This is a genomic window from Embleya sp. NPDC008237, from assembly GCF_042956465.1.
Taxonomy (GTDB): Bacteria; Actinomycetota; Actinomycetes; order Streptomycetales; family Streptomycetaceae; genus Embleya.
In genome coordinates this window covers 113,590-169,692 of sequence record NZ_JBIBGL010000008.1, presented here as the reverse complement: position 1 = coordinate 169,692, position 56,103 = coordinate 113,590, and the positions used below count along the sequence as shown (strand labels likewise).

Here is a 56,103-nt window from a genome sequence, read left to right as displayed (position 1 = left end):
GGAGGACGAGGCCGACCCGTTCTCGATCGACGACGTGGCCGGCGGCATCGTGGACAAGCTGATCAGCCGCCACCCGCACGTGTTCGCCGACGTCGAGGCGGACACCCCCGAGGCGGTCGAGGCGAACTGGGACACCCTCAAGGCGGCGGAGAAGAGTGATCGGGCCTCGGCGCTGGACGGCATCGCGATGAGCCAGCCGGCCCTGGCGCTGGCGGCGAAGCACCTGTCCCGCACCCGCAAGGCGGGGCTGACCGTGCCCACCCCCGCGCTGCCGACGGCCTTCGAGGACGACGACTACGTCGGCCCCGAGGCGATCGGCGACCTGCTGCTCGCCGTGACCGAACTGGCCGCCCGCCGGGGCGTCGACGCCGAGACCGCGCTGCGCGCCGCGACCCTGCGGCACGGCGACCGGGTGCGCGAGGTCGAAGGACGATAGCCGAAACGCACGAGGGCCCGGAACCGTTCGGTTCCGGGCCCTCCTCGCGTCGAACGATCACACGCGGCGGAAGATCAGCGCGCGCTTGACCTCCTGGATCGCCTTGGTGACCTCGATGCCACGCGGGCACGCCTCGGTGCAGTTGAAGGTCGTGCGGCAGCGCCACACGCCCTCCTTCTCGTTGAGGATCTCCAGGCGCTCCTCGGCGCCCTCGTCCCGCGAGTCGAAGATGAACCGGTGCGCGTTGACGATCGCGGCCGGGCCGAAGTACTGCCCGTCGCTCCAGAACACCGGGCACGACGTGGTGCACGCCGCGCACAGGATGCACTTGGTGGTGTCGTCGAAACGCTCGCGGTCCTCGGGCGACTGCAGGCGCTCGCGCGTCGGCTCGTTGCCCGACGTGATCAGGAACGGCATCACGTCCTTGTACGCCTGCATGAACGGGTCCATGTCGACGACGAGGTCCTTCTCCAGCTTCAGGCCCTTGATCGCCTCGACCGTGATCGGCTTGGCCATGTCCAGGTCCTTGACCAGGGTCTTGCAGGCCAGCCGGTTGCGGCCGTTGATCCGCATCGCGTCCGAGCCGCAGATGCCGTGCGCGCACGAGCGCCGGAAGGTCAGCGAACCGTCCTGCTCCGCCTTGATCTTCATCATCGCGGTCAGGATGCGCTCGGTCGGGTCGGCCTCGACCTTGAAGTCCTGCCAGTACGGCTCCGCGTCGGTCTCCGGGTCGAACCGGCGGATCCGCAGCGTGATCGTGATCAGGGTGTGGTCACGCTCGGCGGCCGTGGCTCCGTGCCCCTTGCCGGGCGCGGTCTCTTCCACTACGGCAGTCATCAGTACTTACGCTCCATCGGCTGGTAGCGGGTGACCACGACCGGCTTGTAGCCCAGGCGGATCGAGTGCTCGCCCTTCGCGTCGACCTCGCGGTACGCCATCGTGTGCTTCATGTAGTTCTCGTCGTCGCGCGCCTGGTAGTCCTCGCGGGCGTGCCCGCCGCGGGACTCCTTGCGGTTCTGCGCGCCGACCACCAGGACCTCGGCGAGGTCGAGCAGGAAGCCCAGCTCGATCGCCTCCAGCAGGTCGGTGTTGTACCGCTTGCCCTTGTCCTGGATGGAGACGTCCAGGTAGCGCTTCTGCAGGCCCTTGATGTCGGAGAGCGCCTGCTTGAGCGTTTCCTCGGTGCGGTAGACGCCGGCGTTGGCGTCCATCGTCTCCTGCATCTCGGCGCGGATCGCGCCGACCCGCTCGGTGCCGGCGCTGTCGCGCAGCCGCTCGATCATCTCCACCACGGTGGCCGCCGGAGCCTCCGGCAGCTCGACGAAGTCGTGCGACGTGGCGTACTCGGCGGCGGCGATGCCGGCCCGCCGGCCGAACACGTTGATGTCGAGCAGCGAGTTGGTGCCCAGCCGGTTGGAGCCGTGCACGGACACGCAGGCGACCTCGCCGGCCGCGTACAGACCGGGCACCACCGTGGTGTTGTCCGCGAGCACCTCGGCCTCGACGTTGGTCGGGATGCCGCCCATCGCGTAGTGCGCGGTGGGGTACACCGGGACCAGCTCGGTGGTCGGCTCGACGCCCAGGTAGGTGCGGGCGAACTCGGTGATGTCGGGCAGCTTCTCCTCGATCTGCTCCGCCGGCAGGTGGGTCAGGTCGAGGTAGACGTAGTCCTTGTTCGGACCCGCGCCGCGGCCTTCGAGCACCTCCAGGACCATCGAGCGCGCGACGATGTCACGCGGCGCGAGGTCCTTGATGGTGGGCGCGTAGCGCTCCATGAAGCGCTCGCCGTCCGCGTTGCGCAGGATGCCGCCCTCGCCGCGGGCGCCCTCGGTGAGCAGGATGCCCAGGCCCGCGAGACCGGTCGGGTGGAACTGGTAGAACTCCATGTCCTCCAGCGGCAGTCCCCGGCGCCACGCGATGCCCATGCCGTCGCCGGTGAGGGTGTGCGCGTTCGAGGTGGTCTTGAAGACCTTGCCGAAGCCGCCGGTCGCGAAGATCACCGACTTGGCCTGGAAGACGTGGATCTCGCCGGTGGCCAGCTCGTAGGCGACGACGCCCGACGTGGTCTTGTTGCCCGCCTCGTCCTCGGCCAGGAGCAGGTCGAGCACGTAGAACTCGTTGTAGAACTCGACGTTCTGCTTGACGCAGTTCTGGAACAGCGTCTGCAGGATCATGTGGCCGGTGCGGTCCGCGGCGTAGCAGGAGCGGCGCACGGCCGCCTTGCCGTGGTCGCGGGTGTGCCCGCCGAAGCGGCGCTGGTCGATCCGGCCCTCGGGGGTCCGGGAGAAGGGGAGGCCCATCTTCTCCAGGTCCAGGACGGCGTCGATCGCCTCCTTGCACATGATCTCCGCGGCGTCCTGGTCGGTGAGGTAGTCACCACCCTTGACCGTGTCGAACGTGTGCCACTCCCAGTTGTCCTCCTCGACGTTCGCGAGGGCGGCACACATGCCGCCCTGTGCGGCGCCGGTGTGCGAACGCGTGGGGTACAGCTTGGTCAGTACGGCGGTACGGCTGCGCTTGCTCGACTCCAGGGCCGCGCGCATGCCGGCGCCGCCCGCGCCGACGATGACGGTGTCGTACTTGTGGGTCTGCATGATGCTCGTTCAGTCCTCGGGTACTGGTCAGCTGCCGATGTTCGGGTCGAAGGTGAAGATCACCAAGGTCCCCAGGAAAAGCACGATCAGCGCGGACGTGTAGAGCAGCGCCTTGAGCCAGAACCGGGTCTGGTCCCGCTCCGCGTAGTCGTTGATGATCGTGCGCAGACCGTTGACACCGTGCAGCTCGGCGAGCCACAGCATGATGAGGTCCCACGACTGCCAGAACGGCGAGGACCAGCGGCCCGCGACGAACGCGAAGCCGATCTTGGACACACCGCCGTCCAGGACGAGCTGAATGATCAGGTGGCCGATGACCAGGACGACCAGGAGGACGCCCGACAGCCGCATGAACAGCCAGCTGTAGAGCTCGAAGTTGGTCCTGGTCGAACGCGGTGAACGCTTGCTGCGCGGAGACTCGATCGACGGACCGCCGCCGTGGATCTTGGGCGCGTTTTCGATGGTGGCGGACACTTCAGCTCCCGAAGATGGTCTTGATCGAGTGCTGCAGGATCGGGTAGGCACTCCCGGCCATCAGCACGACCCAGACGCCGACGACAGTCCAGAGCATCTGCTTCTGGTAGCGCGGGCCCTTCTCCCAGAAGTCCACCGCGATGATCCGCAGACCATTGAGTGCGTGGAACAGGATGGCCGCGACGAGCCCGTACTCGAGCAGGTTGACGAACGGGTTCTTGTAGATGTCGATCGTCTGGTCGTACGCCTCGGGCGATACGCGAACGAGTGCGGTGTCGAGGACGTGCGCGAACAGGAAGAAGAAGATGAGGACGCCGGTGACTCGATGAGCCACCCAGGACCACATGCCTTCCCGGCCGCGGTAGAGCGTTCCAGCCGGCACGGAAACTACCCTCCGGGTGCGGTACAAGGGGGACGCGGCCGGCTGGGAGGGTGTCCGCATTCCGTGTCGGACCCTCTGGTTGTCGGTCGGCCCGGCCGGGTATCGGTCGCCCGGCCCCGGCCATGGTAGCCACCGATCGGGTGCCCCCTTGTGGCAGGGCGCGCGATGTGATCCATTCCGCATGGTGCGGGGGAACCATCCGGGTGACCGGGGCGTCACGGGTCACGAAATACTGACGCCCCGTCAGCACCCGTACGGGTGAAAGCGCCACGCTTGGGGACGAAAGATCAAGGCAAGCGCGAAGCCCCTGCTCACAGACGTGACCGACGGGTAGGGCCGGCATCACATAGGCAGTGCGTATTCATCGGCCCCGTCGGTCCCTACGATGCGAGCCATGACGGAGGCTACTGTCGATGGCGGCACGTCTACCGGGTCCACCTTCGCGAGCCAGTTCCCGCAGCCCACGCGGGAACAATGGCAGCGCCTCGTGGCCGGCGTGCTCCGCAAATCGAAGGTGCTGGGCGAGAACGACGCGCCCGAGCGCCCCGAAGACCTGCTCGCGACCACTACCTACGACGGCATCAAGCTGTCCCCGCTGTACACGGAGGCGGCCGCCCGGCCGGGCGTACCCGGGCTGAGCCCGTTCGTCCGGGGCTCGCGCGCGGCCGGACACGCCGCGGACGGTTGGGACGTGCGCCAGTTGCACGCCGACCGCGATCCGGCCCGGGCCAACGAGAGCGTGCTCGCCGATCTGGAGAACGGGGTCACCTCGGTCTTCCTGCAGGTGGGTGACGGCGCGTTGGCGCCGGACGACCTGGCCCGCGCGCTCGACGGGGTGCTGCTCGACCTGGCGCCGGTGGCCCTGACCACCGGCGCCGACTTCGTCGCGGCCGGCGACGCACTGCTCGCGGTGTTCCGGGCGAGCGGCGTCGCCCCCGGCGAACTGCGCGGCAATACGGGCGCCGACCCGATCTCGCACCACGCGCGCACCGGGGCGGGCGCCGACCCGGCCGCCGCCGCCGAACTCGCGGCCCGGGTGCACGCGCAGTTCCCGGCTCTGCAGGCGATCGCCGTGGACGGGCAGCCGTACCACGAGGCGGGCGGCTCGGAAGGCCAGGAACTGGGCGCCGCCACCGCGGCCGGCGTCGCGTACCTGCGCGCGCTGACCGATGCCGGACTCGACGTGGACACCGCACTGGGCCTGCTCGAATTCCGCTTCGCGGCCACCGCCGAACAGTTCCCGACCATCGCCAAGCTGCGCGCGGCCCGCCGGTTGTGGGCCCGGGTGGCGCAGGCGTCCGGCGCCTCGGCGGCGGCCGGTGCCCAGCGCCAGCACGCGCTGACCTCGTGGGCGATGACCACCCGGCGCGACCCCTGGGTCAACATGCTGCGCACCACGGTCGCCTCCTTCGCGGCCGGCGTCGGCGGCGCCGACGCGATCACCGTGCGCGCCTTCGACGCCGCGATCGGCCTGTCCGACCCGTTCTCCCGGCGGATCGCCCGCAACACGCAGGCACTGCTCCTGGAGGAGTCGCACCTCGCGCAGGTGATCGACCCGGCCGGCGGCTCGTGGTTCGTCGAACAGCTCACCGACGACCTCGCGCGCACCGGCTGGGCGTTCTTCCAGGAGATCGAGCGGCGCGGCGGGATCGTCGCGGTGCTCGACTCGGGCTGGCTGGCCGGGCAACTGGCCGAGGTGCGGGCCAGGCGGGACAAGGACATCGCCGATCGCACCGACCCGATCACCGGCGTCAGCGAGTTCCCCAACCTGACCGAGGCGCCCGTCGTGCGCGAACCCGCGCCCGACGTCCCGGTCTCCGCGGCCGGGCTGCCCCGGGTGCGCTACGCCGAGCCGTACGAGTCGCTGCGCGACCGCTCGGACGCACTGCTCGCCGCCTCCGGCGCGCGTCCGAGTGTGTTCCTGGCCACGTTGGGCCCGCTCGCGCAGTACACCGCGCGGGCCGGCTTCGCCGGCAACCTGTTCGCCGCCGGTGGCATCGCCGCCGTCGAAGCGGGCATCACCGCGGTGGACGAGGGTGCGGTCGAGCAGATCCTGGAGCGGTGGACGGCGGCCGGCCGGCCGGCGACCGTCGTGCTCGCCTCCTCGGAGAAGGTGTACGCGACCCTGGCGGCACCGGTCGCCGCGGCACTGCGCGCGGCCGGCGCCCGCCGGATCCTGCTCGCGGGCCAAAAGGCGCACGGAGCCGACCTGGACGGGTACGTGTACACCGGGTGCGACGCGCTCGCCGTCCTGCACGCCACGTACGAGACCCTGGCGGAATCCCCGGAGGGGGCGAAATGAGCATTCCCGACTTCACCCAGGTCGAGCTCGACGCGCCCGCGTCCGGTGACCTCGACGCGTGGCGGGACGCCGTGCGCGAGGAGACCGGCAAGGACGCGGACGCGCTGACCCACGACACTCCCGAGGGCATCCCGCTCAAGGCGCTGTACACCGAGGAGGACCTGGAGGGGCTCGACTTCCTGGGCACCTACCCGGGCATCACGCCGTTCCTGCGCGGTCCGTACCCGACGATGTACGTCAACCAGCCGTGGACGATCCGCCAGTACGCGGGCTTCTCCACCGCGGAGGAGTCGAACGCCTTCTACCGGCGCAACCTGGCGGCCGGCCAGAAGGGCCTGTCGATCGCGTTCGACCTGGCCACGCACCGCGGCTACGACTCGGACCACCCGCGGGTGACCGGCGACGTGGGCATGGCGGGTGTCGCGATCGACTCGATCTACGACATGCGCCAGCTCTTCGACGGCATCCCGCTGGACCGGATGTCGGTCTCGATGACGATGAACGGCGCGGTGCTGCCCGTGCTCGCGCTCTACATCGTCGCGGCGGAGGAGCAGGGGGTGGCACCGGAACACCTGACGGGGACGATCCAGAACGACGTCCTCAAGGAGTTCATGGTCCGCAACACCTACATCTATCCGCCCAAGCCCTCGATGTCGATCATCTCCGACATCTTCGCGTACACATCGCAGAAGATGCCGAAGTTCAACTCGATCTCGATCTCCGGCTACCACATCCAGGAGGCCGGGGCCACGGCCGACCTGGAGCTGGCGTACACGCTCGCGGACGGCATCGAGTACCTGCGTGCCGGGGTCGCGGCGGGCCTGGACATCGACGCCTTCGCGCCGCGCCTGTCGTTCTTCTGGGCGATCGGGATGAACTTTTTCATGGAGGTCGCCAAGCTGCGCGCCGCGCGCCTGCTGTGGGCCGACATCGTGAAGTCGTTCGGCGCGAAGAACCCCAAGTCCTTCTCGCTGCGCACGCACTCGCAGACCTCGGGCTGGTCGCTGACCGCGCAGGACGTGTTCAACAACGTGGTGCGCACCTGCCTGGAGGCGATGGCCTCGACCCAGGGGCACACCCAGTCGCTGCACACCAACGCGCTGGACGAGGCGCTCGCGCTGCCGACCGACTTCTCCGCCCGGATCGCGCGCAACACCCAGCTGCTGCTTCAGCAGGAGTCCGGCACGTGCGACGTGATCGACCCGTGGGGTGGTTCGGCCTACATCGAGCGGCTCACCCACGACCTCGCGGTGCGCGCCCGCGAGCACATCGCCGAAGCCGAGCGGGCCGGCGGCATGGCGTCGGCGATCGCCGAGGGTCTGCCCAAGCTGCGGATCGAGGAGGCGGCGGCGCGGACCCAGGCCCGGATCGACTCGGGCCGGCAGTCGGTGATCGGCGTGAACAAGTACCTGGTCGCCAGCGACGAGGCGATCGACGTGCTCAAGATCGACAACAAGGCGGTCCGCGAGGGCCAGTTGGACAAGCTGCGCAGGTTGCGCGAGGAACGCGACGACGACGCGGTGCGCCGTGCGTTGGCCGCGTTGTCCGGCGCGGCGCAGGCCGACGTCGAGGGCACCCGGCCGCGCGATCTCGAACACAACCTGCTCGCGCTCGCCGTGGACGCCGCGCGGGCCAAGGCCACCGTCGGCGAGATCTCCGACGCGCTGGAGTCGGCGTACGGGCGCCACCAGGCGCAGATCCGCACGCTGACCGGCGTCTACCGGGAAGAGGTGGGCATGTCGCCGAACGTGGAGACGGCCCGCTCGCTGGTCGCCCGGTTCGAGGAAGCGGAGGGTCGCCGGCCGCGCATCCTGGTGGCCAAGATGGGCCAGGACGGCCACGACCGGGGGCAGAAGGTGATCGCCACCGCCTTTGCCGACCTCGGCTTCGACGTGGACGTGGGCGCGCTGTTCCAGACGCCGGGCGAGGTGGCCCGACAGGCGGTCGAGGCGGACGTGCACGTGGTCGGCGTGTCCTCGCTCGCGGCCGGTCACCTCACCCTGGTCCCGGCGCTGCGTCAGGAGCTCGCCGCGCTGGACGCCGGGGAGATCATGGTCGTGGTCGGCGGGGTGATCCCGCCCGCCGACGTGCAGCCGCTGCTCGACATGGGCGCCACGGCGGTCTTCCCGCCCGGCACGGTGATCGCGGATGCCGCGGTGGACCTGCTCAAGGGCCTGTACAAGCAGTTGGACCACGAGCTGCCGGTCGACTGATGGCACGCGTGATCGACGTCGGCGCGTACGCCGAGGGCGTGCTCGCGGGCAACCGGACGATCCTGGCCCGGGCGGTCACGCTGGTCGAGTCCACCCGGGCCGACCACCGCGACCTCGCGCAGGAGCTGCTGGTCAAGCTGTTGCCGCACGCCGGCGGTGCCCACCGGGTGGGCATCACCGGCGTGCCCGGTGTGGGCAAGTCCACCTTCATCGAGACGCTGGGCACCCGGCTGACCGGCGAGGGGCACCGGGTGGCGGTGCTCGCGGTGGACCCGTCCTCCTCCCGGCACGGCGGCAGCATTCTGGGCGACAAGACCCGGATGGGTCGGCTCGCCGTGGACGACAACGCGTTCGTCCGCCCCTCGCCGACCGCGGGCACGCTGGGCGGCGTGGCGCGGGCGACCCGCGAGTCGATCGTGTTGATGGAGGCGGCCGGCCACGACGTGGTGCTCGTGGAGACGGTCGGCGTGGGTCAGTCCGAGACCACCGTGGCGAACATGGTCGACTGCTTCCTGTTCCTGACCCTAGCGCGCACCGGCGACCAGCTCCAGGGCATCAAGAAGGGCGTCCTGGAGCTGGCCGACGTGGTCGCGGTGAACAAGGCGGACGGCGAGTACGCGCTCGCCGCCCGCCGGGCGGCCCGCGAACTGGCGGGCGCGCTGCGGCTGATGCGCCGGGCCGGGGAGTCTTGGACGACGCCGGTGCTGACCTGCTCCGGCCTGTCCGGGGAGGGCCTGGACGAGGTCTGGGACACCATCCTCAAGCATCGGCGGACCCTGGAGGCGACCGGCGAGTTGGCCGAACTCCGGCGTCGACAGCAGGTCGACTGGACGTGGGCGACGGTGCACGACTCGCTGCTGGCCGAGTTGCGCGGGCACCCCGCGGTGCGGGCTATCGTGCCCGACCTCGAACGCGACGTCCGGGACGGCAGTCTCACCGCGACGCTCGCCGCGTCTCGCATTCTGGACGCGTTCCATGGGCGGCAAGGGGAGTCCTGATCAATCGGACGCTTGGTTGATACGGGGCCGAGCGAGCGGAAGTCGTCCATTGCGGGAACGAGCGCACAGTCATACCCCTACCGGCCGTAGCGCATGCGCCGGCGGGGGGCTTTTTTCTCACCCGAACGGGGGTAATTCGCTCCCTACCACGTCGCGAAGACCGATGCAACGTACTCTTGCGTGGGTGAGCGAATCCCTCCACGCCCAGGCCGCCGCCAAAGCCGCGGCTTTCGCCGACGAGCTGGTCGCCTTTCGGCGCGACCTGCACATGCACCCAGAGCTGGGTCGGGAGGAGTTCCGTACCACCGGGCTCATCCGGGAACGGCTGGTGCGTGCGGGTCTGCGCCCGCGGCTACTGCCCGGGACGGGTCTGGTGTGCGACATCAGACCCGAGCGGGCGTCGCCCGGCGGCCGGGTCGCCGGCGACGACCTGATCGCGTTCCGCGGCGACATCGACGCACTGCCGGTGGACGACGTCAAGGACGTGTCCTACCGCTCGACCGTGCCCGGTCGCGCGCATGCCTGCGGCCACGACGTGCACACCTCGATCGTGCTGGGCACGGCTCTGGTGCTGGCCGAATTCGCGCGCGAGGGGCTGTTGTCGCGGCCGGTCCGGCTGATCTTCCAGCCCGCCGAGGAGAAGTTGCCCGGCGGCGCGCTGGACGTGATCAAGGCCGGCGGGCTGACCGGCGTCGGCGAGATCCACGCGATCCACTGCGATCCCAAGGTCGAGGTCGGCCGGGTCGGCCTGCGCGCCGGCGCGATCACCTCGGCCTGCGACCGGGTGGTGATCACGCTGACCGGCGCGGGCGGCCACACCGCCCGGCCGCACCGCACCACCGATCTGGTCACCGCGCTGGCCAAGGTCGCCTCGGAACTGCCCTCGGCGTTCTCCCGGCGGATCGACCCGCGCTCGGGCGCCAGCCTGGTGTGGGGGCGGATCCAGTCCGGCTCCGCGCCGAACGTGATTCCGCAGTACGGCGAGCTGGAGGGCACACTGCGCTGCCTGGACCTGGAGGCGTGGCGGCAGGCCCCGGATCTGATGCACGAATTGGTGGACGCGATCGCCTCGACCTACGGCGCCAAGTGGGAGCTCGAGCACCACCGCGGCGTTCCGCCCGTGGTCAACGACCCGGACGCGGTCGCCGGGATGCGCGCGGTCGCGACCGACGTGCTGGGCGCGAGTGCGGTCGAGAGCACCGAGCAGAGCCTGGGCGGCGAGGACTTCTCGTGGTTCCTGGACCAGGTCCCCGGCGAGCTCACCCGGCTCGGCGTGCGACCCGTCGGACACCCCGTATACGACTTGCACCAGGGGCAGTTCGACGTCGACGAGCGGTCGATCGGAATCGGCGTCGAGCTGTTCGTCGGGCTGGCGCTGCGGCCCTCTCGCTGACCCCGGTCGGGCCCGGTGCGTGCCGTGCGGGTGGGGACGCCGAGATGGGACGTATGCGGAACTGTTAACCATCGCGACCCCGGTCCCCGTTCCTCACACGTTCGTGAGTCTGTAATGTTCCGACCCGGTGCCGTTCGATCTCGTGCGGCACCGGGTCTTTTCCGTCTTGTCATGTTGCGGACTGCCCGGTTCCGCGCCGACCCGTCTCGGCTCCGGCTACTCGGCCGGGCTAACGGGGCGTGTTGCGGTGGCGATTCACGGTTTTTGTCGCTCATATTCTTTTACTAGGTATGCTCTCCGACGGCTAGCAGGTCTACGCGCGTTTACCAGGGAACCAAGCGCGTCAGAGTCTGCATCTGGGAGCAGCGCCCGAAGGGGCGCTCATCGGAAGGAGACACCCGTGCGCCGGGTATCCAAGGTGACCGCAGCTGCGGTCGGCGTCACTCTCGCCCTTACTGCCACCGCCGCGTGCGGTAGCAAGCCCAAGGACGACGACAAGAAGTCGGATTCGGGCAGCAGTGCCACACCGGGCGGCTCGCAGGCCGCCAAGATCGACTTCAAGGCCTGCATGGTGACGGACACCGGCGGCATCGACGACCGCTCCTTCAACGCCTCCTCGTGGGCGGGTCTGCAGCAGGCCAAGTCGGAGCTCGGCGTCGACGTGAAGTACATCACCTCGAAGACCGAGAACGACTACGTTCCGAACCTCAACAGCCTCGTGAACGACAAGTGCGGTCTGATCATCGCGGTCGGCGGCCTGATGGCCGACGCGACCAAGGCCGCCGCGTCGGCGCACAAGGACCAGAAGTTCGCGATCGTCGACTCCTCCAGCATCGAGCCGAACGTGCAGGGCCTGCAGTTCAACACGGCCGAGGCGGGCTTCCTCGGCGGCTACCTCGCCGCGGGCTACTCCAAGAGCGGCAAGGTCGCCACCTTCGGCGCGCTGCCCATCCCGCCGGTCACCGTGTTCATGGACGGCTACGTCCAGGGCGTCAAGTACTACAACCAGACCAAGGGCAAGAACGTCCAGGTCATCGGTTGGGACGACGTCAAGGGCGACGGCTCGCTCGCGGGCAAGTTCGACTCGCCGGCCGACGGTGAGCGGATCGCCAACGACTTCATCGCCCAGGGCGCCGACGTGATCATGCCGGTCGCCGGTCAGACCGGTCTCGGTGCGGCCTCCGCGGTGCAGAAGAGCGGCGGCAAGGCCAGCGTCATCTGGGTCGACCAGGACGGCTACGAGAGCGCCGCGCAGTACAAGACGGTGTTCCTGTCCACGGTGACCAAGGACATCAAGGCCCAGGTGTTCAACGCGGTCAAGGCCGCGGCGAACAACCAGTTCACCACCAAGTCCACGATCGGCACGCTGGCCAACAACGGGGTCGGCCTGGCGCCGTTCCACGACTTCGACTCGAAGGTCCCCGCCGACCTGAAGTCCGAGCTGACCGCGGTCAAGGCCGACATCGTCAGCGGCAAGATCAAGATCACCTCGAAGAACCAGCCGAAGAGCTGACCCACCCGATCGGGCGCCGTGGAAGCAGATTCCACGGCGCCCGTGTCCGTACCGCCCGGGCCCCGCGGGGACCCGGGTCGAACCCGTAGCGGCCCCTTGCGGGGGGCGTAGCCGAGGAGGTCTCCGCGTTGAAGCTCGAACTGCGCGGAATCACGAAACGGTTCGGGTCGCTGGTCGCCAACGACCACATCGACCTGACCGTCGAGCCGGGGGAGATCCACTGCCTTCTCGGTGAGAACGGTGCCGGCAAGTCGACTCTGATGAACGTGCTCTACGGGCTCTACGAGCCCAGCGAGGGCGAGATCGTCGTCGACGGCACCCCCCGCAAATTCCGGACCGCCGGTGACGCGATCGACGCGGGCATCGGCATGGTCCACCAACACTTCATGCTGGTCCCGGTCTTCACCGTCGCCGAGAACGTCATGCTCGGGCACGAGGAGACCAAGCCGCTGGGCTGGCTGGACCGCCGTCGGGCCCGCAAGAAGGTGCTCGACCTCGTGGACGAGTACGGCCTCAAGGTCGACCCGGACATGCTGGTCGAGGACCTCCCCGTCGGTCTGCAACAGCGGGTGGAGATCCTCAAGGCGCTGGTGCGCGACGCCAAGGTGCTGATCCTGGACGAGCCCACCGCGGTGCTCACTCCGCAGGAGACCGAGGAACTGTTCCGGGTGATGCGCGCGCTGCGCGCCTCCGGCCACTCCATCGTGTTCATCACGCACAAGCTCAAAGAGGTCAAGGCCGTCGCCGACCGGATCACCGTGATCCGGCGCGGCAAGGTGGTCGGCACGGCGGACCCGGCCTCCTCGGAGAAGGAGCTCGCGTCGCTGATGGTCGGCCGGCCGGTCAAGCTGGTGGTCGACAAGAACGAGGCGCAGCCGGGCGAGGTCCGCCTGGCGATCGAGGACCTGACCGTGCTCGACGGCAACGGCCAGGCCGTGGTGGACCGGGTCGACCTGCACCTGCGCGAGGGCGAGATCCTGGGCATCGCGGGTGTGGACGGCAACGGCCAGAGCGAGCTGACCCAGGCCATCCTGGGCCTGCGCACGCCGGCCGCCGGAAAGATCAGCCTGGACGGACAGGACCTCGCGGGTCGGACCCCGCGGCAGATCCTCACCTCCGGCGTGGGCTTCGTGCCCGAGGACCGCCAACACGACGGCATCGTCGGCGACTTCACGGTGGCCGAGAACCTGGTCCTGGACATGGTCACGCAGGCGCCGTTCGGGCGGCGCGGGTCGATCGACCCGGGGGCGGTGCGCGACAATGCGCGGCAGCGGGTGGAGGAATTCGACATCCGCACGCAGACCATCGAGTCGCCGGCCGGCACGCTGTCCGGCGGCAATCAGCAAAAGGTCGTCGTGGCGCGCGAACTCTCGCGCCCGCTGCGGCTGTTCATCGCCTCACAGCCCACCCGAGGGGTGGACGTGGGCGCGATGGAGTTCATCCACAAGCGGATCGTGGCCGAGCGCGACGTCGGCACCCCGGTGATCATCGTGTCCACCGAACTGGACGAGGTGGTCGCGCTGGCCGACCGGATCGCGGTGATGTACCGGGGCCGGATCGTGGACATCGTGCCGCCCACCACGTCCCGGGGCGACCTGGGTCTGCTGATGGCCGGCGTGCTCCCGGGCAAGGACCCGGCCGAGGCGAAGCCGGCCGCCGGGCCGGACGCGGCGAGGACCGTGACCGGGACGACGGCCGAGACCACGACCATCGACAGCGACGCAACCCCGGGGGAGGAGGACCCAGCGTGACCGAGGACAACAAGAGCACGCCCGGTGAGCCGAGCGAGGCGAAGCCGGCGCCGACCAGGACGACCGCGGCCGGGGCGAGCGCCTCGGAGCCGCACAAGCCCTCGCTCGGCCGAGCCATGCTCGACGCGATCATCACCGGCAACTCGGCCGTGGTCACCTTCCTGGCGATCGTGCTCGCGCTGGTGGTCGGCGGCATCCTGATGATCCTCGCGGACCAGGATGTGCTCGACGAGTACAAGTACTTCTTCGCGGCCCCGGGCGAGGCGCTCTCCAGCTCCTGGACGCTGGTCTCGGACGCCTACACGGCGATGTTCAAGGGTTCGATCGTGAACCCGGACAGCTTCTCCGAAGGTTCGATCGAGGACATCTTCCGGCCGATCTCGGAGACCATCACCCAGGCCACGCCGCTGATCTTCGGCGGTCTCGCGGTCTCGATCGCGTTCCGCACCGGGCTGTTCAACATCGGTGCGCAGGGCCAGATCATCGCCGGCGCGGTATTCGCGTCGTGGATAGGGTTCGTCGTCGATCTGCCGCCGGTGATCCACCTGGTGTTCGTGATCCTGGCCGGTGTGATCGGCGGCGGTCTGTACGCGGGCATCGCCGGTGTCCTCAAGGCCCGCTACGGCGCGCACGAGGTGATCGTGACGATCATGCTCAACCACATCGCGGTGCTCATGCTCGGCTGGTTGTTGACCACCGACACCTTCCGCCGCAGCGGCCAGGCGCAGCCGATCGGCAAGGACGCGCACGACAACGCGGTGTTGCCGAACCTGTTCGGCGACAACCTGCGGATCCACTTCGGCATCATCCTGGCGCTGCTGGCGGCCGGGATCTACTGGTGGCTGCTCAACCGCTCCACGCTCGGTTTCGAGCTGCGCGCGGTGGGCTCCAACCCGGCCGCGGCCCGTACGGCGGGCATGAGCGTGGCCCGGGCGCAGATCCTGGCCATGGTGATCGCCGGTGCGATGGCCGGCCTCGCCGGTGTCTCGCAGGTGATGAGCTCGACCAACCCGGCGCACACGCTGACCCCGAGCATCGACGCCGGCATCGGCTTCGACGCGATCACCGTGGCGTTGCTCGGCCGGACCAAGCCGCTGGGCACGGTGCTGGCCGCACTGCTGTTCGGTGCGCTGCGCGCGGGCGGTTCGGTGATGCAGGCGTCCGCGAACGTGTCGGTCGACATCGTCATCGTCATCCAGGCCGTGATCGTGCTGTTCGTCGCGGCGCCGCCGCTGGTGCGCTCGATCTTCCGGCTGCGCGGTGCCCGCAAGGGTGCCGAGGGCGGGCCGTTGGCCGCCAAGGAGACCGTGGGGGTCCAGGCATGAGCGAGCGGAACCCTGAAGGAGGCACGCAGGTGGCGGACACCGTGATCGCCCCCGACGTGGAGGCCCCGGTGAACCCCACCGGCGAGGCCGCCGACGTGGTGCGGGCCGCGGCCCGCAAGAAGGCCCTGATCACGGGCATCGGCTTCGTCCTGGTCGGGCTGTACGCGCTGTGGGCGTTCGGCCTCGGCACCGACAGCGGCGTCGACGCGGTCTTCGGCATGAACGTGCCCAACCGGGACACCACCGAGGTCGGCGACCTGTCGCTGCCCGCGCGGGCCGTGGCGATCGCGATGTCCGTGCTGTGCATGGTCGCGGGCGGGCTGCGGATCGTGCTGGACCGGTCGCGTCTGGCGATCCGGCTGAGCATCGCGCTGTTCCTGATCGCGTTCGTGATCGCCTTCCTGGTGTGGGCGGTCGCGGGCAAGCAGATGTCCTTCGCGGGCGCCCTGCAGAACACCGTGCTGGCCGCCGTGCCGCTCGTGCTCGGCGCGCTCGCGGGCGTGATCGGCGAGCGCTCCGGCGTGGTCAACATCGCCATCGACGGTCAGTTCCTGTTCGGCGCGTTCGCCGCCGCGCTCACCGGCTCGGTCACCGGGTCGTTGTGGGCGGGGCTGGCCGCGGGCGCGGTCGCGGGTGCGCTGATCGGCGGGCTGCTCGCGGTCTTCGCGGTGCGCTACCTGGTCGAGCAGGTCGTCCTGGGTGTGGTGATCAACCTGCTGGTCACCGGCATCACCGGCTTCCTGTACACGCAGCTGTTGCAGAAGGACCCCGAGGCGTACAACAACCCGGGCGTGTTCGAGAACATCCGGATCCCGGGTTTCGCGGACATCCCGGTGATCGGCCCGGTGCTGTTCGACGTGAACATCATCGTGTACCTGATGTACGCGCTGATCGTGGTCGTGCACCTCGGCCTGTTCCACACCCGCTGGGGCCTGCGCGCCCGGGCGGTGGGCGAGCACCCGACGGCGGCGGACACGGTCGGCATCAAGGTCAACGCGACCCGCTACCGCAACGTGATCATGGCGGGCGCGATCGCCGGCATCGGCGGTGCGTTCCTGACCATCGGCACGGTGGGCACCTTCTCGAAGGACATGACCTCGGGCGCGGGCTACATCGCGCTCGCGGCGGTCATCTTCGGGCGCTGGCGTCCGCTGGGCGCGGTGGCCGCGGCGCTGCTGTTCGGCTTCACCAGTGCGCTGGCCACGTCGCTGCAGCCGCTGAACACCTCGATCCCGAGCCAGTTCCTGCAGATGATGCCGTACGTCGTGACGATCTTCGCGGTGGCCGGTCTGGTCGGCAAGGTGCGCGCTCCGGCCGCGGCCAACAAGCCCTACACGAAGGGCTGACGGGGTGTCGGAGATCGATTGGCCCGCGCTGCGGGATGCGGCGACGGCGGCGATGCGGGGGGCGTACGCGCCGTACTCGAAGTATCCGGTCGGCGCCTCGGCTCTGGTGGACGACGGTCGGATCGTGTCCGGGTGCAACGTGGAGAACGCGTCGTACGGCCTCACGCTGTGCGCGGAGTGCGGCCTGGTGTCCGCACTGCACGCGAGCGGAGGTGGCCGGCTCGTGGCGTTTTGCTGCGTGGACCACGAGGGTGCGGTACTGATGCCGTGTGGGCGCTGCCGACAACTGCTGTGGGAGCACGGCGGCGCCGAGATGTTGCTGGAAACCAAGCACGGGATACGGCCGTTGCGGGAGATCCTGCCGGACGCCTTCGGGCCCGAGGATCTTCGCTAGTGCCACGCCCGGCACCAGGGGGTGTTCTCGCATCCCGCGTCGGGTGCTTGGTGGGATGGAAGACGGTGCCCTGATCCACCGGACAGGGCCCGACAATTGCTCGTGACCCGAACAGGTCGCCACGGCGGCCAAGAGAGAACGGACAGCATGGACGCGATTTCGATCATCCGTACGAAGCGGGACCGCGGTGAACTGACGGCGGCTCAGATCGACTGGGTGGTCGACGCGTACACGCGCGGCGTGGTCGCGGACGAACAGATGTCCGCGCTCGCGATGGCCATCCTGCTCAACGGCATGACCGCGACGGAGATCAACCGCTGGACCGACGCGATGATAGCTTCGGGCGAGCGGATGGACTTCTCGACGCTGTCCCGGCCGACCGCGGACAAGCACTCGACCGGTGGCGTCGGCGACAAGATCACCCTGCCGCTGGCGCCGCTGGTCGCCGCGTGCGGTGTGGCCGTCCCGCAGTTGTCCGGCCGCGGCCTGGGGCACACCGGCGGCACGCTGGACAAGCTGGAGGCCATTCCCGGGTGGCAAGCGGCGCTGTCCAACGACGCGATGATGCGGGTGCTGGAGGACGTCGGCGCGGTGATCTGCGCGGCGGGCGACGGCCTCGCGCCGGCGGACAAGAAGTTGTACGCACTGCGCGATGTGACCGGCACGGTCGAGGCGATACCGCTGATCGCCAGCTCGATCATGAGCAAGAAGATCGCCGAGGGCACCGGCGCGCTGGTGCTCGACGTCAAGGTCGGCTCCGGCGCGTTCATGAAGGACCTGGCGAACGCGCGCGAACTGGCCCGCACCATGGTCCGGTTGGGTGTGGACCACGGGGTCAAGACGGTCGCGCTGCTGACCGACATGTCCACGCCGCTGGGGCTGACGGCGGGCAACGCGCTGGAGGTCCGCGAGTCGGTCGAGGTGCTCGCGGGCGGCGGCCCGGCGGACGTGGTCGAGCTGACCGTCGCACTGGCGCGCGAGATGCTCGCGGCGGCCGGGCAGACCCGGATCGACCCGGCGGACGCGCTGCGCGACGGCTCCGCGATGGACGTGTGGCGCCGGATGATCCAGGCCCAGGGCGGCGACCCGGACGCGAAGCTGCCGGTGGCGCGCGAGACCCAGGTGGTCACGGCGTCCCTGTCCGGCGTGCTGACCCGCGTGGACGCGTACGCGGTCGGCGTCTCGGCCTGGCGCCTGGGCGCGGGCCGGGCCCGCAAGGAGGAGCAGGTCCAGGCCGGCGCGGGCGTCGAACTGCACGCCAAGCCGGGCGACACGGTCACCGCCGGGCAGCCGCTGATGACCCTGCACACCGACACCCCGGAGCGGTTCGACTACGCGAGTGAGATCCTCGCCGACGCGGTCACCATCGCCCCGGCCGGCACCTCCTTCGAGCCCACCCCGATCCTGATCGACCGGATCGGCCCGACGGCCTGAACGCCCGACCCACACCCACAGGCCCTCGACTCCCACCCGGGAGTCGAGGGCCTGTGGGTGTGCCCGGCGGTCGGCCCATCTCCCGGGGTACGGGCCGAACACGGTGCCCGTGGGGTGACGTGCCGGATCGAAGTCACGGTCGCGGCACGCCGTAGCGGCCGTGGAACACGTTGCGCTCCAGCGGCCGCCGGCCGGGATGGCGCCGTTCCTCGGCCGGCCGGCCGACGGCGACGATCAGCGCGATCGCCAGGTCGTCGCGGTCCCCGATACCGATCGCGTGTTTGACCAGAGCCTCGTCCCAGCCGTTCATCGGCGACGTGGCCAGGCCCAGTTCGCCGGCCGCGAGCATGACGTACGTCGCGGCGATCATCGCGTCCTTGACCGCGTACTCGCGCAACATCCCGCGCGCGGCCAGGCCCTGCTGGAACTCCTGTGCCGCCGCCGCGAACATGGTGACGAACGCGTCGTTCCAGGCCCCGTTGCGGCGCGCCTGCTCGTACACGTCGGCGTGTTCGTCGCGCCAGGCCTGCGGCTCGGCGACGAAGACCAGCAACACCGGCGCCTCCCGGGTCTGCGGCTGACCGCCGGTCGCCTCGATCAGGCCGGCGCGGCCCACGTCGTCGGTGACCACCACGATCGAGCGGTCCTGGAGGTTCCAGCTCGTGGGGGCCTCGACGGCGAGTTCGAGCAGAGTCCGCAGGGCATCGGCCGGGATCGGCTCGGGGCGGTAGTGGCGGACGGTGCGGCGGGTGCGGATGGCCTCGGCGACCGAGGCGGTGCGGATCCAAGTGTCGTTGCTCATGCCGCAATTCTGGGAGAGTCACTCTCCAACGGGAAGTAGGCACTAATTGGTGCGCTACTCTCCTTGCATGGTGACCATCGTCGAGTCGGTCGGCCTTCCCGCCGACGTCTACAGCGCCAAGTGCCCCACGCGTCAGGTCCTGGACCACATCGCCGGCAAGTGGACGGTGCTGATCGTGGACGCGCTGCGGGACGGCACGATGCGGTACACGGACCTGAGTCGTCGGATCGAGGGAGTGTCGCAGAAGATGCTCACCCAGACCCTGCGCGCTCTGGAGGCGGACGGCTTCGTGTCGCGCACCGTGACCCCGACCATCCCGCCTCGGGTGGACTACGAACTCACCGAACTCGGTCGCAGCCTGGGCGAGCCGATCCGCGCGCTGCGCGAGTGGACCGAGACGCACATCAACGAGATCGAGCGGGCCAGGATCGCCGCCGCCGAGCGCACGTCGGAGTTGGGCTACTGACCGGGCACCGCCCGGTGGCCCCGGTCCCGGCGATCCGCGGGCCCGAGGGCGGCCCGGCACCCGTCACAGGACCCGCCACATCAGTGCGGTGATCAGCACGGCCGAGGCCAGGATCACGAGGAGGCAGCCGAGCAGCGCGCAGCCGGCGCGCACGGTGTGCGGGCGGTAGACCCGGCCGAAGTCGTCGCGATCGCCCGGGCGCGGCCCCGGAGCCGGGTCGTGCTGCTCGTCCATGGGCCCAGCATGCCAAGGCCGGCCGGGATCCCGATCGGGACCCGGGCCGGCCTCGGCGCGCGACTCAGGCGGTCGAGCGCACGTGTGCCCGGGGGTGCCGCCGGATCGGTGCGGGCGCCGGCGCGCCCGTCATCCGGCCGCTGAGACCGTGGGCCACCGCGCCCGCCGCGGCCATCAGCACCAGTACGAGCAGCACGGCGCCCGCCCAGCCCCGGCCGTGGAAGGCGACGCCGCCGACCGGCCCGCCGACGCTCGCGCCGAGGTAGTAGGCCGCCAGGTACAGCGCGGACGCCTGCGCGCGGCCCTCGGTGACCCGCAGGCCGACCGCCGAACTGGCCGCCGAGTGGCCCGCGAAGAAGCCCGCCGTGAGCACGATCAGGCCGACCACGACCAGGGCCAGATTGTCCGGCAGGGTCAGCAGCGCGCCCGCGGCGGTGATCGCCGCCGCGGCCCACAACGTGGCGCGGTGCCCGAGCCTGCCGACCAGCCGGCCCGAGGCGGCCGAACTGAACGTGCCCGCCAGGTAGATCACGAAGATCGCGCCGACCACCGTCTGCGGCAGCCCGAACGGCTCGGCGAGCAGCCGGTAGCCGAGGTAGTTGTAGACCGTGCCGAACGCCGCCATGAACACCATGCCGAGCAGGTACAACCGGCGCAACACCGGATCCGCGAGGTGCGAGCGCAGCACGCCGGTGAGTTGCCGGGCGGTCATGGCCGAGGGGGTGAAGTTGCGCGACGGCGGCAGCAGCACCCGGAAGGCGACTGCCGACCCGAGCGCCAACAGGCCGACCGCCACCAGGGCGACCCGCCATCCGCCCAGATCCGAGGCCAGGCCGGTGACCAACCGGCCGCCCATGCCGCCGATGCTGTTGCCCGCCACGTACAGCCCCATCGCCGAGCCCAGCGAGGGCCCGTCGACCTCCTCGGCAAGGTAGGCCATCGCGGTCGCGGGCAGCCCGGCCAGCGCGACGCCCTGCACCGTGCGCAGCACCACGAGGGTGCCGAAGTCCGGGGCGAAGGCGGCCAGTACGCCCAGCAGGGCGGCGCTGAACACGGAGATCGTCATCACCCGCGAGCGGCCCCACCGCTCGGACAACATGCTCACCGGGATCACCGCCAGGGCCAGTGCGCCGGTGGTCACCGAGACCGAGAGGCTGGCGGTGGCGGGGGACAGGTGGAACCCGTCGGACAACTCCGGCAGCAGCGTCTGCGTCGCGTAGAGCATCGCGAAGGTCGAACAGCCCGCGGCGAACAGCGCCAGATTCACCCGGCGATACGCGCGCGAACCACGCACGTGCCGCAGTGGCGGAGCAGCGGTCGGGTCGGTGCTTGGGGCGGGGTCCGATGAGCTGTTCGAGGCGGGCATGGATACGAAACTAGGCCCGGTTTTTTCATGCGTCCAATGCATGTTTAGGCAAGAATCCATGCCATGTCGTATGACAGCAGATCAGCGGAGGTTTCTGCGGCCATCGTTCCGCTCCTGACGCAATTCGCGGCGGTCGCGCGGGAGGAGCACATCACCCGGGCCGCGGCCGGTCTGGGCATCCCGCAGCCCACGCTCAGCCGCACGATGGCCCGACTGGAGGCGGACGTGGGCGTGCCGCTGCTGGCCCGCACCGGGCGCGGCGTGGCGCTCACCCGGCAGGGCCACACCCTGCTCGGCTACGTGGAACAGGCGCTCGCGCTGCTGGAGCGCGGCCTGGACGAGGTGATCGAGGACGTGGGCGGGGCGCGCGGCAAGGTCGCGTTCGGATTCCTGCACACGATGGGGCCCGAGGCGGTGCCCGGTCTGCTGCGTGCCTTTCGGGTGCACCACCCCGGCATCCGCTTCCAACTCGTCCAGGCCTCGGCCTCGGCGATGCTGGAGCGCATGCGGGCCGGCGAACTCGACCTGTGCCTGACCGCGCCGCTGCCGGACGCGCCGGACCTGGCCGTGCGCGCGCTCGACGATCAGCGGCTCTACCTGGTGGTGCCGGCCGATCACCGGCTCGCGCACCGCCGTCGGGTGCGGTTGGCCGAGGCGGCCGAGGACGTGTTCGTGTGCATGGAGCCGGGCTACGGGCTGCGCCGGATCACCGATGCGCTGTTCGCCGAGGCGGGGTTCGAGCCCAGGATCGCGTTCGAGGGCGAGGAGGCCGAGACGCTGCGCGGCCTGGTCGCGGCGGGCCTGGGCGTCGCGCTGCTGCCCGCTCCCGAGGTGCCCCGGCCGGGCACCGTGCACCTGGCCGTCACCGCGCCCCGGGCCTTTCGCACCATCGGGCTGGCCTGGGTGCCGGGCCGACCGGAGACCGCGCCCGTGCGCCTGTTCCGCGAGTTCGTGCTCGGCCGCCGCGGCAACCTCCTGCACCCGGACCGGCCGGAGGACTGAACCGACAACCTGCCATCGACCGCCCCCGCGCCCGCCGACGACGGAGCCCGGCCGCGCACCGCGCCCGCGCGCCCTCCCGCGTCGTAGTGCCGCGCCGCGCAAGGTAGTTCCTGCCCGTACGCCGCGCCGGGGGCCGGCTCCGGGACGGCGATCACGCCCCCGGCGTGCACGCACGGCCGAATCTTCGCGCCATCGGCAGATGATCTACGCGCGTAGGCGGTAAAGTCCTTTCATGTACAGCAGCCACCCGAACACGCCCGCTGCCTCGCCCACGGTCGAGCAGATCCGGCGCGCCCCCAAAGTCCTGCTCCACGACCACCTCGACGGTGGGCTGCGTCCCGCCACGATCATCGAACTCGCCGGGGCGGTCGGCTACGACCTCCTGCCCACCACCGACCCCGAAGCGCTCGGTACGTGGTTCCGCGAGGCCGCCGACTCCGGCTCGCTGGAGCGCTACCTGGAGACCTTCGACCACACCGTGGCGGTGATGCAGACCCGCGAGGGCCTGTTCCGCGTCGCCGCCGAATGCGCCGAGGACCTCGCCGCCGACGGCGTGGTCTACGCCGAGATCCGCTACGCGCCCGAGCAGCACCTGGCCGCCGGGCTGACCCTGGACCAGGTGGTCGAGGCGGTCGACGAGGGCTTCCGCGAGGGCGAGCGCCGCGCGGCCGAGGCGGGCAACCGGATCAGGGTCGGCGCGCTCCTCACCGCGATGCGGCACGCGGCCCGCTCGCTGGAGATCGCCGAACTCGCCAACCGGCACCGCGACCTGGGCGTGGTCGGCTTCGACATCGCCGGCGCCGAGGCGGGCTTCCCGCCCACGCGTCACCTGGACGCGTTCGAGTACCTCAAGCGGGAGAACAACCACTTCACCATCCACGCCGGCGAGGCGTTCGGCCTCCCGTCGATCTGGCAGGCGCTCCAGTGGTGCGGCGCGGACCGGCTCGGACACGGCGTGCGGATCATCGACGACATCACGATCAAGGACGACGGCGGCGTCGAACTCGGCCGGCTCGCGGCGTACGTGCGCGACAAGCGCATCCCGCTGGAGATGTGCCCGACCTCGAACCTGCAGACCGGTGCCGCCACGTCCTACGCCGATCACCCGATCGGCCTACTGCGCCGACTCTATTTTCGGGTGACCGTGAACACTGACAACCGTTTGATGAGCGGCACGTCGATGACGCGGGAGTTCGAGCACCTCGTCGAGGCGTTCGGCTACGGCCTGGACGACCTGCAGTGGTTCACCGTGAACGCGATGAAGAGCGCCTTCCTGCCCTTCGACGAGCGGCTCGCGATGATCAACGAGGTGATCAAGCCCGGCTACGCCGCGCTCAAGTCGGAATGGCTTTTCGGTCGGAACTGACCTTTCGTGGGTGCGCCCGGCGGAATCGGATCGATCCGGATCGCGGGCGCACCCCGAGCTCCTTCCGTGCGGGTGAACAGTCGGCCCTGACCCGAAGGGGGCGTTTTGCGTATTCCGCGTCCGGTTCGCTACGTTGCGGTCTCACTTCGTTACGGGGTGTGTCTCGCCCCGCCCGAATCGAGAACCCGAGGATGCACATGCGATCGGTAACGCGTAAGGCGGCCATCACGGCCGGACTCGGTGCGGCACTGGCAGCGGGAGCCGCGGGCTCCGCGAGCGCGACGCCGGTGACCGACCTGGTCGACGGGCTCGCCCCGACCGCCTCGACGACCCAGGCGGCCATGCCGGACGCCGCCGCGCCGTTCCCGGTGAGCCAGGTCGCCGACACGCTGCCCGTCGGCAAGGTGCTCACCCCGGGCCAGTCGCCGCTCGACAGCCTGGCCGTGAACGTGGCCGAGGGCACGGCCCACAGCATGGAGCAGAGCATGGGCGACATGGCGGAGAAGGGCGGCCAGGCCAAGGGCGGCCTGGGCTCGCCGCTCAGCGCGCTGCCCACCGACCAGCTGCCGACCGGCGAATCCTCGCCGCTGGGCGCGTCGCCGCTCGGGAACCTGCCGTTGGCGGGCCTGCCCCTCTAGGCCGTGTCTGCGGATCTTGGTGCGGCCGCGCCGCCCGGCACCGCACCTCGCCGCACCGGACAGCCGAATGGAACCACTATGCGGCTGCTTCTCCGGCACGCCGAGCCACGGCACCGGACGACGCGACCTCATCCACCAAGATCCACCGGACACAGCCTTGGCCGGTACGGCCCAGGCGTCCGCACCGGGTTCCGCCCCTGTCGCCGAGCCGGGTCGTCGGCGCGGAACCGGTCGGTCCTGCCGCGGTACGAGCCGTGTCCATCGCGTGTCGATCCTGCGCGAGGGCACGGCTTGGCCATGTCCCGGCTCCGTCGGCCCCGACGCCCGCCGGCCGGCCGAGCGTGGGCGCGCGACCTGCTACAGCGAGTCGTACATGTCCTTCGCCACGTCCCCCAGATAGGGCCCGGTCATGGTGCGCGACGTCGGCGAGGTCACCCCGAGCGAGACGTTGCTGACCAGGAAACTTCGCCCGTCCACCTCGGCGAACCAGCCTCCGCCGGAGGAGCCGCCGGTCATCGTGCAGCCCATCCACAACATGTCCGGCTGCGGCCAGCCGTCCTCGCGGAAGTCCGTGGTCGGCGACGAGCACGAGTAGAGCGTGGTGCCGTCGTAGGGCGTGTCGCCCGGGTAGCCGAACGACTGCACGCGCAGGTGTCGGGGCGCGTTCCAGTACACGTCCGCGCCCGGCCCCACCGCGTCCTCCAGCGTGCGACCGTTGCGCGAGTCGACGATGAAGGCGCCGTAGTCGAACGGCGACGCGCTCGCGTCCTTGCCGCCCGGATCGGCGTTCTGCGCCCACTGGTTGCTCACCGTGGTCCGCCGGGCCGGCCAGCGTCCGTACGGCTCGCGCTCCGCCGGCGTGCGACCCGCGCCGTTGTAGCCGGGCACGAACGTGACCCGGTCGTAGAAGCTCCCGTTCCGCCCCCCGTGCAGGCAGTGGCCCGCCGTCCAGACCATGTTTCCGCTGGAGTGGTGCACGACGGTGCCGCTGCACTCGGCGACGCCTTCCGGCATCCGGAAGAAGATCTTGCCCCGGATCGCCACGTCCGGCGCGGTGTACGGCGCGGACACCCGACGTGCCTGGATCGTCGGCGGTTGGCGGAAGTCCGCCTCGGGGCGCTGCTGCTCCTGCTCGGGCAGTTGCGGCTGCTCCTGGCCGGGGGAGATCTCGTTGCCCCGAGGCTTGGCCTCGTCCTGCCGGTTCTGGTCCCAGAACCCGCGGGTGTCCTCGACGTCGCGGTCGCTGTACTGCTTCGAGTTCATCGCCTGGGTGCGCCCGGCCTCGACCGCCAGGGTGCCGCTCAGCACCAGCCCGACCAGGGTCACCAGCACGCCGGCGAACACCGACATGGTGACGATGAGGTTCTTGTTGTGCGTGCTTCCCGGTTGCATGTCCCCGCCCCCCGACCGAGCGCACGGCCCGGAACTCCCCGGTCCCGCGAGACCACTCGATCGACCCGCCTACCCATCCGTTGATCGGATGATAGGCGTCGGGGCGGTCGGGCCGTGCCGGCTCCCCACCCGGATCAGTCCTGGGGCAGCAGGATCCACAGCGCGATGTACAGCAGGAATTGCGGGCCCGGCAGCAGGCAGGACAGCACGAACACCACTCGGACGGTGCCGACGGACCAGCCGTAGCGGCGGGCGATGCCGGCGCAGACGCCGGCGATCCGGCGGCCGTGACGCGGGCGACTGAGAGTCGCGGTGCTCATGGTCATGGCGGTTCCTCCTCGGTGCGACGGCACCGGATACGGCGTCGTCGTACTTCGAAGGTAGGCGGATCCCCGTCGGGATACATCCGCCCCAGGGCGCGACCGATCATCCGCCTTGGGGAGTAAGGGTCTTCCCGGAGGGGCGGGCCTGAGGCCAGTCCTTCTCGAACGCCGAGGGCGAGCCGCCGGGGCGGGTGCCCGGGCTCGGCGTGGCCGCGTTCTTGCGGCTGATGTCGAGATAGCTCTCGCACCGGTAGCTCTCCGGCGCGGTACGCCGGCCGGCGAGCAGCACCGTGTCCCCGCCGGACGCGCTCTGCAGCGTGCAGACCACCTGGCCGAGCGCGATCGTGGCCAGCGCCGACAGCGGCGCGTCCAGTCGGAACAGGGCGGGCGGGTCGCCCTCGCGCCGATCCGCGGCGGCCAGGCCGCCGGCGGGCAGCGCGGTGGTGTACCCGTCCAGCGCCTCGGCGTCGTTGGGGCCCAGGTGCAGCTCCTCCAGAAGCTGGTTGACCTGGTCGGTGCGCGCCTTGTCGGGGGCCGTCTCGCCGGGCCGCAGCAGCAGCCGGCCGCCCCGGGGCAGCGCCTGCAGCCGGTTGTCCTTCACCAGATACACGATGTGCCGCTCCGAACCGGGCAGGTGACTCTGCGCGGACGGCGCCGTGCGGTTGGCCGGTTTCCCGGCCCCCACCGGTCCCTCGGTCGGCCGGATCCCGCACGACGTGAGCGCGGCGAGCACGCCCGTCGTCGCGAAAACCGCGATCGGAAGCCGCCGCCGAGGTCTCAACGCCTGCCTCCTCGCTCGTCTTGCCTGTCGGAGTGGATGGCGCCCGAGCCGTCGAGCTCCGGCTCGACCTGCCCGGCAGGTCCGGCGTGCTCGGCGAATTCGGCGTTCTCCGCGTCGAGGTCGGCGTGTACGCCGTCGTCCTCGACCCCCTCGTCCGGGTCGATTATCTCTTCGAGCTCGGGCGGCACCAACGGCAGGCGCAGGGTGAACTTGGCGCCGCCGCCGGGCATGTTCGAGGCGAACGCGGTACCGCCGTGGATGCGGGCGTTCTCCATCACGATGGACAGGCCCAGGCCGCTGCCCTCGGAGCGGGCCCGCGAGCTGTCCGCCTTGTAGAAACGGTCGAACACGTGCGGCAGCACGTCCTCGGGGATACCGGGACCGGTGTCGGAGACCTCGATCACCAGGTCTTCCTCGCCCGGAGCGGCGAGCATGCCGGGTATCGCCGCGCGCGGCTCGTGGTGGATCTCGACGGTCACCGGCGAGCCGCCGTGCCGCAGCGCGTTGCCGACCAGATTGGAGACCATGACGTCCAGTCTGCGCGGGTCCACCTTGGCCAGGATGCCCCGGGGGGCCCGCAGGTCCACCGCGTCCATCCAGGCGCGGGCGTCCAGGCACGCGGTGACCAGGTCGGTGATGTCCACCTCGTCGGCCACCAGCGCCGCGGTGCCCGCGTCGAACCGGGACACCTCCATCAGGTCCTCGACCAGGGTGGCCAGCCGCTCGATCTCGGCGACCACCAGCCGCGCGGCGGGCGCGCCCTGCTCGCCGAGGCTGTCTGCCTCCTCCTCGAGCAGTTCGCTGACCGCGGTCATCGCCGCCAGCGGGGTGCGCAGCTCGTGCGAGACGTCCGCGACGAACCGGCGCGAGGAAGACTCCAGCGCGCGCAACTCGGCGACGCTGCGCTCCAGCTTCTCCGCCGCGTCGTTGAAGGTACGGGACAGGTCGGCGAGTTCGTCCGAGCCGCGCACGTCCAGCCGGGTGTCCAGCCGCCCCGCGCCCAGTTCGCGTGCGGCGAAGCCGAGTCGGCGCACCGGGCGCAGGATGTGCCGCGCGGCGAACAGCGCGACCACCGCCGCCGCGCCGAGCGCGAGCAGGGTGCCCACGATCAGGTAGCGGGCCAGCGAATTGAGGTCGGCCTGCTCGTCCTTGAGCGACTTGAACATGTAGCCGGTGGGCCCGTTGGGCACCACCCGGGTGCCACCGACGAGGTAGGGCTGCCCGTCGATGTCGATCCGCTGGAAGTACATGTGGAAGCCGCCGTTGTTGTCGGCGGTCTGCACCATGCGCTGCAGCTTCGCGGGCACCCGTTCCAGCGGGAACCGGGTCGGGTTGGAGGCGACCGGACGGCCGTCCGCGCCGACCAGGACCACGGAGTAGCCGAAGCTGCTTTCCCGCATCTGATCGACGGCGGGCCCCAGGTCGGCCTGGTCCGGCTTCTCCGGCAGGTTCGCCGAGACCCGACCGAGGTTGTCCCGGAACTCGGTGAGCACCGAGTCCTGCGCGCGCTCCAGAACGGCGGTACGGGTCAGCCAGTAGGCGATCCCGGACGCGGCGACCGCGGAGATCAGCGCGACCAGCGCGAAGGCGACGAGCACCCGAAACCGCAACGAGCGCAGCTTCAGGGTCGGGGCGATCCGGCGGACGATGCGGCGTACCAGCGGCGGCCGGCCCGTCACTGGGGCGGGTCGAGGCGGTAACCGACGCCCCGGACGGTGCGGATCAGTGTCGGAGCGGACGGAGTCTGCTCCACCTTGGCGCGCAGGCGCTGGACGCATGCGTCCACCAGTCGCGAGTCGCCGAGGTAGTCGTGTTCCCACACCAGGCGCAACAACTGCTGCCGGGACAGCGCCTGGCCGGGGCGCCGGCTCAGCTCGACCAGGAGCCGCAACTCGGTCGGAGTGAGCTGGAGTTCCTCGCCGGCCTTGGTCACCGTCATCGCGTTGCGATCGACCACCAGGTCGCCGAACACCGACGCGTCGGACACCTCGCGCTCGCCGCGGCGCAGCACCGCGCGGATCCGGGCGTCCAGCACGCGCGGCTGGACCGGCTTGACCACGTAGTCGTCGGCGCCGGACTCCAGCCCGACCACCACGTCGATGTCGTCGTTGCGCGCGGTGAGCAGGATGATCGGCAGCGAGTCGGTGCGGCGGATGCGGCGGCACACCTCGAACCCGTCGATGCCCGGCAGCATCACGTCGAGCACGATCAGGTCGGGGCGCTGCTCGCGCCACCGCTCCAGGCCGGCTTCACCGGTGGCGGCGGTGACCACGCGATGGCCCTGGCGCCCCAGGGCGAGTTCGAGTCCGGTTCGCACGGACTCGTCATCCTCGATAAGCAGCAGGTAGGGCACGCAGGCCATTGTGTCTGACGTCACGGCTGGGAAGAACATCGGGCGGCCCCTTCCGGTTCGCCGTCCGAGGCCGCTGTTGCATACCTGTGACAGCTCGCCGACCTGACGATGAAGCCCGCCCAGCAGGCTGTACATCGTGAACGAGCGCCGAACCGGGGGAGAAGTCATGCAGTCCCAGACGCAGTCGCAGGGCATCCGCAAGGACAACCGCCGTACCGTCGTCGCCCTCGCCCCGTTGAACGGCCACGCGCGTAGCGTTCCGTGCACGGACAGTGTCGACGACGAATTCACCGCGTACGTCCGGGAGCGCCGGTCGGCCCTGTTCGCCACCGCGTACCACCTCACCGGCGACCGCAACGAGGCCGAAGACCTGTTGCAGAGCGCGCTGATGAGCACGTACCAGGCGTGGGGTCGGATCCAGGACAAGGCCGCACTGGGTGGTTACCTGCGCCGCACGATGACCAACCTGCACATATCGGCCTGGCGCCGGCGTCGGATCAACGAGTACCCCTCGGAGGAACTGCCCGAGCGTCCGGACGGTTCGGACTCGATGGGCGACACCGAGCTGCGCGCGGTGTTGTGGCGGGCGCTGGCCAAGCTGCCCGAGCCGCAGCGCACCATGCTGGTGCTGCGCTACTACGAGGGTCGTACCGACCCCGAGGTGGCCGAGGTGCTCGGTTGCAGCGTCGGCACGGTCAAGTCGAGCATCTGGCGCGCGCTGCGCCGGCTGCGCGAGGACGACGCGCTGAGCTTCGGTGCCGACGAGGCGTTCGCCGAACTCGTCGCCTGACCCGTGCCGTACGTGCTCGTCCGTCCGCCTTCTCGTGGCGTTCCGGGGCCGGCTTCGTGCCGCCGGTTTCCGCTGTGCAGTTGTGGCGATCGATGGTGATGTGTCCCGGCCGGTGTGTCTCATCGGCAGGGACGGCGGATGGGGCTGTGACGGTTCCGTCGAATTCGGAGCGGATTCGGGACATCGGCGCACGGGGCGCCGAATTGCGCTTGCCGTAGCCGAGTGGCTACGTTGCGTGGTCAATCCTCTGGTCGACAGGGAAGGGCCACCGTTATGTCCTCCGTTCTTCGCACCGTGCTCGCCGCCACGTCCCTCGGCGCCGCCGCCACGTTCGGCATCGCCGGCACGGCCGCCGCCGCGCCCGCCGCGCCCGACGGGATCTCCCGTACCGATGTACCCGCCGCCGGCCGGGGTGCCGCCGCGGCGACCGCAGCCGTGCTCGGCGTCGTGGAGCGCACGCAACTCAACCCGATGAACGGCGGCGGTCTGAACCCGCTGTCCAACAGCGTCGGTACCGAGGTCGGCGACGCGCCGGTCGGCACCGACCTGGTCACCGGCGACGTCGCCGACGGGATGACCGTGCAGGACGCCCTCGATCGGCTCTGAGTCGCCCGCCCACCGCGCCGGCCGCGACGCCGCCCCTGCCGCGGCGCCCGGGCCCGTCTACCCTGAGCCGCGAACGTGGCCACGGGGAGGCAGTCGGATGCGGCAGGAAACGGATCGTTTGCGGGAGCCGGCGGCATGGGCGCTGGTCGGCTTTCTGGCATTGCAACTCGCGGTCGACGCGCTGCGCGTCGTGTTCGGCGTGGGGTCGGGGGTGCACGGCTTCCGGGCCCGGGCCTACGGCGGTCAGTCCGCACTGCTCGACGTGCTCACGCCGGTGCTGCTCGCGGGCGCGGTGCTGCTGGTGACCCATGCGGGGCGACCCACGCCGAGGGCCCGGGTGATCACCCGGGCCGCGCTGGGGGTGCTCGCCGTGCAGGGGATCGCGGGGGTCGCCGTGGCGCTGGGCGGCCTCGCCTACGACGGCGGCGGGTTCGCCGACATCCCGGCCGGGGCCCGGGTCGAACAAAGTGCGGTCAACGTCGGCGTGTTGGTCCTGTTCGCGCTGTGCGCGTACTTCCTGATCGTGGTCCTGGGCGCACCGAGCCCGCCGACGGTCACGCGCGGCAAGTCGCTGCCGCATCAGGAATGGCCCACATACGGGCGCGATGCCACGGCCGCGGGTCGTCCGGTCGCGGCGTCCGGACCCCACCCCGCGCACGACCACACCGGGACGCAAGCCGCAGTGCCGTACGCGCCCGGCACCGCCGAGCACACCGTGCCGACCGGCGCGGGCGGCCCGCAGGCGGGTGGCCATCAGGGGACCGGTGGGCCCGCCCCCACCCCTGCCCCCGCGCCCGCTTCCGCGCCGTCGCCGGCCGCCGCGCCCGACCCGCGCACCGCCGCTCCCGCTCCCGCGGCGGGCACCGCGACCGGCCCGACGAACACCCCGATGCCCGGCGCCGGCGTACCGCCTCGGCCGACCGCGCCACCGCCGGCGCAGACCTACGGGGGGACCCGGCCGTGACCGCCGAGGTCGAGGCGCAGCCGGCGGAGGAGATTCCGCCGCCGCCTCGGCTGTGGCGCTTGCGGCGCCGGGCGCGCACGGTCGGCCGCAGTGTGGTCGGCCTGGTCTTCGCGGGCGCGGTGCTGGTCACCGGCGCCCGGCTGCTCGTGTTCGACGCGATGTGGCCGGTTGCGATCGTGACCGTTTTCGCGCCCTACGCGGCGGCCGCCTCGGTGCTCGTGCTGCTCGGTGCGGCGCTGTTGCGGATGCGTTTGACCCTGCTCGTCGCGCTGGGCCTGGTGGTCGTGCACACCGTGTGGATGTTGCCGCGGCTGAGCGCCGCCGACGGTCCCGCGCCCGGCGGGGTGCGGTTGCGGGTGATGACCGCCAACGCCTACTTCGGCAAGGCGGATCCGGTCCGGATCACCGAATTGGTGCGGCGCGAGCGGGTGGACGTGTTGGCCGTGGAGGAGTTGACGCCGGAACTGGCGACCGGCCTGGAGCAGGCCGGCCTCTCCCGGGAACTCCCGTACACGACCGGTCACGCCGAACCCGGCGCCGCCGGGCTGGCCGTCTACGCCCGCCGGCCGCCGACCGAGGAGCGGTTGTTGCCGGAACGGACCACGATGCCGATGCCCGGCGCCACCGTGGAGGTGGACGGGCGCCGGGTCCGGATCCAGGGCGTGCACACCATCCCGCCGATGCGCGGGCAGGCCGGCCGGTGGGCACACGACATGGACGCACTGCGCCGCGAGGCGGAGCGGCGCACGCTGCCGGTGATCTTCCTCGGCGACTTCAACGCGACCTCGGACAACGCCTCGTTCCGCGCGCTCACCGGCGCCGGGTTGCGGGACGCGCACGAGGAGCGCGGCCGGGTCCTGGTGCGCACCTGGCCGATGGCGTACTTCCACGGCCTGCCCGCGCTGTTCGGGATCGACCACGTCCTGGTGGCCGGTGGGATCGACGTGGTCTCGGTGTCCGAACACCGTGTGCCGCACACCGATCACGCCGCGGTGATCGCCGAACTGTCGCTGCGCTGACCACCCGTCAAGATCCCGTCAGGAACGCCCTCACCTGCGTCGATGCCGCGTCAAGAGGCCCGAGACGGCCGCCGTGCGCGGCTAGCGTCGAGATCCGCAAGGCAGTTCGCCCCGGCGACTGCACTCAGGCAACTCCGAGGATCTGATCGCATGTCCGCTCTGTTCGCGCTCTTCGCCGTCGTCGTGATCGCCCGCGTCCTGGCCACCTGGAAGCTCTCCATCCGGCGGGCCGCCGACTCGACGGGCCCGGCGACCGGGACCGGCACGGCGCCCGGGACCCGCGCCGACCGTGCGCTCGCGGCCTGATCGGATCGCGGACCTGCTCGGGTGGTGCCACCACGTGTCGCCGGCCCGTCACCCACGCGGGTGACGGGCCGGCGACACGTCGTGGTGAATCGCACACGCGGTCCGGGGCGATCAGTATCCGGTCGGGTGCCAGACCGTCCGGATCTCGGTGAACGCCAGCATCCGACCCGTTCCCGGGTCCGCCGACCAGTCCGGCTCCCTGGCCTCGGGGCGCAACACCCGCTTGAGGTTGTCCGCCGCGGCGATCTCCAGGTCGCGCGCCGACGCGACGCCCGCGTCCGGCGCCACGCCGGTCAGGTCGATTGCGTTGACGTCCTGGTGGGATGCGAGCGTCGGGGCGATCTCGGCCGGGTGGCCGGTCAGGATGTTGATCACGCCGCCCGGCAGGTCGGACACCGCGAGCACCTCGGCGAAGGACAACGCGGGCAGCGCCGAGGCGCCGGCCGCGAGCACGACGGCGGTGTTGCCGGTGGCGATCACCGGCGCGACCGCACTCGTCAGGCCCAGCAGCGACGAACGCTGCGAGGCGATCACCGCGACCACGCCGGTGGGTTCGGGCGTCGACCAGTTCGCGAACGGACCCGCGACCGGGTTGGCGCCGCCCGCCACCTGGGCGAGCTTGTCGGTCCATCCGGCGTACCAGACCCAGCGATCCACCGCCGCGTCCACGGCCGCGAGTGCCTTGCCGCGATTGATCCCCTCGGCCGCGGCGACCTCGGTCGCGAACTGCTCGCGCCGGCCCTCCAGCATCTCGGCGATCCGGTACAGGATCTGGCCCCGGTTGTAGGCGGTGGCGCCCGACCAGCCCGGGAACGCCTTGCGCGCCGCGACGACCGCGTCCCGGGCGTCCTTGCGACTCCCGCGCGGCGCGTTCGCCAGGGTCCGGCCCTTGCTGTCGGTCACCGCGTACACCCGCCCGCTCTCGGACCGGGGGAACTTGCCCCCGACGTACAGCTTGTAGGTCTTCAACACCTCAAGGCGCTCAGACATCGAGGTAGGCCTCCAGCCCGTGGCGGCCACCCTCGCGGCCGAAGCCCGACTCCTTGAACCCGCCGAACGGCGAGGCCGGGTCGAACTTGTTGAACGTGTTGGTCCACACGACGCCGGCCCGCAGCCGCTGCGCGGTCCACAGGGCCTTGGCGCCCTTCTCCGTCCACACTCCGGCGGACAGGCCGTACGCGGTGTTGTTCGCCTTCTCCACCGCCTCGGCGGGGGTGCGGAAGGTCTGTACGGTCAGCACCGGGCCGAAGATCTCGTCCCGGGCGATCCGGTGGGCCTGGGTGACGCCGGTGAACACCGTCGGCGGGAACCAGAAGCCCTTGCCGGGCAGCTCGCCGGCCGGCGACCAGCGCTCGGCGCCCTCGGCCTCGCCCGCCTCGACCAGTTCCCGGATCCGGGAGAGCTGGGCGGCCGAGTTGATCGCGCCGACGTCGGTGTTCTTGTCCAGCGGGTCGCCCACGCGCAGCGTCTTGATCCGCCGGGTCAGGCTCGCCAGCAACTCGTCGGCCACGGACTCCTGCACGAGCAGACGCGAGCCGGCGCAGCACACCTGGCCGCCGTTGAAGAAGATGCCCTCGACGATGCCGTCCACGGCGGAGTCGATCGCGGCGTCGTCGTAGACGATGTTCGCGGCCTTGCCGCCGAGTTCGAGGGTGACCCGCTTGCGGGTGCCCGCGATGGCGCGGGCGATCTCCTTGCCCACGGCGGTCGAGCCGGTGAACGCGACCTTGTCCACGTCCGGATGCGCGATCAGCGCACGACCGGTCTCGCCGGCGCCGGTGACGATGTTGAGCACACCGTCCGGCAGCCCGGCCTCGACGCAGATCTCGGCGAACCGCAGCGCGGTCAGCGGGGTGGTCTCGGCCGGCTTGAGCACCACGGTGTTGCCGCCCGCGAGGGCCGGCGCCACCTTCCAGGCCAGCATCAGCAGCGGGAAGTTCCACGGAATGACCTGACCGGCCACGCCGATCGGCTTCGGGGCCGGACCGAACCCGGCGTGGGCCAGCTTGTCCGCCCACCCCGCGTAGTGGAAGAAGTGCGCCGCGACCAGCGGGATGTCCACGTCGCGCGACTCACGGATCGGTTTGCCGTTGTCGATCGACTCCAGCACCGCGAGCTCGCGCCCGTGCTCCTGGATCAGCCGGGCGATCCGGAACAGGTACTTGGCCCGCTCCGCGCCGGGCAGCGCCGACCACGACTTGAACGCCTTGCGCGCGGCCTTGACCGCACGGTCCACGTCCGCCTCGCCGCCGACCGCGACCTCGGCCAGCACCTCCTCGGTGGCCGGGTTCACGGTCTTGAGCCGGCCGCCGTCCGCCGCGTCGGTGAACTTTCCGTCGATGAACAGCCCGTACGCCGGGGCGATGTCGACGATCGCGCGCGACTCGGGCGCGGGCGCGTACTCGAATGGGTTGCCCATGGGTGTCAGTCCACCGTCACGTAGTCGGGGCCGGAGTAGCGGCCCGTGGCCAGCTTCTGGCGCTGCATCAGGAGGTCGTTGAGCAGGCTGGAGGCGCCGAGCCGGAACCAGTCCGGGTCCAGCCAGTCCGCGCCGACCGTCTCGTTGACCAGCACGAGGTACTTCATCGCGTCCTTGGTGGTGCGGATCCCGCCGGCCGGCTTGACGCCGACCTGACGACCCGTGGCCTCGCGGAAGTCGCGGACCGCCTGGAGCATGACCAGGGTCACCGGCAGTGTCGCGTTGACCGCGACCTTGCCCGTGGAGGTCTTGATGAAGTCGGCACCCGCGAGCATCGCGAGCCACGACGCGCGGCGCACGTTGTCGTACGTCGACAGTTCACCGGTCTCCAGGATCACCTTGAGGTGGGCACTCCCGCCGCCGGCGGCGGCGCTGCGCGCACAGGCGGCCTTGACCGCGACGATCTCGTCGAAGACGGCCCGGTAGCGCCCGGAGAGGAACGCGCCCCGGTCGATCACCATGTCGATCTCGTCGGCGCCGGCGGCGACCGCATAGGCGACATCGGCCAGTTTGACGTCCAGCGAGGCGCGCCCGGACGGGAACGCGGTCGCGACGGCGGCGACGTGCACGCCGGAGTCGCCGAGCGCGGCCTTGGCCTCGGCGACCAGGTCGCCGTAGACGCAGATCGCGGCGGGCCGGGGCGCGTCCGGGGCGCCCGGGTCCGGGTGCTGCGCCTTGGCGCACAGGGCCCGGACCTTGCCCGGGGTATCGGCACCTTCCAAGGTGGTCAGGTCGATCATCCTGATGGCGAGGTCGATCGCGGCGACCTTGGCATCGGTTTTGATCGAGCGTGTCGCGAGCATTGCTGCCCGCGCTTCGGTACCGACCCTGTCGACGCCGGGAAGACCGTGCAGAAAGCGTCGAAGGGCCGCTTCGGACGAGGTGACCTCGGCCGGGTCGGCGAGAATTGCAGACGGCATGCTCACAAGACGAGCATATCTACTCGCGTAGCGTCGGGCCCAGTGGTCCGGTCGAGCCAAACCCGAGCGGTGCCGTGCGGCACAATCACCGGTCATGAGCAGCGACGAGGACATCACCACGTATCGCTCCCGGCCGGCGATGGCCGTCGGGGTGCTTCTGATCGCCGTCGGGATCTGGATGGTGATCGACACGCTGATCCGCGGAGAAGGTCGGACCAAATGGCTGGCCGTCGCCGTCGTGATCTTCTTCGCGATCCTGGTGGTCGCGCTCACGCTGCGCTCGGCCGTGCTGGTCGGGCCTGATCGGCTGGTGATCCGCAACCCGTTCCGCACCATCGTGGTGCCGTGGGCCGCGGTGGAGCGGGTCCGGGCCGAATACTCGATCGAGGTGCGCGCGGACGAGAAGTCGTTCCACATCTGGGCCATCCCGGTCTCGCTGCGCGAACGCAAGCGGGCACTGCGGCAACAGGGCCGCACGGCGGCGGAGGACCCGTACGGCCACGGCGTCCACGACCTGCCCCAACTCTCCCGCGCCGACCAGGTCGTGGACGACCTGCGCGGGATGAGCGAGCAGTTCGCCAAGAAGTCCACCGGCCCGGTCCAGGTCCACTGGTCCCCGGAAATCCTCGGCGGATTGGCCCTCTCCGGAGCGGCCTCCCTGCTCCTGGGCCTGCTCTAGAACGCCCGCAGACCAAACGCCGACCCGGCCGACCTCCGGGCCGGCGCTTCCGTTCGAGATCCCCCGAGCGGGAGATCGGGCCTGATCCGGCCGCAGGCCGAACGCCGGCGGGGCTGAAATCAGCCCGGCCGGTTCAGCGCGCGCCCCGCCGCACCACCCGCAGGACGCTGTACAGCACGATCAGCGCGCCGCTCACCGCGAGTGCGGCGACCGTGACGTGGCCGCCCCACGGGCCGCCGATGTCGGGTCCACCCCACGCGGCGATGTCCTGCGCGGAGGAGTGGAAGAGCGTGTCGGCGGAGCCGGAGAGCAGCGGGTAGGCCACGCCGAACGCGAGCACCGGCAGGACCAGCACGCCGCCGAGGAAGGTCGCGAGCGCCGGGATCGAGCGCCCGGCCTTCGCCCACTGCCAGATGTGCCGCAGGCGAGCGCGCAGGGGAGTGTTCCGGACGGGGAAGTGGGTCAGGGTGCTCATGGCGTTCTTTCGGAGCCGAGGGTCGACTGGACGCTTCCACGATCCGCCGGCGGACCCGTTCCACACATCCGTCCGGAGGGCCACGTCGACCCCGTACGCAGGTACCACCGACCGCCGAAACGGACCCTCCGGAGGGTGAGACGACGGTGGGGTGGCGTGGCCGATCGGCCACACCACCCCACTCGTTCGCCGGTCCGCGTCGACCGCGGCGCGCTACACGCCGGGCGTCACATGCCCAGCGTCGCGGCCAGATCCCGCTTCAGCCGCTCCAGCGCCGCGTGGCCCGCCGCGCGGGCGGCGTCGATGCCGACCTCGGCGATCCGCTTCGGGTCGACCACGATCTCCAGGTAGGCCTTGAGCTTGGGTTCGGTCCCGGACGGCCGCACCACGACCCGGCCCGCGAGCAGGTCCGCGCCGTCGCCGGCCAGCGTGTAGCGCAGGCCGTCGGTGGGCGGCAGGCCGTCGGGCGCCGGGTGCAGCAGGTCCTCGGCGGTTGCCACGGCCAGGTCGCCGAGGGTCTTCGGGGTCCGCTCGCGCAGCCCCCGCATGGCGTTCGCGATCAGTTCGAGGCGGTCCACCCGCACCGAATACTGGTCGGTCGCGTACAGCCCGTACCGACCCGCGATGTCGTCCAGCAGGCCGGGCAGCGTACGGCCGTCCCGCTTGGCACCGGCCGCGAGTTCGGCCAGCATCAGCGCGGCGGTGACACCGTCCTTGTCGCACACCCCGGCCGGGTCCACGCAGTAGCCCAGCGCCTCCTCGAACGCGAAGGCCAGGTTCGGCACCCGGGCGAGCCACTTGAAGCCGGTCAAAGTCTCCGTGTAGGCGATGCCGTGCGCCGCCGCGATCGATCCCAGCAGCGAGGAGGACACGATCGTGGTGGCCAGCACGCCGTCGGTGCCCCGGCGGGCCACCTCGGCGCCGAGCAGCGCGCCGACCTCGTCGCCGCGCAACATCCGCCACCCGCCCGCGACGGCCGGATCCGGCACCGCGACCGCACACCGGTCGGCGTCCGGGTCGTTGGCGATCACCACGTCCGCGTCCTCGGCGAGTGCCGTGCGAAACGCGAGGTCCATCGCCCCGGGCTCCTCCGGGTTGGGGAACGCCACGGTCGGGAAGTCGGGGTCCGGGTCCGCCTGTTCGGGGACCGGTCGGACGTCCGCGAAGCCCGCGCGGTCGAATGCGCCGAGCATCACGGTGGTGCCCACGCCGTGCATCGCGGTGTGCACGATCCGCACGTCGCGCGGCCCGGCCGGGTCGACGACGGTCAGGGCGCGGTCGAGATAGGAGTCGATCAGCGCCTCGCCGAGCGTCTCCCAGCCGTCCTCGGCCATCGGCACGTCCGCGAGCGAGCGGACCGCCGCGATGTGCCCGGCGATCTCCGCGTCGGCGGGCGGCACGATCTGCGACCCGTCGTCGAGGTAGACCTTGTAGCCGTTGTCGCGCGGCGGGTTGTGGCTCGCGGTGACCATCACCCCCGCGACGCAGCCCAGGTGCCGGATCGCGAAGGCGAGCACCGGCGTGGGCAACGGCCGGGGCAGCAGCAGTGCGTGCAGCCCGGCCGCCTCCATGACGGCGGCGGTGTCCCGGGCGAACACGTCGGACTTGTGCCGCGCGTCGAACCCGATCACCACCGCGTTGCGCGTCGCGGCGGGTGCCGCCGTGTCGGTGACGTACGCGGTCTTGAGGTACGCGGCCAGGCCCGCTGCCGCGCGGATCACCACCGCGCGGTTCATCCGGTTGGGTCCCGCCCCCAACTCGCCGCGCAGCCCCGCGGTACCGAACTGGAGCAGCCCGGCGAAACGATCCGCGAGGCCCTCCCGGTCGTCCGCTTCGAGCAACGCTTCGAGTTCGGCCCGGGTGTCCGGGTCCGGGTCCTCGGCCAACCAGGCACGCGCGATCTCGATGACGTCGCTCAACAAGGACTCCTCGGTACGGAAGGGATCGGAGGCGGGACGGCCTGCGCACGCTCAGATGCGCGGCAGGACCTGGGTCAGCAGTCGGCCCATGCGCTCGGCGGACGCGCGTCCGGCGGCCAGGACCTCTTCGTGGTTGAGCGGCTCGCCGGTCATGCCCGCGGCGAGGTTGGTGACCAGCGAGATGCCCAGGATCTCGGCGCCGGCCTCGCGCGCGGCGATGGCCTCGATGGTCGTGGACATGCCGACGAGGTGCCCGCCGATCGCGCGGACCATGCCGATCTCGGCCGGGGTCTCGTAGTGCGGGCCGGGGAATTGCACGTATACGCCCTCTTCGAGGTCGGGCTCGACCTCGCGGCACAACGCGCGTAGCCGCGGCGAATAAAGGTCGGTCAGGTCGACGAAGTTGGCCCCGACGATGGGCGACGCGGCGGTGAGGTTGATGTGGTCGCTGATCAGCACCGGCTGACCGGGCACGAAGGACGGCCGCAGGCCGCCGCAACCGTTGGTCAGCACGACGGCCTTGCAGCCGGCCGCGACCGCGGTGCGCACGCCGTGTGCGACGGACGCGACGCCGTGCCCCTCGTAGAGGTGGGTGCGGCCGAGGAAGACCAGCGCGCGGCGGTCGCCGATGACCAGGGAGCGGACCGTGCCCGCGTGGCCCTCGACGGCGGGCGGCGGGAAGCCGGGCAGCTCGGTGACCGGGAACTCGTGCTCCGGGTCGCCCAGCATGTCGGCGGCGGGCACCCAGCCAGAGCCCATGACGAGCGCGATGTCGTGCGTGGCGGCACCGGTGAGCCGCTGAAGGCTTTCGGCGGCCTCGGCGGCGGCCGTGTACGGGTCGTGGCTATCCAATACGTTCACATCGATGAGCGTAAATGCTGCACCTGAGAACGGCGCGGGCGGGGTCTATGCGCGTAGAAGACTGTGATACGACCGCAATGACAGCGGGGGACGACTGGTATGGATAAGTAGCTGTATGTCCGCTTGGTCGACATGCTGCACCGACCGCGGATGCGGACGCGTCGATGGTCACCCGACCCCGGCCGACGGCGGGAGCCGGGTGGCGGAGCGGAGCGGCGGGTCGGGGCCCGGCGCGCCGAATGGGCGGGCGATCCGGGTCCCCGGCGACGGCGGGGCCGGCCGGATGGGGCCGGCCCTACGGCCTACGAACAGGGGCGGTTGCGGAGTTCCTTGACGTAGTCGTCGGGGGCGCCGGCGGACTCGGCCGACTCGGCGACCATGCCGAGGTAGCGCGCCGAGGGCAGGCCGCCCTCGTAGTCGTTGAGCACGTACAGCCACGCCAACTGCTCGCCGAACAGGGACTCCACCCGGACCCGGACCTTGCGGTACAGGCCGAGCGGCATGCCCTCCCAGCGGTCGAGGTCGGGCTCGTCCATCTCGGCCAGGTCGTACAGCGCGACGAATACCTGGGACAACTCGTCCTCGACGACCGTGGCCAGCGATCCGTCCCAACCCAACTGCTCGCCGCCGAAGGTCAGCCGCCAGCCGGGCAGCCAACCGGTGTGGCGCAGAGGGGAGTGTGGGGCACGCCGAGCCATCTGCCGCGCGTCGAGGTTGCTTGCGTACGCGGCGTAGAGGGGCATGGCCGCAGCCTACGCGACGCGCGGGCATGGGAGAGAATGACACCCGTGACTCGGATTGTGATCGTAGGCGGAGGACCCGGCGGGTACGAGGCGGCTTTGGTCGCGGCACAGCTCGGAGCCGAGGTGACGGTGGTAGAGCGCGAAGGTGTGGGTGGTGCGGCTGTACTGACGGACTGTGTCCCGTCCAAGACCCTGATCGCCACGGCCGAGGTCATGACGAACTTCGCCGACTCGCACCACGAGCTCGGCATCTACGTCGACGACGGTACGCCCGGCACGCTGGATCGCCCGATCGTGGGCGTGGACCTGGGCGTGGTCAACCGGCGTGTGCTGCAACTGGCCAAGGCCCAGTCCAACGACATCGGGCAGAGCGTCACGCGCGCCGGCGTTCGGGTGCTGCGCGGCACCGCCCGCCTCGACGGGCCGCGCCGTGTGGTGGCCGACCTGGCCGACGGCACCGAGCGCACGCTGGATGCGGACGCGATCCTGATCTCCACCGGGGCCCACCCCCGGGAGATCCCGGGCGCGGAGCCGGACGGCGAGCGGATCCTGAACTGGAAGCAGATGTACGGCCTGTCCGAGCTGCCGCGCGAGCTGATCGTGGTCGGCTCCGGCGTCACCGGCGCCGAGTTCGCCGGGGCGTACCAGGCGCTCGGCTCGAAGGTGACGCTGGTCTCCAGCCGTGACCGGGTGCTGCCGGGCGAGGACCCGGATGCGGCCGAGGTGCTCGAAGGAGTGTTCCGTCGGCGTGGCATGCGGGTGATGTCGCGCTCGCGGGCGGAGAGCGTCAAGCGGGACGGGGACAGCGTCATCGTCACGCTGACCGACGGTCAGATCATCGAGGGCAGCCACTGCCTGGTCGCCGTCGGCGCGATCCCGAACACCGCGGGCATCGGTCTGGAGGAGGCGGGCGTCTTCCTCAAGGACACCGGACACGTGCGGGTGGACCGGGTCTCGCGCACCACCGCGAACGGGGTGTACTCGGCGGGCGACTGCACCGGCGTGTTCGCGCTCGCGTCGGTCGCGGCGATGCAGGGCCGGATCGCGATGTACCACATGCTCGGCGACGCGGTGGCCCCGCTGAACCTCAAGGCCGTGTCCTCGAACGTGTTCACCGATCCCGAGATCGCCACGGTGGGATATACCCAGGCAGCGATCGACGCGGGCGAGATCGACGCTCGCGGTGTGAAGTTGCCGCTGTCGCGCAACCCACGCGCGAAGATGCAGGGCATTCACGACGGGTTCGTGAAGCTGTTCTGCCGTCCCGGTACCGGGATCGTGGTCGGCGGTGTGATCGTGGCCCCGCGCGCGAGCGAGTTGATCCACACCGTCGCACTCGCCGTGGACCTGCACTTGACGGTCGACCAGATCGCCAGCGGATTCACCGTCTACCCCTCGCTTTCCGGCTCGATCGCGGAAGCCGCCCGGCAATTGCACCGGCGCGAGCGTTCCTGACCGGCCGGCCCCGGACGAATCGGCCGGGTCGCTCCCGGAGGGCGGGCGATCCCGGCGAGACGATCCCGGCGAGACGATCGCGTCGTGATCGATACCGCCGTGCCGATGTGCCACGTGCCGCTGTCCGATGTCGCCGTGACGAGCACGTCGAGCGGGTGGCGCCGTGACGATCGCGCCCGGTCGGCCCCGTCGCGCGGTCCCGCCCCGGGGTGCCCCCGCCTGCGAGAGCAATGCGGCCGCACGATCAATACGGCTTCAAGATCATTCCGCCGGGGGTGGTGGCCTCCGGCGTGCGAGGGGCGCGCGGAATTCGGATTCCGCGCTCCCGGGGACTCCACTTACGGGTGGCTTTTCTCGAACATCCGCTGTGCTCCCGGGCCGCCGCGCATACTCGAATCGGACCGGGTGTGATCGCCGCCTCGCGGTGTGTTCCGCATCCGTCGAGCCCGGCTGACGCGGAATCAAAATCGGTGCACAGCAGCGGTATCCGGCTCCGGGTGAGCAGCGTTATGGTTGGCCCTTCCGAACGCTGCGGCTTCGCTGCGCCCGGAAACCGAAGCGGTCTTATCACTTTGATGAACAAGTTCGGGTAAGAGTCGCAAGCGGCTGATAAGAGCCGGTCGTTCGCGTTACCTTCGTCACGTGTTCGCAGCAGAGCGTCGTCAACTGATTCTTGAAATGGTGCGGGCCAACGGAGCGGTGTCCCTGAGGGAACTCGCCCGGGTGGTCCAGACGTCCGAGGTGACGGTTCGGCGGGACGTGCGGGCCCTGGAAGCCGAAGGGCTGCTCGACCGTCGGCACGGTGGAGCGGTGCTGCCCGGTGGGCTGTCCCGTGAGCCGAGCTATTCGCAGAAGACCCACCTCGCGGCGGCGGAGAAGGCGGCCATGGCCGACCTCGCGGTCTCCCTCGTCGACGAGGGGGATGCGATCGTCGTGGGCGCCGGCACCACCACGCAGGAGCTGGCCCGCAGGCTGGCCCGGATCCCGGGCCTGACCGTGGTCACCAACTCCCTCCTCGTCGCGCAGGTCCTCGCCCACGCCAATCGGGTCGAGGTCGTGATGACCGGCGGCACGCTGCGCGGGTCGTCCTACGCGTTGGTCGGCAGCGGAGCCGAGCAGGCCCTGGCGGGTCTGCGCGTGCGCCGCGCGTTCGTGTCCGGCAACGGGCTGACCGCCGAGCGTGGCCTGTCCACCCCCAACATGCTGTCCGCGAGTGTGGACCGCGCCCTGATCCAGGCCGCCCACGAGGTCGTCGTCATGGTCGACCACACCAAGATCGGTGTGGACACCATGTTCCAGACGGTGGCCCCCGAGCGCATCACCCACCTCGTCACCGACGAGGACGCTCCCGGCCCGGAGAGCGAGGCCCTGGCCGAACTGGGCGCACAGGTGCACATCGCCCCCCTCCCGCAGCGGGCCGTTCCCGGCGCCCGCGCGGAATTCAACGGGGAGCGGATGCGGGACATGCGCGTCCCGGGGGTGATGCCCGACCAGTGATCACGTGCGACCGATCAGGGATCACCCGCCGCCTGCCCGGCGCCCCCCGGGCAACGCGCTTCGCACGTGTTCGACCAGGTCGCCGCCGAAGGCCCCGAACCCCGTCGCCGACCACACGCTTCGATCCGCCGGGACCTCGTAGTAGGCCAGGTACGCGCCGTCCGCCACCCGCTGGGTGAGCACGTCCGCCATGGTGCGCTCGCTCGCGGCGAGCATGCACGCGTGGCACGCGGGTACGGACAGTCGGGTCCGGCCGCGGATCGCCCACTGCAGCCGACCGATCACGGTCCCGTGCAGCGGGTTGAGCAGGCAGACCGACACGCGGAACGGGTCGTCGTCCGCGTCCTCCTCCTCGCGCGCGTCTTCCGACAGCGCTCGTTCGGCTCGATGCGCGGCCACCTCCAATGCCCGGACACCGTGTCGGACCAGCACCAGCACCCCCGCGAGATCGGGGAGATCGTCGGCATCGCGCCATACCCACGCCGCGGCCTCACACGCATCCAGAGCCCGAAGTTGCGCCGCGAGCGCGGGCGGATGCGTCGCCGGTACGAGTGCCTGGGTCCGCGCCGCGAGATCCGCGAGCCGGGCGCCGGCCTCGGCGCGCAACGCCGTGACCGACTCGGCCCGAGCCCGTTCGTACAACGCGGTCGGAATCGTGAACATCGCCGCTCCGCCGCGCTCGGCGGGTAAGGCCGCCTCGGCGGACGAGGTCGCACGTCGACGACTCGACCACCGCATACCCGTGGCGGCCCCGGTGCCGCCGGCCGCGAGTGCCGTGGCGATCGTGATCCAGGCTTCCACGCCGCCCCCTTCGGCCCGGTCCGCGCTACGCGAACGCCCCCGCGCGAGAATCCTCGGCGGGGGCGGTCGTTGTTTCCTCGGGCTGCGATCGATCCCGATCGGGGTCACTCCTCGATCCGGATCAGTCCTCGATCCCGATCTCGATCAGTCCTTGATCTCGCAGAGCACCGCGCCGGACGTGACCGTCGCGCCGACCTCGGCGACCAGGCCCTTGACGGTACCGGACCGGTGGGCGTTGAGCGGCTGTTCCATCTTCATCGCTTCGAGGACCACGATCAGCTCGCCCTCGGCCACCTGCTGACCCTCCTCGACCGCGACCTTGACGATGGTGCCCTGCATCGGGCTGGCCAGCGAGTCGCCGCTCGCCGCGGCGCCGGCCTTCTTGGCACCGCCGCGCTTGGGCGCCTTCTTCCCCGCGGCCGGGGCCGCACCGGATGCGCCGAGGCCCGCCGGGAGGGTGACCTCGAAGCGCCGACCGTTGACCTCGACCACGACGGTCTCGCGCTCGCCGGCCTCCTCGGCCGCGTCAGCGCCGCCGCCGAACGGGGCGATCGTGTTCTCGAACTCGGTCTCGATCCACCGGGTGTGCACCGTGAACGGGTCGGTCGAGTCGTCGAGCTCGGGCGCGAACGCCGGGTCCACCACCACCACGCGGTGAAAGGTGAGCGCGGTCGCCATGCCGTCCACGACGAACTCGTCCAGCGCGCGCTTGGCCCGCTGGAGCGCCTGCTTGCGGTCGCGACCGGTGACGATCAGCTTCGCGAGCAGCGAGTCCCACGCCGGACCGATCACCGAGCCCTGCTCGACACCCGAGTCCAGGCGTACGCCCGGGCCGGACGGCGGCAGCCACTGGGTGACCTCGCCGGGAGCGGGCAGGAAGCCGCGCCCCGGGTCCTCGCCGTTGATCCGGAACTCGAACGCGTGGCCGCGCAGCGGCGGGTCGTCGTAGCCGAGTTCCTCGCCGTCGGCGATCCGGAACATCTCGCGTACCAGGTCTATGCCGGTGACCTCTTCGGTGACCGGGTGCTCGACCTGGAGACGGGTGTTGACCTCGAGGAAGGAGATGGTGCCGTCCTGGCCCACCAGGAACTCGCAGGTCCCGGCGCCGACGTAACCGGCCTCCTTGAGGATGGCCTTCGACGCGCGGTACAGCTCGGCGTTCTGCTCCTCGCTCAGGAACGGCGCGGGCGCCTCCTCGACGAGCTTCTGGTGCCGGCGCTGGAGCGAACAGTCACGGGTGGACACGACCACCACGTTGCCGTGGGTGTCGGCCAGGCACTGGGTCTCGACGTGCCGCGGCTTGTCCAGGTAACGCTCGACGAAGCACTCGCCGCGACCGAACGCGGCCACCGCCTCGCGCACCGCCGAGTCGTACAGCTCGGGCACCTCTTCGAGGGTGCGGGCCACCTTGAGTCCGCGCCCGCCACCGCCGAAGGCGGCCTTGATGGCGATCGGCAGGCCGTTGGCCTTCGCGAACTCCACCACTTCCTCGGCACCCGAGACCGGGTCCGGGGTGCCGGCGACCAGGGGCGCGCCGGCCCGCTGGGCGATGTGCCGGGCGGCCACCTTGTCACCGAGATCACGGATCGCCTGCGGCGGCGGTCCGATCCAGGTCAGGCCCGCGTCCAGCACGGCCTGGGCGAATTCCGCGTTCTCCGACAGGAATCCGTATCCGGGGTGGATGGCGTCCGCGCCGGAGTCCCGGGCGGCCTGCAAAACCTTGGCCACGTCCAGGTAGCTCTCGGCCGGAGTGTTTCCGCCGAGCGCGTGGGCCTCGTCGGCCACCCGCACGTGCAGAGCATCCCGGTCCGGCTCGGCGTAGACGGCCACACTGGCGATGCCGGCATCCCGGCATGCTCGGGCGACGCGGACCGCGATTTCCCCACGGTTGGCGATGAGTACCTTGCGCACGATCTGGCTCCCTCCTCAACTGCGGAGAGTCTAGGGATTCGAAGGCGGGCACAATTCGCCGCCCCACCTCGTCATGGGTACGGCAACCCGCCATGTTCATGGCCTGCGGTGGAGCTGCCGGCCACGTTGCCGGTGGGGTCAACGTACTCCGAACGCGATGGGGACCGACGCTCGGGTACAGCTGAAACGTGTTCCAGTTTTTTGTCGGGTTCCGTCAACCGCCGAGACAGTCGCCTGCGGCGGAGCGTCCGAGCAGCCCGGTTTCGGGCACGTTCGCACCCGCCATCTTCCCGCAGTGCTTGCAGGCCTTGGCCCACGGCTTGCCGGCCGGCCCGGCCGGCCCGTACTGATACACCCACTCGTGCTCGTCGTGACCCTCGGCACACATGTCCCACGCATTACCCGGTTCCCGCACGTCGCGCACCATCGATCCTCTCCTCGCCCTACCCCGTGCGCAGGCTACGAGCCCCCGCTCCCGGGAGTGGGCGAAACGCACAAACCGCCTGAGACGCGGCCGAACGCGGGTCGCCTGGCTGCGGGCCGGGGGTGGGGGAGTGCCGGTTGCCTGGGGGTGGGTTGGCGGTGGGGTGGGGCGTGGGTTGCGCGAGTGTCGGCCGGGTGTGGGTCGCTCGGCGGCGGAGTCCGGGGTGTGCGGTGCGAGTCCATGCGGAGGAGCCGGGGCATGTGGGCTGCCCGGGACCGGGGTTACCGGATCGCGGTGGCGGCCTGTGTCCCGGGGGCTGTTCAGTCTTCCGAGCGGGTGTTTTCGCTGTCCCCACCGTGGCGGTGTTGCCGAGTGGACCAGACGCCGGCGTCCTGGCTGTAGCGGATCAGGAGTTGGGCGAATCGGGTGCGGTCGCTCGGATCCCATGCCGCGGTGATCTGTTCGAACGTCTCGCGTTGTTCGGAGGCGAAGCGATGACGCTCGGCCTCGCCGGCGTCCGTGAGTTCCAGAACCGTGCGCCGTCCGTCGGCTTGGGAGGCGACCCGCCGCATCAGGCCGTCGGCGATGCAGGCGGCGGTGGTGCGACTGGCGACGGGCTGAGTGACGCCCATCTCGACGGCGATTCCGCCGACCGTCATCTCCCCGGGCGCGTCCGCGACCACGTTCAGGACGAGGTTGCGGGTGAGATCGCCGCGTCCGCCGGAGGTGCGCCGCCGCAGCCGTGACAGTGCGGGTCCGACCTGGTCGAGCAGGGTTTTCTCGATTGCCGAGTCTGACGGGGAGCTGCTCATGTGGCCATTCTAAAGAGTTCCGGTCATCATGCATGCGCATAGCGTCGAGCATGTGCATAGCTTTAGGTATATATTTAGGCGGGGGCATACTCCAGGATTGAGGCAAGCCATGTCCGTGACTGCAATCACCGGCGCCCGGGTCTTCGACGGCGAGAAGACGCTGGGTGCCCTCACCGTGCTCATCGAAAACGGGCGGATCGCCCGCATCGGCGGCGACGTTCCCGAGGGGGCTGAGATCGTCGACGGCAGCGGGGCAACACTGCTGCCGGGCCTGATCGATGCCCACGTCCACACCGGCCCCGGCACGTTGGCACTGGCGCTGCGGTTCGGAGTGACCACCGAGCTGGAGATGCAGGGCACCAGCACCCGCGACAACCGTGCGCACATCAGCGGCGACGACACCGTCGCCGACGTACGCTCCTCCGGTTTCGGCATCACCCCGCCGGGCGGCCACCCCAGCGAGCTGTTCCCCGAAGGCTTCCGCCCCGGCCCGCCCGCAGGTGCCAAGCCCGTCGGAGAGCCCCCGCTCATGCCGTTCTCCACCACTCCCGAGGAAGCTGTCGCGTTCATCCCGCAGCTGATCGAACGCGGCTCGGACTACATCAAGTTCATGGTCGACGACGGCAGCATCGAAGGGCATCCCGGCCTGCCGATGCTCGACCGGGCCACCTTGAACGCCGGAGTGGCCGAGGCCAAGCGGCGCGGCATGCTCACCGTCGCCCACACCCTGACCGTGGACGCCACCCGCATGGCCATCGAGGCCGGCATCGACGGCCTCGTCCACCTGTTCATGGACCAGCCCCATACGGACGAAATCATCGGCATGATCACGGACGCCGGGGTCTTCGTCGTGCCCTGTGTGGTGCTGAACGCCTCCATGATGGGCATCACCGGAAGCGAACTCGCCGACGACCCGCGCGTCGCCTCACGCCTCGACGCCGACTGGGACAAGGCACTGCGCTCCAGCTTCGGCCACTACCCGCAGGGCAGGATCGAAGACGTCCTGGCCACCGTCAAGGCACTCGGTGACGCCGGTGTGGACCTGCTGGCGGGCACCGACGTCTCGCTGCCTCTGCCGTTCCTGGGCGGACTCGCCCACGGAGCCAGCGTCCACCACGAACTGCGGTACCTGGTCCGTGCCGGCCTCACCCCCACCCAGGCTCTGCGCGCAGCCACCGCCACCACCGCCCGCCGCTTCAGCCTGGATGATCGCGGACGCATCGCCGAGGGCCTGCGTGCCGACCTCCTCCTCGTCGACGGCGACCCCACCACCACCATCTCCGACACCCTCAACACCCGCGCCATCTGGCGCCGCGGCACCCGCCTGGCGGCCTGACCGGCACCCTCTACGAAACCCCGTGGCCGTCGACCATCCCGTCGGCGGCCACTGCCACACGCTTGTGCTCCCCCCTTCCCGTCGGTTGAGAACCCGATCAGCCGGGTGCGGGTTGCCTTGCCGGCGGCCCGGGCGGGTTGTTGTTGTCGCCTGCGGCAGGCCCGGCGTGGGTGGGTGCGGGTCCGCCCGGCGGTGGGTGGGAGGGCCGGGCGGCGGCGTGTGGGGGCGTTGGCCGGCTGCCCGGGCGGGCGGTAATCGGCTCGTGGTGTTTCCCCTGGACGGGGCGGGCTGCCACGATGTGAACGTCTACGGCATCCCATGCCTGGGCAGGAGGTACTGGTGGCAGAGGTGTTCTTGCGCCGGCTGACCCGTTGGCAGGCCGACCAACAGCGGGAATCCGTCGCGGATACGTACGTCAAGACCTACGGCGAAGACCCGCCGGGCCGCCCCGATTTCCTGCGGCGCTATGCCGAGGACATCCAACAGCCCGGGTTCGAGATGGTGGTCGCGAACGGGGCCGGTGAAGCGGCGGGCTGCACGTACGGCTTCCCGCCTCGGCGGGCGAGTGGCTGGTGGACCGGCTTCCACGGCGAGTTGCCCGAGGACGTGGCCGAACTGGCCGCGGCCGGCAAGGTGTTCGTGGTCGTGGACCTGATGGTCGTACCCCAGCACCGGCGCCAGGGTCTGGCCACCCGGATGCGGGAGAGGCTGCTCGCGGGCACCGACGCCACGTTCGCCGCGGTGCGGGTGCCCCGGGACAACCATGCCGCGCTCGCGGCGTTCCGATCCTGGGACTGGGCCCGCCTCGGCGAGTGGCGACCCGACCCGGCGACCGAGCCCGCCGAGGTGTGGGGCCACCGGCTCCGGACCTGAGCCCGGCTTCGCCGCCGAGCCGAGCCCACCGACCCCGGCCGGACCGAGCCGGCTCCGAATCGGACCCGGGCCCGAATCGGATCGTCGGGGGCTCGGCTACGTCGTCCGTCCGGTTTGGGTCCGTGCGACGCCGTGTAGTTCGCGCCTTGGGACCGGGGACGGGTTCGGTCCGGTGTCGGGCTCGGTCGGGTCGTCGGGTGGTCGGCTGCGCCGGAGGCGCCGGTTCGGCCGGGTCAGTCGCCGTGCAGGTCGTGCAGGATCCGGCTGGTGCGCTTGTCTGCGGGGTAGAACGACTCGATCGAGATTTCCGCCACGGTGATGTCGACCGCGGTGCCGAACGTGGCCACCGTGCTCACGAAGGAGAGCACCTCGCCGCCGAACCGGATGCCCAGCGGGATGGCCGGTGCGCCGGGGCCGGCCGCGTTCGGCGGTTCGCCGCCCGGGTAGCCGCTCACCTCGTCGTACAGCTCCTGGACCAATGGGTCCGCGGTGATCGCGGCCTGCCGACGCAGCCGGTGCAGCAGGTGCGCGCGCCACTGCGGGAGGTTGACGATCCGTGGCGCCATGCCCTCGGGGTGCAGGCTCACCCGGTAGGCGTTCAGCGGATCGGTGAGCAGTTCGGGTGCCACGCCTTCGGTGAACAGCGCGATGCTCGGCGTCGCGTCGACGATGTTCCAGGCCCGGTCCACGATCACCGCCGGGTACGGACCGTGCCCGACCAGGATCTGCCGCATCGCGGACATCACCGCGTCCAGTTCCGGCGCGTCCAGGCGGCTCTCGTTGTAGGCCGGGGCATGACCCGCGGCCAGGAGCATCCGGTTGCGTTCGCGCAGGGGGACCTCCAGGTATTCGGCCAGCCGCAGCACCATGTCCCGACTGGGCACCGCGCGGCCGGTCTCGATGAAGCTCAGGTGCCGGGTGGACACCTCGACCTCCACGGAGAGCTCCAGCTGGCTCAGCCGCCGGTGTTGCCGCCAGTGCCGGATCAACTCGCCGCTCGACCGCCGGCCGGCGGTGTGGCCGGCGGGCCGCTCGGTGACGACATTCCCGGATCCCGAACTCATGGCACCCGACCGTACGCGGTGCTCCACGAACTCGGCACGGTGCGTCCGCAACAACCCGCCGGCTCCTCGGTGAATGGTCATCGCGCGGACTTGTTCGCCTTGCGCAGGGCGAAGATCTGTACATCGGCGAAGCCGAGCACCGCGATCGCCTGGAGCACGATGAGCGTGGTGCCCAGGCCGGTGGGGTCCAACCAGCCCGTGAGGGCGGTCAGCACGCTGTCCGCGAACCACAGCAGGTTGAGTCCGATCACCACGCGCACGGCGGTGCGATGCGGTGCGGACCGCGCGGCCACCCGCCAGACGCCGAGCGCGTACAGCACCAGGAACGCGCCGAGGCCGGCCAGGAACGCGGTGGGCAGGCCGAGGGCGCCGTCGAAGGCGGCACAACCGGCCAGCGCGAGCAGGCCCACCGCGCCGGTGGCGATCGCGTCGAGCCGCAGGGCGATGCGCAGCAGGCCGGTGTCGCCGCGGACGGCGCCGTCGCCGGGGCCACCGGCCGCCGCGAACGTGGAGTGCAAAGACTGGGCGCTCATGGGGTCCTCCAGGGTCGATTGCCGACAGCGACGACTGTGCTCGACACCCGGTGCGGTGGTCGATTCCCTCCGAGGTAATGGCCGTGCGATCCGGAGGTATCGGTCGCGCGCTCCCGAGGTGATGGCCCCGCGGTCCCGAGGTGACACCGGGCCTCTCGGGGAGGGCGTGCCCCGGATCCGTCGAGCCGTGCCCCAGGGCCGGACGGTCCGGCGCTGTCCGAGCGGCGATCGCGGGGCGGGCGCGGGGATCGAGCAGCAGCCCGAGGGAGGGTCGAGGGACTTCCGGCAGATCCGAATCGGTCGGCCCCGCGTCTTCCGCTTCGGGAGCGGACGACCACCGTTCTTCCCTAAGCTGCCTGTAAAACGACCCGGGGGAGACGGCCATGGCCGGCGGAGTGGTACGCAAGGCCTACGAGGCCGGCGCCGGATTCGCGGAGGGCCGCGCGCGGCGCCCCGAACCGGTGGGCCGGCTGTCCCTGGAATGGGTGCCCGGTGCGCTGCTGGTCGTGCTCGGCACGGCCGCCGCGCTGGTGCTGCTCCGGGCCGGCATCGATCCCGCCGCACCGGCTCCGGCCGCCGCGGACCCGGCCGCCTACGGTTCGGTCCCGCCGCCGGCGAGCCCCGGTGCCGGCGACTGGTCGGTGTGGGATCTGATCGCGGTGCTGCTGCCGTGGGCGGTGCCGCTGGTGATCGGCGGCGTCGGGCTCACCGACAGCGTCTTCACCCACCGCCGCGGCGCGGTCGGCGGCGTGCTGGTGATCGGTCTGGCCGGTGCCGCGCTGACCACCGCACTCGACCCGATCGCCACGCACTACGACGGCTCGGGCGACGCGCGCTGGCTCGGCTTCGTCTACCTGCTGCGGTTCGGCTTCGCGGTCCAGGTGCTGGTCGGCGTGGTGTTGTGGATCCATCTCGCGGTGCCCCGCCACCAGGCGCCGCTGAACGCCGCGTTCGCGGCGACGCTGGCGGCGGCCGTACCGCTGCTGTTCGTGCTCGGCGGGCGGGACGTGCTCGACCCGATGTGGGAGTCCGGCGCCGGACTCCAGACCTGGCTGCCGCTCGCCGCGTTCGGCTACCTGTTGATCCTGCTGCCCACCGGTCGGGTCCTGGTGCCGCCGGGCCGGGGCTGGCAGGAGTCGGAAGTGGGCGCCTTCGGTGGGGTGTTCCTGCTCGGGCTGGCCGGCGTCGGGGTGTCCGCGGCGACCATCGTGATGGGCGACGACAAGCCCAAGCTGCTCGGCCTGTGGCCGATCGTCGCGTTGGCGGGCTGCCTGGTCGCCGCGGTGCTGACCTACCGGGTGGACGGGGTGCGCTCGGTCGCGGGCGCGCTGCTGGCGATGGCGGTCGGGCTGGCCGCGTTCCCGGCCGCGCTGTTCGCCTGGGACCGCACCGAGGGCAACCCGGGGCTGGGCCTGGACGGGCCGGGCGAATACGTGCCGTGGCTGCTCGGGCTCGCCGTCGCGGGCATCCTGGGTGCGGTCGCGGCCCGGATGCTCGGGGCGTACGCGATCGGCCTGGCCGCGCTCGCGCTGGTCCTGGCCGAGCTCATCGGCCCGGCGGCCGGCTCCGGCCATCAGCTCGCGGTGCGCTGCGCGGGTGCGGCGGCGATCGGCGTGGTGGTCGGCGGGCTGCGTCCGGAGGCCGCGATCGCGGCGTTCGGACTGGGTGCGGCATGCGGACCGGTGTGGCCGGACCTCCAGGCCGCGTCGGCGGACTACGACTGGGTGGAGTGGCTGACCAAAAAGCCCGGCGGGGTACCGCTGCCGCTGCTCGTGCTCGCCGCGATCGCCCTGCCGCTCGCGCTGCTGGCCGCACTGCGCGGCAGCCCCACGCCGCCGCCGCGTGGTCCCGGGCGCGGCCCCGACCCGGTCGGCGCACCGGTCCCCGGCAGCGGCCCGTGGGCTCCGAACGCCTACGCCGAACCCACCCCGCAGCCCTACGTGCCGCAGCAGCAGCCGAGCGCCGGCTCGTACCGGCCGCAACCGCCGGCCGGGCTGCCCAACCTCGGCCCCGGCCCGGTCCGCCGCGACCTGAACCGACCGGACGGGCCCGGCTCCTGACGGCGCGTCAGCGCCCGGAGCGGGCCTGCCGGGTCAGGTCCACAGGTCGATGATCCGCACGCCCACGCCGTCCAGGAGCCGGCGCAGCAGCGGCAGCGACAGGCCGATCACGTTGCCCGGGTCGCCGTCGATGCCGTCCACGAACGGCGACGCGTAGCCGTCCAGGGTGAACGCGCCCGCCACGTGCAGCGGTTCACCGGTGCCGATGTACGCGGCGACCTCGTCGTCGGACGGCGACCCGAACCGCACCGTGGTGGCCGCCACGTCGGACACCCGCAGCCCGCTGCGCCGGTCGATCACGCAGTGCCCGGTCAGCAGCACCCCGGCGCGCCCGCGCATCGACTGCCAGCGCTGCCATGCCTCGGCGGCGTCGGCCGGCTTGCCCAGCGCGCGGCCGTCCAGTTCCAGGACCGAGTCGCAGCCCACGACCAGTTCGTCGGCCGTGAGCCCGGCGGCCACCGCGTCGGCCTTGGCCTCGGCCAGGAGCAGGGCGAGTTCGCGCGGCGTGGTGGCGGTGAGCGCGTCCTCGTCGACGCCGCTGACCACGACCTCGGGGTCCAGCCCGGCGTCGCGCAGCAGCTTCAGGCGCGCGGGAGAGGCCGAGGCGAGCACGAGGGTACGGGAGGGGGAACGGTCGGTCATGCCGCCAACGTACCGGGCGTCGGCCCGGGCCCGGACGGCCCGGTCACGGGCCGAGTACAGGTCACAGGCCGAGTACAAGCAGGCCGAGGATCACCACCACGGGCAGGATCCACAAGGCGCGCCGCAGCTGGGCCACGGCGCGCCGGGTTTCCTCGGAGAACTCGTCACGGTCACGCATGTGTCCATCGTGCGGGGCGCGCGACCGTGCGATCTTGAGTACGAGTACTCAAGTCGGGTCGTGCGATATGCCGACAACCGATCTGCCGACGACCGGCGAAGCCGACCTTCCGTCGGCATGCCGGCACCCATCGGGCATGCCGCCACCCGCCGGGCAAGCCGGCCCCTCCGTCGGGGAGCCGGCTCCCCGACGGGCAGGCCCGCCCTCGGTCGGAGCGGCCGACTCTCAGGACGGCCAGGCGCTCGCGCGCCAGGCACCGGGCCCGGGCCGCAACTGCCTGCGCACCAGCCGGGCCGGCGCATTCCACTGCGAGGGCGCCGCCGGCTCCGGCGCCACGGTGCCGCCGCTCGCCTTGGCCGCCACGACCGTGACGATCACGGCCAATTCCTCCGGGGTGGGTTCACCCCGCACCACCTTGATCATGGGGACCTCCAGGCCCTGACCGAGCCGGCCCGCGACGCATGCGCCGGGGACCGACTCGGTGTGGTCCGACTTACCGCGGGATGTCGCCGTCCTACAGCGGGATGTTGCCGTGCTTCTTCGGCGGCAGCGTCTCGCGCTTGCCGCGCAGCGCCCGCAGCGCCTTGACCACGTGCGCCCGGGTCGAGGACGGCCGGATGACCGCGTCCACGTAGCCGCGCTCGGCGGCCACGTACGGGTTGCACAGCGTGTCCTCGTACTCCTGGATCAGCCGCGCGCGGGTCGCCTCGGGATCGTCCGCGGCGGCGATCGTGCGCCGGTGCAGGATGTTGGCCGCGCCCTGCGCGCCCATCACCGCGATCTGCGCGGTCGGCCAGGCCAGGTTGACGTCCGCGCCCAGGTGCTTGGAGCCCATCACGTCGTACGCGCCGCCGTACGCCTTGCGGGTGATGATGGTGACCAGCGGCACGGTGGCCTCGGCGTACGCGTAGATCAGCTTCGCGCCGCGGCGGATGATGCCGTTCCACTCCTGGTCGGTGCCGGGCAGGAAGCCGGGTACGTCCACGAAGGTCAACACCGGGATGTTGAACGCGTCGCAGGTGCGCACGAAGCGTGCGGCCTTCTCGGACGCGTCGATGTCCAGCGTGCCGGCGAACTGCATCGGCTGGTTCGCCACGATCCCCACGGACCGACCCTCGACCCGGCCGAAGCCGACCACGATGTTCGGCGCGAACAGCGGCTGGACCTCCAGGAAGTCCGCGTCGTCCAGGACGTGCTCGATCACCGTGTGGATGTCGTACGGCTGGTTCGCCGAGTCCGGGATGAGCGTGTCCAGGTCACGGTCGAAGTCCGTGGTCTCCAGGTCGGCGGCCTCGTCGAAGGACGGGGCCTCCTCCAGGTTGTTGCTCGGCAGGTAGGACAGCAGGCCCTTGACGTAGTCCAGCGCGTCCTTCTCGTCCGCGCCCATGTAGTGCGCGTTGCCGGACTTGCTGTTGTGCGTGCGGGCGCCGCCGAGGTCCTCCATCGTGACGTCCTCGCCGGTGACCGTCTTGATCACG

55 protein-coding genes (2 of these 55 cut by a window edge) are annotated in these 56,103 nt (G+C 71.2%); 26 read left to right on the top strand and 29 right to left on the bottom strand.

The genetic code is table 11. From position 1 onward, the window contains the following. A protein-coding gene (locus tag ACFZBU_RS21845; RefSeq protein ID WP_391585293.1) for a MazG family protein crosses the window boundary here: on the top strand, nt 1–436 show its final stretch. Its footprint begins 617 nt before the window's first position; only the last 436 of its 1,053 coding nucleotides appear in the window; its start codon lies off the left edge, out of view; it ends in the stop codon at nt 434–436. 57 nt (nt 437–493) lie between these two features. Here the strand turns inward: ACFZBU_RS21845 and ACFZBU_RS21840 are convergent, their stop codons facing one another. The 4 genes from ACFZBU_RS21840 to sdhC are packed head-to-tail and all read right to left on the bottom strand — an operon-like array spanning nt 494 to nt 3,886. Continuing rightward, a complete protein-coding gene (locus ACFZBU_RS21840) occupies nt 494–1,276 on the bottom strand; it encodes a succinate dehydrogenase iron-sulfur subunit (protein WP_391585528.1) in 783 nt (260 codons plus the stop codon). Next, nucleotides 1,273–3,030 (bottom strand): succinate dehydrogenase flavoprotein subunit, encoded by a 1,758-nt coding sequence (gene sdhA, locus ACFZBU_RS21835; protein ID WP_391585292.1) that lies wholly within the window; start codon nt 3,028–3,030, stop codon nt 1,273–1,275. Before sdhA ends, ACFZBU_RS21840 begins: the two co-directional genes overlap by 4 nt. A gap of 27 nt (nt 3,031–3,057) precedes the next feature. Next, nucleotides 3,058–3,504, bottom strand: coding sequence for a succinate dehydrogenase hydrophobic membrane anchor subunit (locus ACFZBU_RS21830; RefSeq protein WP_391585291.1), 447 nt, complete (start codon nt 3,502–3,504; stop codon nt 3,058–3,060). 1 nt (nt 3,505) lies between these two features. Further along, nucleotides 3,506–3,886 (bottom strand): succinate dehydrogenase, cytochrome b556 subunit, encoded by a 381-nt coding sequence (gene sdhC, locus ACFZBU_RS21825; RefSeq protein ID WP_355542205.1) that lies wholly within the window; start codon nt 3,884–3,886, stop codon nt 3,506–3,508. Between the two features lie 394 nt (nt 3,887–4,280). Between sdhC and ACFZBU_RS21820 the strand changes: the two genes are divergently transcribed. The 10 genes from ACFZBU_RS21820 (at nt 4,281) to ACFZBU_RS21775 (ending at nt 18,555) form a co-directional block, all read left to right on the top strand. Beyond that, nucleotides 4,281–6,188, top strand: coding sequence for a methylmalonyl-CoA mutase subunit beta (locus ACFZBU_RS21820; RefSeq protein WP_391585290.1), 1,908 nt, complete (start codon nt 4,281–4,283; stop codon nt 6,186–6,188). Then, nucleotides 6,185–8,401, top strand: a complete 2,217-nt coding sequence (scpA, locus tag ACFZBU_RS21815; RefSeq protein ID WP_391585289.1) for a methylmalonyl-CoA mutase — start codon at nt 6,185–6,187, stop codon at nt 8,399–8,401. Before ACFZBU_RS21820 ends, scpA begins: the two co-directional genes overlap by 4 nt. After that, nucleotides 8,401–9,399 carry a methylmalonyl Co-A mutase-associated GTPase MeaB gene (gene meaB / locus ACFZBU_RS21810; RefSeq protein ID WP_391585288.1) on the top strand — a complete coding sequence of 333 codons (999 nt, stop codon included), beginning with the start codon at nt 8,401–8,403 and terminating at the stop codon, nt 9,397–9,399. The genes scpA and meaB overlap by 1 nt, the downstream gene beginning before the upstream one ends. 163 nt (nt 9,400–9,562) lie before the next feature. Continuing rightward, nucleotides 9,563–10,792, top strand: a complete 1,230-nt coding sequence (locus ACFZBU_RS21805; protein WP_391585287.1) for an amidohydrolase — start codon at nt 9,563–9,565, stop codon at nt 10,790–10,792. 400 nt (nt 10,793–11,192) lie between these two features. After that, nucleotides 11,193–12,305, top strand: coding sequence for a BMP family protein (locus ACFZBU_RS21800; protein WP_391585286.1), 1,113 nt, complete (start codon nt 11,193–11,195; stop codon nt 12,303–12,305). A gap of 128 nt (nt 12,306–12,433) precedes the next feature. After that, nucleotides 12,434–14,056, top strand: a complete 1,623-nt coding sequence (locus ACFZBU_RS21795; RefSeq protein ID WP_391585285.1) for an ABC transporter ATP-binding protein — start codon at nt 12,434–12,436, stop codon at nt 14,054–14,056. After that, on the top strand, nt 14,053–15,381 hold the full coding sequence (locus ACFZBU_RS21790) for an ABC transporter permease (RefSeq protein WP_391585284.1): 1,329 nt from the start codon (nt 14,053–14,055) through the stop codon (nt 15,379–15,381). The genes ACFZBU_RS21795 and ACFZBU_RS21790 overlap by 4 nt, the downstream gene beginning before the upstream one ends. A 29-nt stretch (nt 15,382–15,410) precedes the next feature. Continuing rightward, nucleotides 15,411–16,727 (top strand): ABC transporter permease, encoded by a 1,317-nt coding sequence (locus ACFZBU_RS21785; protein WP_391585283.1) that lies wholly within the window; start codon nt 15,411–15,413, stop codon nt 16,725–16,727. 4 nt (nt 16,728–16,731) lie between these two features. Further along, nucleotides 16,732–17,121, top strand: coding sequence for a cytidine deaminase (locus ACFZBU_RS21780; protein ID WP_391585282.1), 390 nt, complete (start codon nt 16,732–16,734; stop codon nt 17,119–17,121). A gap of 147 nt (nt 17,122–17,268) precedes the next feature. After that, complete coding sequence (locus tag ACFZBU_RS21775; protein ID WP_391585281.1) at nt 17,269–18,555, top strand: thymidine phosphorylase; 1,287 nt, start codon at nt 17,269–17,271, stop codon at nt 18,553–18,555. 133 nt (nt 18,556–18,688) lie between these two features. On the opposite strand, the gene ACFZBU_RS21770 is transcribed toward ACFZBU_RS21775, so the two are convergent. Then, nucleotides 18,689–19,357, bottom strand: a complete 669-nt coding sequence (locus ACFZBU_RS21770; RefSeq protein ID WP_391585280.1) for a nitroreductase family protein — start codon at nt 19,355–19,357, stop codon at nt 18,689–18,691. Nucleotides 19,358–19,424: 67 nt separating this feature from the next. Between ACFZBU_RS21770 and ACFZBU_RS21765 the strand changes: the two genes are divergently transcribed. Then, a complete protein-coding gene (locus ACFZBU_RS21765; protein WP_391585279.1) occupies nt 19,425–19,823 on the top strand; it encodes a winged helix-turn-helix transcriptional regulator in 399 nt (132 codons plus the stop codon). Nucleotides 19,824–19,886: 63 nt separating this feature from the next. Here the strand turns inward: ACFZBU_RS21765 and ACFZBU_RS21760 are convergent, their stop codons facing one another. Both ACFZBU_RS21760 and ACFZBU_RS21755 read right to left on the bottom strand, forming a co-directional pair. Further along, nucleotides 19,887–20,057: a hypothetical protein gene (locus tag ACFZBU_RS21760; protein ID WP_391585278.1), complete on the bottom strand. Its 171-nt coding sequence runs from the start codon at nt 20,055–20,057 to the stop codon at nt 19,887–19,889. Nucleotides 20,058–20,121: 64 nt separating this feature from the next. Next, the gene (locus tag ACFZBU_RS21755; RefSeq protein WP_391585277.1) at nt 20,122–21,423 is read right to left on the bottom strand and encodes an MFS transporter; all 1,302 of its coding nucleotides are present in this window, start codon (nt 21,421–21,423) and stop codon (nt 20,122–20,124) included. Between the two features lie 63 nt (nt 21,424–21,486). Here ACFZBU_RS21755 and ACFZBU_RS21750 point away from each other — a divergent pair, with 63 nt between their 5' ends. From ACFZBU_RS21750 to ACFZBU_RS21740, 3 genes are all read left to right on the top strand, one after another. Further along, nucleotides 21,487–22,425: a LysR substrate-binding domain-containing protein gene (locus ACFZBU_RS21750; RefSeq protein ID WP_391585276.1), complete on the top strand. Its 939-nt coding sequence runs from the start codon at nt 21,487–21,489 to the stop codon at nt 22,423–22,425. A gap of 232 nt (nt 22,426–22,657) precedes the next feature. Continuing rightward, on the top strand, nt 22,658–23,791 hold the full coding sequence (locus ACFZBU_RS21745) for an adenosine deaminase (protein WP_391585275.1): 1,134 nt from the start codon (nt 22,658–22,660) through the stop codon (nt 23,789–23,791). A 197-nt stretch (nt 23,792–23,988) separates the two neighbouring features. Then, the gene (locus tag ACFZBU_RS21740) at nt 23,989–24,429 is read left to right on the top strand and encodes a hypothetical protein (protein ID WP_391585274.1); all 441 of its coding nucleotides are present in this window, start codon (nt 23,989–23,991) and stop codon (nt 24,427–24,429) included. A gap of 357 nt (nt 24,430–24,786) precedes the next feature. Here the strand turns inward: ACFZBU_RS21740 and ACFZBU_RS21735 are convergent, their stop codons facing one another. The 5 genes from ACFZBU_RS21735 to ACFZBU_RS21715 all read right to left on the bottom strand — a co-directional run bounded on the left by ACFZBU_RS21735 (nt 24,787) and on the right by ACFZBU_RS21715 (nt 29,278). Further along, the gene (locus ACFZBU_RS21735) at nt 24,787–25,821 is read right to left on the bottom strand and encodes a trypsin-like serine peptidase (protein ID WP_391585273.1); all 1,035 of its coding nucleotides are present in this window, start codon (nt 25,819–25,821) and stop codon (nt 24,787–24,789) included. Between the two features lie 134 nt (nt 25,822–25,955). Then, nucleotides 25,956–26,147 (bottom strand): PspC domain-containing protein, encoded by a 192-nt coding sequence (locus tag ACFZBU_RS21730; RefSeq protein WP_391585272.1) that lies wholly within the window; start codon nt 26,145–26,147, stop codon nt 25,956–25,958. A gap of 100 nt (nt 26,148–26,247) precedes the next feature. Then, nucleotides 26,248–26,925: a hypothetical protein gene (locus ACFZBU_RS21725; RefSeq protein ID WP_391585271.1), complete on the bottom strand. Its 678-nt coding sequence runs from the start codon at nt 26,923–26,925 to the stop codon at nt 26,248–26,250. Further along, nucleotides 26,922–28,604: an ATP-binding protein gene (locus ACFZBU_RS21720; RefSeq protein WP_391585270.1), complete on the bottom strand. Its 1,683-nt coding sequence runs from the start codon at nt 28,602–28,604 to the stop codon at nt 26,922–26,924. Before ACFZBU_RS21720 ends, ACFZBU_RS21725 begins: the two co-directional genes overlap by 4 nt. Continuing rightward, nucleotides 28,601–29,278 (bottom strand): response regulator transcription factor, encoded by a 678-nt coding sequence (locus ACFZBU_RS21715; protein ID WP_174861367.1) that lies wholly within the window; start codon nt 29,276–29,278, stop codon nt 28,601–28,603. The genes ACFZBU_RS21720 and ACFZBU_RS21715 overlap by 4 nt, the downstream gene beginning before the upstream one ends. A 166-nt stretch (nt 29,279–29,444) precedes the next feature. Here ACFZBU_RS21715 and ACFZBU_RS21710 point away from each other — a divergent pair, with 166 nt between their 5' ends. The 5 genes from ACFZBU_RS21710 (at nt 29,445) to ACFZBU_RS21690 (ending at nt 32,963) form a co-directional block, all read left to right on the top strand. Beyond that, complete coding sequence (locus tag ACFZBU_RS21710) at nt 29,445–30,068, top strand: SigE family RNA polymerase sigma factor (RefSeq protein ID WP_391585269.1); 624 nt, start codon at nt 29,445–29,447, stop codon at nt 30,066–30,068. A gap of 273 nt (nt 30,069–30,341) precedes the next feature. Beyond that, entirely contained in the window at nt 30,342–30,674 is a 333-nt protein-coding gene (locus ACFZBU_RS21705; RefSeq protein ID WP_391585268.1) for a hypothetical protein, read from the top strand. Between the two features lie 97 nt (nt 30,675–30,771). After that, nucleotides 30,772–31,638, top strand: a complete 867-nt coding sequence (locus ACFZBU_RS21700; protein ID WP_391585267.1) for a hypothetical protein — start codon at nt 30,772–30,774, stop codon at nt 31,636–31,638. After that, a complete protein-coding gene (locus ACFZBU_RS21695) occupies nt 31,635–32,657 on the top strand; it encodes an endonuclease/exonuclease/phosphatase family protein (protein ID WP_391585266.1) in 1,023 nt (340 codons plus the stop codon). The genes ACFZBU_RS21700 and ACFZBU_RS21695 overlap by 4 nt, the downstream gene beginning before the upstream one ends. 150 nt (nt 32,658–32,807) lie before the next feature. After that, complete coding sequence (locus ACFZBU_RS21690) at nt 32,808–32,963, top strand: hypothetical protein (RefSeq protein WP_391585265.1); 156 nt, start codon at nt 32,808–32,810, stop codon at nt 32,961–32,963. 111 nt (nt 32,964–33,074) lie between these two features. Here ACFZBU_RS21690 and ACFZBU_RS21685 read toward each other — a convergent pair whose 3' ends face one another. From ACFZBU_RS21685 to deoC, 3 genes are read right to left on the bottom strand one after another with little or no spacing between them, the layout of a single operon-like run. Beyond that, nucleotides 33,075–33,953, bottom strand: a complete 879-nt coding sequence (locus tag ACFZBU_RS21685; protein ID WP_391585264.1) for an aldehyde dehydrogenase family protein — start codon at nt 33,951–33,953, stop codon at nt 33,075–33,077. Then, nucleotides 33,946–35,382 (bottom strand): aldehyde dehydrogenase family protein, encoded by a 1,437-nt coding sequence (locus ACFZBU_RS21680; RefSeq protein WP_391585263.1) that lies wholly within the window; start codon nt 35,380–35,382, stop codon nt 33,946–33,948. Before ACFZBU_RS21680 ends, ACFZBU_RS21685 begins: the two co-directional genes overlap by 8 nt. 5 nt (nt 35,383–35,387) lie before the next feature. Continuing rightward, nucleotides 35,388–36,362, bottom strand: coding sequence for a deoxyribose-phosphate aldolase (gene deoC / locus ACFZBU_RS21675; protein ID WP_391585262.1), 975 nt, complete (start codon nt 36,360–36,362; stop codon nt 35,388–35,390). A 94-nt stretch (nt 36,363–36,456) separates the two neighbouring features. Between deoC and ACFZBU_RS21670 the strand changes: the two genes are divergently transcribed. Next, nucleotides 36,457–37,041 (top strand): PH domain-containing protein, encoded by a 585-nt coding sequence (locus tag ACFZBU_RS21670; protein ID WP_391585261.1) that lies wholly within the window; start codon nt 36,457–36,459, stop codon nt 37,039–37,041. Nucleotides 37,042–37,174: 133 nt separating this feature from the next. Here ACFZBU_RS21670 and ACFZBU_RS21665 read toward each other — a convergent pair whose 3' ends face one another. The 4 genes from ACFZBU_RS21665 to ACFZBU_RS21650 all read right to left on the bottom strand — a co-directional run bounded on the left by ACFZBU_RS21665 (nt 37,175) and on the right by ACFZBU_RS21650 (nt 41,039). Continuing rightward, a complete protein-coding gene (locus ACFZBU_RS21665) occupies nt 37,175–37,516 on the bottom strand; it encodes a hypothetical protein (RefSeq protein ID WP_391585260.1) in 342 nt (113 codons plus the stop codon). A gap of 227 nt (nt 37,517–37,743) precedes the next feature. Beyond that, nucleotides 37,744–39,438, bottom strand: a complete 1,695-nt coding sequence (locus ACFZBU_RS21660) for a phospho-sugar mutase (protein ID WP_391585259.1) — start codon at nt 39,436–39,438, stop codon at nt 37,744–37,746. 48 nt (nt 39,439–39,486) lie between these two features. Next, entirely contained in the window at nt 39,487–40,296 is an 810-nt protein-coding gene (locus ACFZBU_RS21655) for a purine-nucleoside phosphorylase (protein ID WP_391585258.1), read from the bottom strand. 302 nt (nt 40,297–40,598) lie between these two features. Continuing rightward, nucleotides 40,599–41,039 (bottom strand): gamma-glutamylcyclotransferase, encoded by a 441-nt coding sequence (locus tag ACFZBU_RS21650; RefSeq protein ID WP_020552649.1) that lies wholly within the window; start codon nt 41,037–41,039, stop codon nt 40,599–40,601. 36 nt (nt 41,040–41,075) lie between these two features. On the opposite strand from ACFZBU_RS21650, the gene ACFZBU_RS21645 reads away from it, so the two are divergent. Together ACFZBU_RS21645 and ACFZBU_RS21640 are read left to right on the top strand one after the other, a co-directional pair. Further along, nucleotides 41,076–42,494 (top strand): NAD(P)H-quinone dehydrogenase, encoded by a 1,419-nt coding sequence (locus tag ACFZBU_RS21645; protein ID WP_391585257.1) that lies wholly within the window; start codon nt 41,076–41,078, stop codon nt 42,492–42,494. 678 nt (nt 42,495–43,172) lie between these two features. Next, nucleotides 43,173–43,991, top strand: a complete 819-nt coding sequence (locus tag ACFZBU_RS21640) for a DeoR/GlpR family DNA-binding transcription regulator (RefSeq protein ID WP_020552647.1) — start codon at nt 43,173–43,175, stop codon at nt 43,989–43,991. Nucleotides 43,992–44,012: 21 nt separating this feature from the next. On the opposite strand, the gene ACFZBU_RS21635 is transcribed toward ACFZBU_RS21640, so the two are convergent. The 4 genes from ACFZBU_RS21635 to ACFZBU_RS21620 all read right to left on the bottom strand — a co-directional run bounded on the left by ACFZBU_RS21635 (nt 44,013) and on the right by ACFZBU_RS21620 (nt 47,939). Continuing rightward, nucleotides 44,013–44,654: a hypothetical protein gene (locus tag ACFZBU_RS21635; protein ID WP_391585256.1), complete on the bottom strand. Its 642-nt coding sequence runs from the start codon at nt 44,652–44,654 to the stop codon at nt 44,013–44,015. 282 nt (nt 44,655–44,936) lie between these two features. Beyond that, nucleotides 44,937–46,703: an acetyl/propionyl/methylcrotonyl-CoA carboxylase subunit alpha gene (locus ACFZBU_RS21630; protein ID WP_391585255.1), complete on the bottom strand. Its 1,767-nt coding sequence runs from the start codon at nt 46,701–46,703 to the stop codon at nt 44,937–44,939. A gap of 214 nt (nt 46,704–46,917) precedes the next feature. Beyond that, nucleotides 46,918–47,130: a hypothetical protein gene (locus tag ACFZBU_RS21625; RefSeq protein ID WP_391585254.1), complete on the bottom strand. Its 213-nt coding sequence runs from the start codon at nt 47,128–47,130 to the stop codon at nt 46,918–46,920. A gap of 317 nt (nt 47,131–47,447) precedes the next feature. Then, nucleotides 47,448–47,939, bottom strand: a complete 492-nt coding sequence (locus ACFZBU_RS21620) for a MarR family winged helix-turn-helix transcriptional regulator (protein ID WP_391585253.1) — start codon at nt 47,937–47,939, stop codon at nt 47,448–47,450. A gap of 109 nt (nt 47,940–48,048) precedes the next feature. Here ACFZBU_RS21620 and ACFZBU_RS21615 point away from each other — a divergent pair, with 109 nt between their 5' ends. Both ACFZBU_RS21615 and ACFZBU_RS21610 read left to right on the top strand, forming a co-directional pair. Further along, nucleotides 48,049–49,275, top strand: coding sequence for an amidohydrolase family protein (locus tag ACFZBU_RS21615; RefSeq protein WP_391585252.1), 1,227 nt, complete (start codon nt 48,049–48,051; stop codon nt 49,273–49,275). A 339-nt stretch (nt 49,276–49,614) separates the two neighbouring features. After that, a complete protein-coding gene (locus ACFZBU_RS21610; protein ID WP_391585251.1) occupies nt 49,615–50,148 on the top strand; it encodes a GNAT family N-acetyltransferase in 534 nt (177 codons plus the stop codon). Nucleotides 50,149–50,381: 233 nt separating this feature from the next. Here the strand turns inward: ACFZBU_RS21610 and ACFZBU_RS21605 are convergent, their stop codons facing one another. Together ACFZBU_RS21605 and ACFZBU_RS21600 are read right to left on the bottom strand one after the other, a co-directional pair. Then, a complete protein-coding gene (locus ACFZBU_RS21605) occupies nt 50,382–51,212 on the bottom strand; it encodes a helix-turn-helix domain-containing protein (RefSeq protein ID WP_391585250.1) in 831 nt (276 codons plus the stop codon). Between the two features lie 77 nt (nt 51,213–51,289). After that, nucleotides 51,290–51,745, bottom strand: coding sequence for a hypothetical protein (locus tag ACFZBU_RS21600; RefSeq protein WP_391585249.1), 456 nt, complete (start codon nt 51,743–51,745; stop codon nt 51,290–51,292). 383 nt (nt 51,746–52,128) lie between these two features. On the opposite strand from ACFZBU_RS21600, the gene ACFZBU_RS21595 reads away from it, so the two are divergent. Then, nucleotides 52,129–53,805 carry a hypothetical protein gene (locus ACFZBU_RS21595; RefSeq protein WP_391585248.1) on the top strand — a complete coding sequence of 559 codons (1,677 nt, stop codon included), beginning with the start codon at nt 52,129–52,131 and terminating at the stop codon, nt 53,803–53,805. A gap of 33 nt (nt 53,806–53,838) precedes the next feature. Here ACFZBU_RS21595 and ACFZBU_RS21590 read toward each other — a convergent pair whose 3' ends face one another. From ACFZBU_RS21590 to ACFZBU_RS21575, 4 genes are all read right to left on the bottom strand, one after another. Further along, on the bottom strand, nt 53,839–54,447 hold the full coding sequence (locus ACFZBU_RS21590) for a nucleoside triphosphate pyrophosphatase (protein WP_391585247.1): 609 nt from the start codon (nt 54,445–54,447) through the stop codon (nt 53,839–53,841). Nucleotides 54,448–54,508: 61 nt separating this feature from the next. After that, the gene (gene mmpB, locus ACFZBU_RS21585) at nt 54,509–54,625 is read right to left on the bottom strand and encodes a morphogenic membrane protein MmpB (RefSeq protein WP_391585246.1); all 117 of its coding nucleotides are present in this window, start codon (nt 54,623–54,625) and stop codon (nt 54,509–54,511) included. A 225-nt stretch (nt 54,626–54,850) separates the two neighbouring features. Beyond that, the gene (locus ACFZBU_RS21580; protein WP_355538307.1) at nt 54,851–55,048 is read right to left on the bottom strand and encodes an acyl-CoA carboxylase subunit epsilon; all 198 of its coding nucleotides are present in this window, start codon (nt 55,046–55,048) and stop codon (nt 54,851–54,853) included. A 91-nt stretch (nt 55,049–55,139) separates the two neighbouring features. Further along, nucleotides 55,140–56,103, bottom strand: partial view of an acyl-CoA carboxylase subunit beta gene (locus tag ACFZBU_RS21575; RefSeq protein ID WP_391585245.1) — the 3' portion only. It continues 623 nt past the right edge of the window; 964 of the gene's 1,587 nt are visible here — the last part of the coding sequence; its start codon lies off the right edge, out of view — the gene reads right to left on this strand; it ends in the stop codon at nt 55,140–55,142.

Coding starts and splice junctions, on each gene's coding strand:
- sdhA (WP_391585292.1), bottom strand. CDS start 3,030: ATGCAGACCCACAAGTACGACACCGTCATCGTCGGCGCGGGCGGCGCC.
- ACFZBU_RS21820 (WP_391585290.1), top strand. CDS start 4,281: ATGACGGAGGCTACTGTCGATGGCGGCACGTCTACCGGGTCCACCTTC.
- scpA (WP_391585289.1), top strand. CDS start 6,185: ATGAGCATTCCCGACTTCACCCAGGTCGAGCTCGACGCGCCCGCGTCC.
- meaB (WP_391585288.1), top strand. CDS start 8,401: ATGGCACGCGTGATCGACGTCGGCGCGTACGCCGAGGGCGTGCTCGCG.
- ACFZBU_RS21805 (WP_391585287.1), top strand. CDS start 9,563: ATGCAACGTACTCTTGCGTGGGTGAGCGAATCCCTCCACGCCCAGGCC.
- ACFZBU_RS21775 (WP_391585281.1), top strand. CDS start 17,269: ATGGACGCGATTTCGATCATCCGTACGAAGCGGGACCGCGGTGAACTG.
- ACFZBU_RS21770 (WP_391585280.1), bottom strand. CDS start 19,357: ATGAGCAACGACACTTGGATCCGCACCGCCTCGGTCGCCGAGGCCATC.
- ACFZBU_RS21765 (WP_391585279.1), top strand. CDS start 19,425: ATGGTGACCATCGTCGAGTCGGTCGGCCTTCCCGCCGACGTCTACAGC.
- ACFZBU_RS21760 (WP_391585278.1), bottom strand. CDS start 20,057: ATGGACGAGCAGCACGACCCGGCTCCGGGGCCGCGCCCGGGCGATCGC.
- ACFZBU_RS21755 (WP_391585277.1), bottom strand. CDS start 21,423: ATGCCCGCCTCGAACAGCTCATCGGACCCCGCCCCAAGCACCGACCCG.
- ACFZBU_RS21750 (WP_391585276.1), top strand. CDS start 21,487: ATGTCGTATGACAGCAGATCAGCGGAGGTTTCTGCGGCCATCGTTCCG.
- ACFZBU_RS21745 (WP_391585275.1), top strand. CDS start 22,658: ATGTACAGCAGCCACCCGAACACGCCCGCTGCCTCGCCCACGGTCGAG.
- ACFZBU_RS21740 (WP_391585274.1), top strand. CDS start 23,989: ATGCGATCGGTAACGCGTAAGGCGGCCATCACGGCCGGACTCGGTGCG.
- ACFZBU_RS21735 (WP_391585273.1), bottom strand. CDS start 25,821: ATGCAACCGGGAAGCACGCACAACAAGAACCTCATCGTCACCATGTCG.
- ACFZBU_RS21730 (WP_391585272.1), bottom strand. CDS start 26,147: ATGACCATGAGCACCGCGACTCTCAGTCGCCCGCGTCACGGCCGCCGG.
- ACFZBU_RS21710 (WP_391585269.1), top strand. CDS start 29,445: ATGCAGTCCCAGACGCAGTCGCAGGGCATCCGCAAGGACAACCGCCGT.
- ACFZBU_RS21705 (WP_391585268.1), top strand. CDS start 30,342: ATGTCCTCCGTTCTTCGCACCGTGCTCGCCGCCACGTCCCTCGGCGCC.
- ACFZBU_RS21700 (WP_391585267.1), top strand. CDS start 30,772: ATGCGGCAGGAAACGGATCGTTTGCGGGAGCCGGCGGCATGGGCGCTG.
- ACFZBU_RS21690 (WP_391585265.1), top strand. CDS start 32,808: ATGTCCGCTCTGTTCGCGCTCTTCGCCGTCGTCGTGATCGCCCGCGTC.
- ACFZBU_RS21685 (WP_391585264.1), bottom strand. CDS start 33,953: ATGTCTGAGCGCCTTGAGGTGTTGAAGACCTACAAGCTGTACGTCGGG.
- ACFZBU_RS21680 (WP_391585263.1), bottom strand. CDS start 35,382: ATGGGCAACCCATTCGAGTACGCGCCCGCGCCCGAGTCGCGCGCGATC.
- deoC (WP_391585262.1), bottom strand. CDS start 36,362: ATGCCGTCTGCAATTCTCGCCGACCCGGCCGAGGTCACCTCGTCCGAA.
- ACFZBU_RS21670 (WP_391585261.1), top strand. CDS start 36,457: ATGAGCAGCGACGAGGACATCACCACGTATCGCTCCCGGCCGGCGATG.
- ACFZBU_RS21665 (WP_391585260.1), bottom strand. CDS start 37,516: ATGAGCACCCTGACCCACTTCCCCGTCCGGAACACTCCCCTGCGCGCT.
- ACFZBU_RS21650 (WP_020552649.1), bottom strand. CDS start 41,039: ATGCCCCTCTACGCCGCGTACGCAAGCAACCTCGACGCGCGGCAGATG.
- ACFZBU_RS21645 (WP_391585257.1), top strand. CDS start 41,076: ATGACACCCGTGACTCGGATTGTGATCGTAGGCGGAGGACCCGGCGGG.
- ACFZBU_RS21640 (WP_020552647.1), top strand. CDS start 43,173: ATGGTGCGGGCCAACGGAGCGGTGTCCCTGAGGGAACTCGCCCGGGTG.
- ACFZBU_RS21635 (WP_391585256.1), bottom strand. CDS start 44,654: ATGTTCACGATTCCGACCGCGTTGTACGAACGGGCTCGGGCCGAGTCG.
- ACFZBU_RS21625 (WP_391585254.1), bottom strand. CDS start 47,130: ATGGTGCGCGACGTGCGGGAACCGGGTAATGCGTGGGACATGTGTGCC.
- ACFZBU_RS21620 (WP_391585253.1), bottom strand. CDS start 47,939: ATGAGCAGCTCCCCGTCAGACTCGGCAATCGAGAAAACCCTGCTCGAC.
- ACFZBU_RS21615 (WP_391585252.1), top strand. CDS start 48,049: ATGTCCGTGACTGCAATCACCGGCGCCCGGGTCTTCGACGGCGAGAAG.
- ACFZBU_RS21605 (WP_391585250.1), bottom strand. CDS start 51,212: ATGAGTTCGGGATCCGGGAATGTCGTCACCGAGCGGCCCGCCGGCCAC.
- ACFZBU_RS21600 (WP_391585249.1), bottom strand. CDS start 51,745: ATGAGCGCCCAGTCTTTGCACTCCACGTTCGCGGCGGCCGGTGGCCCC.
- ACFZBU_RS21595 (WP_391585248.1), top strand. CDS start 52,129: ATGGCCGGCGGAGTGGTACGCAAGGCCTACGAGGCCGGCGCCGGATTC.
- ACFZBU_RS21590 (WP_391585247.1), bottom strand. CDS start 54,447: ATGACCGACCGTTCCCCCTCCCGTACCCTCGTGCTCGCCTCGGCCTCT.
- mmpB (WP_391585246.1), bottom strand. CDS start 54,625: ATGCGTGACCGTGACGAGTTCTCCGAGGAAACCCGGCGCGCCGTGGCC.
- ACFZBU_RS21580 (WP_355538307.1), bottom strand. CDS start 55,048: ATGATCAAGGTGGTGCGGGGTGAACCCACCCCGGAGGAATTGGCCGTG.